The organism is Pseudoalteromonas sp. Hal040 (assembly GCF_037162425.1).
GTDB lineage: Bacteria > Pseudomonadota > Gammaproteobacteria > Enterobacterales > Alteromonadaceae > Pseudoalteromonas > Pseudoalteromonas gelatinilytica.
The window spans coordinates 1-57671 of sequence record NZ_JARLUU010000001.1 but is presented as its reverse complement, the minus strand read 5'-3'; the positions used below and the strand labels follow the sequence as shown (position 1 = coordinate 57671).

The window sequence follows — 57671 nt, the reverse complement described above, 5'->3', positions numbered from 1 at the left end:
AGTAATTGATAATACAAATGGCTTGTTTTAATCTGCTGATATTACAAAGCAACTTGGATGATGTGATATGTCAACTTGGCAAGGGAATACTGCACTGGCATTTGCAAGCATTGCACTGGGCTTATCTATTTATAGCCATACAAAATCAATCTCGACGGACAAGCCTGTCGCGATTCAGCAAGCAAAACCTACCTTAAAAGAGCTGTCCATTCCAGAGCAAGATAGAGAAAACCTAGTTGCCTTACATGGCTATATTTTAGATCTCGAAACACGCATTCACGAGCTTGAAAATCGAGCGCCAGCCATTGATCCTGAGCTACTAGCAATATTGGTTGAACAATCGATAGAAAAGCAAGAAAACGAACGACGTGCCGAAATTGAGAAGAGAAATCCGGCGCTTGGTTGGCTAAGTAATTTACCTGATGACTACCGAGAACGCATCAAAGCAGACCCACAATATGCCGACAGCTCAATAAATGAAGCACTTGCTACCTTACTCAACTTGAGTAAATCAGAAAATGAGCGTTTAGCAGCCTACGGGCAACTAAAAATGACCCTAAGTATGCTCAGACGCGACTTGGACGACAGCCAAGCAAATGCAGTAATCGATGCCATGATAAGCATTAGCGATTACACTAATGATCCTAAGATTCGTGTCAGTACTTTAGAGAATTTATCTCGCCAAAATAACGTCTCACCTAAGCTCGCTGAGCATTTTCAAAAGCTGTTACAAACTGACGATAATGATTATGTTCGCAATATTTCTGCCACAGCCCTCATCGGCCAATTTTTCCGTGCCACAAGAGACGGCAACAACAGTTATGCCAGTGATTTAGCAGAACGCATTACGGCTCTTGAAAATAGTAGCAATGCAAAAGTTGCCGAAATCATGGCTGAAAACCTAAAAGGCCCACGCCTAAGAGAAGAGCTAGATAAAGCATTGGGGAAATGATAGAAGGTGCTAGGTGCTAGGTGCTAGGTGCTAGGTGCTAGGTGCTAGGTGCTAGGTGCTAGGACACACTAAATCCAGTTTACCCTCAAGCAACAATTAGTTCCTGTGAACCGAAAGAAAACAACCCGCTCAATCTACTTAAAACTTATGGCTCAGAGCTTCCAGCTAGTCTCTGCCATACCTATCATCAAATCGCTCGATGTCGCTTTCATCTAGTATCGCACCGGTTTGTACTTCTATAACAATCAACGGTGTGTTTTGTTGATTAGCAAGGCTATGTAATTGCTTTGCCGCAATATAGCAAGATTGGTCAGCTGTTAATTCAAATTCGTTATCGCCAACTCTGACATTTGCGACTCCTGATACGACGACCCAATGTTCTGCACGATGTTGATGGCGCTGAGTTGAGAGTTTTGCACCACTATTTACAATTATTTTTTTCACCTTAAAGCCGGTACTTTCAATTAAAGTACGGTAGTTACCCCAAGGCCTAAATACCGCTTGGTGGTGGGTCAATTTGTCACTATCAACCAAAGCAAGCTGTTTAAGTAAATCAGGGAGCTTATCGAGTGCACTTTTATCTGCCACTAAGGTGGCATCATGAGTATGTATAATGGCTTGATTACTCACACCGAGCGCCGCAATGGTGTGTTCGGCTTCGCTGATAAGTAAATTATTTTCGCTATCTAAACTCACTCCTTGCGAGGCTAAATAGTTACCATGATGATCTTTTTCAGCGATTTTCGACAGCGCTGAAAAACTACCAACATCACTCCAATTTAAATCAACAGGGATAACAGCAACGTTAGCGCTACGTTCCAAAATAGCGTAATCAATAGAATCACTGGGGCATGCTGCGAGCGAATTAGTAACAGGCCGTTGAAAACCTAAATCTGCAGTGAAACTTGCCGCTTTGGCGACACTGTCAGCAATCTTTGGTGCAAAGCGAGTAAGCTCGCTTAAATACACATCTGGCAGAAATAAAAACATGCCACTATTCCAGCTATAGTCACCACTGGCAAGGTACTTTTTGGCTAATTGCAGTGCTGGTTTTTCTTTGAATTCAGCCACCTTAAAGCAGCCTTCATGGGCTAACGGCTCTCCTTGGCGAATATACCCATAGCCGATATGAGGCTCTGTGGGAGTAATGGCAAAAGTCACTAACTGTTGTTGCTGACAAAGTGCTATAGCATTACCTAAGCAGGCAATAAGCTTATCAAAGTCACTAATGTGGTGATCAGCAGGCATCACCAGTAAGGGATCCGTTAGGCCATTTTGCAATGCAAATTCAGCCGCTAACGCAATCGCCGGTGCAGTATTTTTACCTTCGGGTTCAAGAAGCAACGTAAAGCTATCAGTGATTTCTGCAATTTGCGCTTTAGCAATAAAACGATGTTCTTCATTACAAACTAAAATCGGCGCATTAAATCGCGAGTCAGCGACACGTAAAAGTGTGCTCTGTAAGAGTGACTTTTCGCTAAGCAAAGATAAAAATTGCTTAGGCATCGCTTTACGCGACAAAGGCCATAAACGAGAACCTATGCCACCAGCAAGAATAACGGGGGTAATTTTGCGACTCATGATTGCTTTACGTAAATAATCCAACCATGAGTTTAACAAATTTTTGAGTGTGTAGCTTAGGGCAATTACATGTTAGAGTTCAACACATCTAAATGAACATACAAATAAAATGGCTTTTATAACCCATGCCATACGCACCGCGCCAAATTGCTATTCGTCATAAATTTTCTTTTTAGATGAGAAGGAGACCCTCCTTATCTACATTATCATCTAATCGTCAGTTTCTATTGGTGAAGGTAAGTGTGGCATGCCAAACCCAGGTTTATCTTCCTTTATAAAATCGCCTTCATTAACTGCTCTATTCGATAGTATTCCACCATAAACCACTTGAATTTCAATCAAATTTAATTCACGCATTATATACTCTCCATGTATTCACATTTTTTGTTGGGTAGTTAATAGGTTAGCCGCTTTTCTTTAGAAGAATTAACGTGCCTAGCCATTGACTTAGTAGCTTGTTAAATACAAGTTACTAAATTCATATTCGATTACGCAGTTTCATTTTTAACTACTTTGTTTGTTAAAGCACCACCTTGCAACTCAAACACTTTATCCGCCATATTGATAGTCTCTTGCCTGTGAGCAATCATTATCCGCGTCATCTCTAAGTGTTTAATTTGCTGACTGATTTTTGCTTCGTTCTCTTGATCTAAATGACTCGTTGCTTCATCCAAAAATAGGACGCAGGGAGATTGGTACAGAGCTCTGGCAAGTAATAACCGTTGAAGTTGTCCGCCGGATAAATTAGAACCCATATCGCCTACTAATGAGTTATAACCCATAGTCATTTTAGTAATATCACTATGAATTGCTGCATGGCGAGCGCACTGTTCTATTTTTAAGTAATTAGGTTGTGGGTCAAAGAAGCTAATATTATCGGCGATTGAGCCAGCTAATAGCGTGTCATCTTGCATTACTGCGGCTATTTGTTTGCGGTAATTTTTAAGGCCAAGTTGGGTAATATCCATGCCATCAAGTAACACTTTGCCTGATGTGGGTTGTAATAAACCCAACATAATTTTCATTAACGTCGTTTTACCCGCGCCAGACGGGCCAGTAATAGCAATAGACTCGCATGAATTTAGCGTTAAATTTATATCTTTTAAAATAGGTGCTTGATCATCGCTATAACTAAAACTGATATTTTCAAGGCTAAGCTTACCTTTCACTTTATTGTCGCTACTCCCTCTGTAGGACAAGTCACCATCGCGATTCGCTTCTTGCTTAGTAAGTGCAATATCAGCGATACGGTCAAGGTGTAAGCGCATCATTTTAAATTGAATAATTTGCTCGATGAAATTTGCAAAGCGACTTGTTAGCTGATTTTTATAGGCTATAAATGCCAACACCATACCGACAGATAAGCTATTACTCATAACCAAAAGTGCAGCAAGGTAAATAACCACTACATTCTCAAGACCAAACAGTAGTTTATTAAAAGACTCAAAACTAATATTTAATCGCCCTAAACGTATTTCACTATTTATTACCTCAGCATAACGGTTTTGCCAAATACCTTGGCGTCGCGCTTCATTACCAAACAATTTAATTGTTTGCATACCACGAATGTTTTCTAAAAAGTTTGATTGCTCTTTAGCAGAGTTTTGAATCATTTCTTCTGTGGCTTGATGCAGTGGTCGATACAGTACTAAGCGTACAAGCGTATAAAGGGTAATTGCGCCTACAACAACAGCTGTCAACTTAAGTGAATAAATCAACATCATAATCAATACGGTAATAGCCATAACGCCATCAACAAATGTTTCTACAAACCCTGTGGTAATAAGCTCACGTATTTGTGCTAGTGAGCCAAAACGGGAAACAATATCGCCAATGTGGCGGGATTCAAAGTAGTTCATAGGAAGGCGCAGTAAATGACGTAATAGATTAACCCCCATTTGCATATTTAGCAGACTCGAAAGCCTTAAAATCAACCAGCTCCGCACTGCATTAGTAATAACTGAAATGATCGCAATTAATGCAAAGCCTAGCGCAAGCACCGTGAGCAAAGACTCATCAAAGCTCACCAACACTTCATCCACGACCCACTGCATATAATAGGGTGTCATCAGTGCAAATAGCTGTAACACCAGCGACAGCGCAATTAATTTAATTAAGCCAGTTTTTAGACCAGTAACAGCACTCCAAAGCTGACTAAGCCTCATTCGTGCCTGTTCTTGTTTAGCTTCAAACTTACTGGTTGGCGTGAGCTCCAAACAAATTCCGGTAAAGTGCTTACTAAACTCATCGCTATTTAGATTCCGCTTCCCAAGGGCTGGATCATTAATCGCTAATTTGGCTGATTTTCCCTTCCCAGAAACTTTGGTCAAAACTACAAAGTGATTCATATCCCAATGTAATATACAGGGTGTCTGCAGCTTATGAACCTCTTCAAATGGACACTGTAACGCACGACTCGCTAATCCTAAGCTATCCCCCAACTCGATTAGCTGCTGTAAATTCATCCCCTTTAGGTTCGCCGCAAAGCGCTTTCGCATTGCAGGCATATCAAGCTTGTGACCGTGATAGCATGCCACCATGGCCATAGAGGCGAGACCGCATTCAGCAATTTCGGATTGGTGAATTAAGGGTACCGCTGACAAAAAAGAAAAACTCAATCCCAAATTAGACATAGCGTCTCCTTTTCCTCACTTGAACCTCTGACTGAGCATTATAATACCAATGATAAACCCACCCAAAAAAACGAAGACAACTACAAAAAGTGCAGGCCAGATAAAAAAACTAAACAAATCTTTATTTTCTGAAAAGCTCCACCCGATAATAAGAAAAAAATTTGGTAAAAGAAGATAAAAGATAATCTTCGACAAGTTTAATTTTTTCATTTTACCTCCAAGTAAAATGGGAGCATGCAAACTCCCATTATTCAAAGATCACTTAGAAACGTAATATACTCCGGCGGTGATACCTCCTAAAAGTGCACCAATGCCAGCCCCCAATGCTCCTCCTATTACAGTCCCGGCTGGGCCTCCAAATATGGTACCTAAAGAAGCTCCTATTTGGGCCCCAGCTGTTCCACCTGCGAGCCCACCACCCGCTAGAGACATACCTAACCCAGCAGTGGAACCACCAACAACTTCTTTCAATTCATTACTATGTAACTCTCTCATGCTTCTTCTCCTTTTACTTAGTTAAGTAATATGCGGTAATGCCTAATAAGCCACCAATACCGATGCCAAGTGCTCCGCCTATAATTGTACCTGCAGGACCACCAATAGAGCCGATCATAGCCCCTACTTGACCACCAATTTCAACACCTAAAGCACCTCCAGCTAATGCCCCACCAATACCAGATGCTGCTGCACCAGCAGAATTACCACCAACTACTTGAGTTCTTTCATTTACATTTAATTCGCGCATATCTATGCTCCAAATTTGTATAGCTAATTATTAATAACTATAATCAGCAAATGTTGATTATTTATTTTGCAATATAGAAATATAGGCAAAATAAGTAGTTAATAGGCTAGCTTTAGCTGCTCGCTAAAGTTAACTAAAGCTGGCCGATTTTTTAGTAATTTGCATTTAGCAAACCACCAAAACTTTCAAATTTATTTAATTTAACTCACGCGACCTTTGAGGCTGTAAAGTGGCTCTAGTAACCACTCAATTAATGTGCGCTGTTCTAACATTATGTCTGCCTCAAACAGCATGCCGCTTTTTAACTCAAAGGCCTTTCCATACGCAGACATTTGCTGCTGACTTAAAGTAGCCCTAAGTCGATATACTGGCTCTTGCAATGTAATAGGTATCCGCACTTCATTTGGTGTAATAAGTGCCTTATCAATACGGCTAATTGTGCTATTGATAAAACCAAAGCGTTGATATGGAAAGGCATCAAAACGTAACCGAGTTTCGTTGCCTATTTCTATAAACCCTGCGGAGCGAGTTGGTAATAGTAATTCAGCAACTAACTCAGAACCCTCAGGTATAATTTGCAGTAAAAGCTTTGCTTGGCTTAACACCTCTCCTTCGACTACTTGGATGCCTGTAACAACACCATTATTACTAGCCGTAATTGTGTAGCTATAGTTGCTTTTTAACTGCGATAGTTGATTTTGTGTATCTGAAATTTCTCGTTTTAAGTTACTGATACGAAGTGCATATTGCTGTGGAACGTTAGCAAGATTAAAGCGTAATTGACTCAGCTGGTTATTTTGCTGCATCAGTATTCGAGCTAAGTTTTGCTTCTCTTGCTTAACCTCGAGTAAAGCTTGTTGTTGCTGCTCACGTTCTATATTCGATAAAAAGCCACTCTTATTAAGCTGGTTGAAATTAACTTGTTGACTTTGCAACAGGGCAAGCTTTTCATCTGCGAGTGTTAATTGACTTTGTAATGCAAGCTTTTCTTCATTTAAAAGCGTTTGCTGCGCTTCAAGGTTTAGTATTTCTTGTTTTTGCAACACTTCCGTTTGCATAACCTCATGATTCAAAAGTTTAATTTGCTCTGTTAATTGTTCAACTAATTGTGAACTGAGATCTAAACCTTGACTATCATTTTGCTGAACAACAATTGAAGCAAGTGCTTGCCCCTTAATGACAGAGTCGCCTTCTTTTACATGAAGTTTTTCAATTGTTCCGCCTTGATTAGCAAAACTTTGAATTACGCCTTTACTAGGCATGAGAAAACCACGTACGGTTTCTTTGCGGGAATATTCTGCTGTAAAAAGAAATACTATAACCGCGACGGCAACAGAGCTTAAGGTTACAACAGTTAATTTAATCGATAATGGTTGCGCTAAGGTAATTACGCCAGTTAAACGTTCACTTTGTTGTGCAACCGCTTCCTTTCTAAACAAGCTCATAACAAAATCCTTTTGCTATATCTCTTGAATTTAAAATTAGCGGGACATTCTAATTTTTGTAAATCAGAATTTTCCTAAAAATAAAACAAAGCACAAATTGAAGGTTTAATTAGTAAAATTAATTAGAAAATCAATTATAAAATTAATTAAAATATATTAATTAAATTTAAGCACCAAGCTGTATATAACTTAGTGCTTAAATATTATTTAACTTGCTAGAATCTTCATTGGTAAGCTTAGGATTGCGCTTTCTGAGTCGGCAAAGTGCATCATCACAGCGACATGACCTGCAACAACCAGTGCGTACATTACCGCTGAAAAGCCTTGCCCGTATGTATCAAGAGGAATGAGATGTGAATAGTGACGTCCGCGCCACTCAAAGATAATCTCAAGAGCCCCTACAAATAAGAAGAACACCAGTAGCATCAAGCCAAAGGTGTAACTCAGCCACAAGCCAAATAACACACCTAATAAACACACACTTAGACCTATCCATGAACGCATAGAAAAACTAATACTTTTAAGTACATGGCCGCCATCTAAGGGCAAAATAGGTAACAAGTTAAATAGGTTTAGCAGTGCACTGAGTACTGCCACACCGGCGAATATTTCCATTTCAGTGGCGTAGTAAAGCACGACTCCCAGTACTGAGGTAATCAAGCCAAAAGCAGGCCCCATGAGTGAGATCACTACGTCTTGCCATCGCGTGGTAATTTTATCATCGGAAACAGCCAAACCACCGACGAAGGGAATAAGGTAGATACCTTTAGTTTTAATGCCAAAGTATTTCATCGCACGCACATGACCATATTCATGCACCACCAAGCAGGCAATTAGCATCAAGGCAAATTCAATAGAAAACAACCAAGCATAGCCTGCCACCGAAGCACCCGCTAAAGCTGCTTTCACAACTTTTGCACTTTTGAATAATTTAAAGCCCAGTGCCAGCAAACCAATAATGCCGCGTTTGGGTTCAGCTTCTTGTAACTCCGGTAAAGCAAGCTGGCTCACCTGCTGCTGATTAACAAAAATGGCTAAGCTTTTTTCGTGCACTTTACTGGTATCAAGACCAATGCGTTGCCCCTGAAAATCAAATTCATAAAGTTCTGGCTCTGGGTTATCGAAAGCAATTGCTTGTTGATGATGAAAAAGCTGAATTAACTGTGAGCCATTTAAATGCAAAATAAAGGTTTCGTCTGCGAGACTCAGCTGAAGTCTGACCATAGTTCTTATAAATACGAATAAAAAGTGCGGCTATTATACTGAGACCTTGCAAAATTACGAATTTCCTTTAGGTACAAGGCTGTGTATTTTCCGCACTATAAAACAAGCAAAAAACATGACTAAATAGGGTTTATCTACTACTTTTAACTATAGCGTTCTTGTTCAAGGAGTGAATATGGTTAAGTCAAATAGACACATACTCGTAGTGGATGACTCAAAAGCTATCCTGATTGTTATGCATGCCATCTTGAATGAGCTTGAGGTTCCACACATTACAACCTGCCTAAGTGCAGAAGAAGCCTTAGAAAAAGTTAAAAAAGCCCCTCGCTTTTTTGATGCCATTTTTACCGATCTCAATATGCCAGATATGGATGGCATGGAGCTTATTCGTCACTTAGGCGCCATGAAATACCAAGGTGCAATTGCCATAATTTCTGAGATGGACCCTAAAGTCATTGACCTTGCAGCAGACCTTGCTCGTAAGCATAACGCTCACTTAATTGGTAACGTCACTAAACCAGTGCAACTTAATCAAGTGTATTTACTACTGCAAAAGCTTGAGCACTTTGCTATTCATGTTGAGCGTACAAAAACCCCTATTTCTGAGTCATTGTTACTACATGCCATCAGTCATAATGAGATTATTCCGTTTTATCAACCTAAGATAAATCGCCATGATAATCGGGTTGAAAGCATTGAGGTACTTGCCCGCATCAACACAAGCCAAGAAGACGAAATAATTTTACCTGATCGCTTTATTTGTATTGCTGAAGACCTAGATTTAATAAACCTTATTACTTTCCAATTATTTGAAAAGGCCACTAACGATTTTGCAGAAATTAAAGAGCAGTTTGATCCTAACTTAAAGCTGGCATTTAACTTATCTCCCTCGCAGCTTGAGGACTTAAGTTGTCCAGATAAACTGGCTTTAATACTGCACCTTAACAAGCTCACGCCTAGTGAAGTTATATTAGAGATTACCGAACAGTATGCGGCGCGTAGTGCATCGCAACTTGAATCACTCAATCGCTTACGAATGCGCGGTTTTGGTATTTCACTAGATGATTTTGGCACTGGCTTTACTAATGTTCAGCAGTTAAAAACACTACCCTTTACCGAAATTAAGATCGATCGCACCCTGATCAGTAATATTGAAACCGATCAGTTTTCCCAAGTGATTGTTAGTAGCTTGGTGAATATAGCGATACAAGAAGATCTCGCTATCGTGGCCGAGGGTATTGAACGCGTTGAAGAGCTTGAATACCTCGACCGCTACAAAGAATTTATTTTAATGCAGGGCTTTTTGCTGTGCCGCCCAAAAGCCAAAGAAGACTTTTTAAATTGGTCACTCTCTTGGCGGCAAATGGTAAAAACCGCGACGGGGCATCGCCGCTAAGGTTTACGCTTATCATCACTGACAATGGTATTACTCGATGCTAAACGCTGTCGCCAACGCTGTTTGGCGACTTTTTGCATATTGGCTGATTGATCATGTTCATCTACAATTTCAAGCCCCATTAATGCTTCAATTAAATCTTCAAGGGTGACAATACCTTGTACATCACCGTATTCATCCACGACTAAACAAATATGCGTGCGCTCAGACAGTAAGGTTTCGAGTAAGGTCGGCACATGCAAGGTTTCTGGTACGGTGTAAATAGGCTTAACGAGCTTGCTAATTTTATAGTCTTCACCCAGACGATGATAAGCCAGCATAATGTCATTTTTATGCACAAAGCCAATAATATCATCACCATTTTTGTCATAAACCAATACCCGAGAGAACGATGAAGAACCATGCTCCGACAAGTATTGGTTTACGGTTAAATCCTTATGTACTTTAAAAAGCACCGTACGTGGTGTCATTAAAGTATCGAGTTTGGCATGACGAAAATGCAGCAGGCTGCGTATGATCTCAGATTCATCTTGCCCAAGGGCTCCTGATTCAGTGCCAATATCAGCCATGGCTTCAATCTCTTGGCGAATATAATAGGCTTCATCGTAATTACGCCCCAAAAAGCGCGTTAAAATGTCTGCAAACCACACAAAGGGTTTTAGAATAAACACTAACCAAATTAAGCTCACACTAACAATGGGTGTTAATCCTCGCCAATAATTAGCCCCTAATGTTTTAGGAATAATTTCAGAAAGCACCAGTACCAATAACGTCATAATTGCGGAGGCTACGCCAACCGCAGCATCTGAAAACACCACTGCAGCTTGTGCGCCAACGCCAGCGGCACCAGCCGTGTGCGCTATGGTATTTAACGTGAGTATTGCCGCCAACGGTTGGTCTATATTGTCTTTGAGTTTACCTACCCGCTTTGCTAATTGCGGTTGTTGCTTTCTTAGCATCGCAACATAACTTGGCGTAATACTTAACAATACCGCTTCCATCACTGAGCACAAAAACGAAACCGCAATGGCAACAAACATATAAACAAGTAGCAATGTCACGCTGAGCCCTCTTAAAAAAGTTAACCCGCTCACCATAGCAATTGAAAACCACAAGCTCAAACCCGACTGCAATCTAACGCAGAGCACTTTTTGGGTAATTTGCAGCGTGCTATATTGGTTTAAATTACCTTCAACAGGCGAAACTATGACACTTTCAACTACTTGGCTAAGCCAATCAGCCAAGCTAAAAACAACATTTAGTGCATTAGCGTTATGTGCGTTAAGTAATACAGCGATGGCCGCTGCCATTGATAAATCAGCGGTGCAATTTATTGGCCCTCTTGGCGAAGATATGCAACTTAAGCCATATCAAACGGATCATCGCGATGCCATTATTGCTAACCTATTACCTAGCTTGCAAAAAAGCGGCGATAGCATACGCGTATTTGGCAATGAGCTTGACTGGCAATCATTCGACAAAGTGAGTGCGCTAACACTTGGTGGTTTACAGGCACTCAAATTTACCGCCTCAACTGCACGCTTTAGCCAAGGCTCATTAACGCTTAAAGGCATTGAAAACGCGCAGCTATTTATTGATGGTGAAAAGCAAACAGAAAAAAATAAAAGCTATGAGCTAGCTTTAAGCCAAGGCGATCACCAATTTGTTATCATCACTGAGCAAGTAGCTAACTGGAATGAGGTTGAGCTTGATTTTACGGCTAAGTCTGAGCTAGATGCAGTGCAATTTAGTGCTAAACAACAACACGGTTTGTCGGCTAAGCAATTATTCGATGCGCCAACGGTCAGTTATATTTCAATGGCACCAAATGGCGATTACTTCATTACCAGCCAACGTCATTACGAAGATGCAACCGCTAATCAAGCGCAATATGTTACTGAGCTTAAAGACGCAAAAAGCAATACGCTTTATCGCTTTGAATCAGCCCAACCGAGTAACATTACTTGGAGCCCAGACAGCAAAAGCTTAGTGTATTTATTAAATGGCGAGCTTAAACGTTTAAACCTAAAAACCCTACAACTTAGCGTCATTGCTAAAAACCTCGCGGGTGCAAATGGCTTCCAATTTTTTGATAACAACAGCTTAATTTTTAGTTGGTCGAAGTCTCCAACAGACAATGGCAAGCTCACTAAACATTATCAAGGCCTGCAAGACCGTTGGTCTTATGCTCGTACCACGTCGCAAGTCTATTTACTCGATATCGCAACTGGTCTAAGCAAAATCTTAAGCCAAGGCCCGCTTAGCCATTCACTTGAAGATTTTGACGCTAAAAGCGGCCACGTTTTGATGAGCCGCTCAGCAAAAGCAATGCAGCTATCACCACAGCCTGCAACAGAGCTTGTTGAGCTAAACCTAGCTTCATCGGCTATCACGGTACTTGGTCAATACAATACCTTTAATCAAGCTAAATATACTGACGATGGAATTTATGTCACTGCCGGCCCAGATTTTAACAAAGGCTTAGGTCGTAACCTTCCTGAAGGGATGCTTGCGAATAACTATGACGGCCAACTTTATTTGCTAAGCCGTGACGGTAAAAAAGCCAGCGCTCTGAGTAAGGAGTTTAACCCAGCTATCGGCCAGTTAAATGTGCTTGAAAACGGTGATGCGCTTATTAAAGTTACCGAGCAAGATACTGTACAACTTTATCAATTCGACTTAAGCAAAAAGCGTTTTAATAAAGTGAATACGGGCTTTGATGTTGTTGAGCAAGTTAGCTATTCACACGAACGCACCCCGCGCATTTTGGTTACCGGTACCACAGCGTCAACACCTCAGCAGTTAAAGCAACTAAGCTTAGGTAAGAGCCGCGCTAAAACTGTGTGGGACTCTAAGCCAATTGGCTATGAAAATACGCAAGTAGCCTCATTGGAAGAGTTTAACTTTACTAACAAGGATGGCATTGAAATTAAGGGTCGCGTTTATTTACCCCATGATTTAGATAGCAATAAACAATATCCTGCGCTGGTTTATTATTATGGCGGTACATCGCCAGTAACTCGTGGTTTTACCGGTCGCTACCCATTTAACCTATGGGCTGAGCATGGCTATGTTGTTTACGTTGTACAACCTACTGGCGCAACCGGCTTTGGCCAAGAGTTCTCGGCTAAACACGTCAACGCATGGGGTGAATACACCGCCAACGACATCATCGACGGCACAAAAGCCTTTTTAGATAAATATAGCTTTGTAGATAGTAAGCGTGTAGGTAATTTAGGAGCCTCTTACGGTGGCTTTATGACCATGCTACTCGCAACTAAAACGAATATGTTCAGTGCATCGATTGCTCATGCTGGAATTTCAAATATCACCTCGTACTGGGGCCAAGGTTGGTGGGGTTACTTATACTCAGCTGAGGCATCTAAAAATAGCTACCCGTGGAACAATCCAACACTTTATAGCCAACATAGCCCGGTGTTTCATGCTGACAAAGTAACAACGCCGCTATTACTCCTTCATGGTGATTCGGATACCAACGTACCAGTTGGTGAAAGCCACAATATGTACACCGCATTAAAGTTATTAGGTAAAGATGTTGACCTGATTGAGTACAAAGGCGCAGATCACCAAATTTTTGCTCGTGATAAACGTTTCGACTGGTGGAATACCATGCTGGCTTATTTCGATAAAAACTTAAAAGATCAGCCGCAATGGTGGCAATACCTTTATCCTGAAAAGTAGTTTAATCCCTTGGCTGGGCACTGTGTGAGTGCTCAGCTGTCATTCTTTTCAACTATCGCTAAGCCATTAAATTGTAAGAAATAGTTACAAACCTCGCTATGACACTTCTCAGCCTTTGCCATACAGTGCTAACATAACAACAAATCAAGTGTGAAATTAAAGCGAATGACTATTCAAGTTTTATTGGTTGAAGACGACGAACTACTCGTTAAGCGCATTCTTAATCATTTTAAAGAAACTGAGTTTAATATTGAGGTAGATTCTACGGGGGCCGATGCATTAAGCATTGTGCAATCGCGTGCGTCATCAAAAGAAGCAATTTCTTTAGCCGTTATCGACATTGTGTTACCAAAACGCGATGGACTTTTGCTTGCCAAAGAACTTAATGCACTGACGGATATTGGCGTTATTGTGCTATCTAGTCGTGACTCGCAAGCTGACCGTATTGCGGGTCTTGCACAAGGTGCCGATGACTACATTTGCAAGCCGGTTGACCTACTTGAACTTGAACTGCGAATGCGCGCTCTTTTTAAGCGCATAAAAGGCTCTCAGCAAGATGATGAGAGTGAAGAGTTTATTGAATATGCCGACTTTAAACTGCACCCAGATAACCGCACCTTGATCACCCCTAATGGTGAAGAATCACGTCTGACCGAAGCAGAGCACAAGGTACTTATTTGCCTTATTGCAAATGCCGGTAAAGCGACATCACGTGAAAAAATTTCCGAAGAAATTGGTCAGCCTGACTGGAGCCCAAGCGATCGTACCGTTGATGTACTTATTGGCCGCTTACGTAAAAAACTCAGTGATGAAAAAGACCAAAAGCGTATCGTAACCGTTCGCGGTAAAGGCTACATGCTGTCTATTTAGCAAGCTTGCTAGTACTGCGTTAATTGGCTAATTAACCGCTCAAAGGCGCGATAATTCAGCGCCTCTTTTAATTCACTTAAGGTAATTGCAGGCTGTGCTTTCAAGTCGCTAATAGTGCGTGCCACCTTGATAATGCGATGATACGAGCGTGGTGATAAGGCCAGTTTTTCACTGGCTTTTGCTAAAAACTGCAGCTCAGTTGCTGCCAACTCACAATGAATACTCATTTCTTTATTGTTCAAGCGCGCATTCACTTTGCCTTGTCGGTTAAGTTGAATTGCATAAGCTCTTTCAACTCTGGCTCTTACTTGTTCACTGCTTTCTTCTACTTGCGTGCTCTGTAATTGACTACTGGTGAGTCGCGGCAGCTCAATTTGTAAATCAATCCTATCGATAAATGGTCCAGACACCCGAGATAAGTACCGCAATACTTGATCTGGCGTTGCACGTTTATCGGTATGGCTTCCTGTGGGGCTAGGGTTTAACGCGGCGATTAGCTGGAATTGCGATGGAAATTCCATTTGTCGCGCCGCTCGCGATATAGTCACCACGCCCGTTTCCATTGGTTCACGCAGTGAATCGAGCACCTTTCTCTCAAATTCGGGCAGCTCGTCTAAAAACAATACGCCATTATGAGCAAGGGAGATTTCCCCCGGTTTAGGGTTCGAAGAGCCACCGACAAGAGCAACAGCAGAGCAAGTAGGACGTTACAGGCAAGAAAAAAATTAATGGACAAATAAAGTTATTTTAAAACAATCCGCTGCTTTATTTTAACTAACTTTCGTGTCCATCTTATTTGTTTGAATTACGGTTAATAGCGACACTTTATGTCTACATAATTTTGAAGTGTTTTTTCTATTACAATTAGCCTAAATTTTGAAAGTAGCATCAATTAAGCACTCCAAATGAAGATGTAGGCTGATTTCTCGATTAGAATGTCAGTTAAAACCTCTTTGCCCAATTAACGACTAATTACTGCCTCATATTCAAAACTGAGAATCGAAGATTTCAAAAAAAATATTAATAGGTTACCTTATTAACACTACATCATGGGCGATGTAGGTAAAAATTAATGAATGAGAGATTACCATGAAGAAACGCGTATTTATTGCATCGTCCGTTGAAGGGCTTGATGTTGCTTATTCTATACAAGAAAACCTGGACTATGATTTTGAAGTGACAACGTGGCCTCAAGGAGTATTTGAGCTTTCTAAAGTAACAATTGAAACCTTGATAACAAAAGCAAAAGAATCTGACGCAGCTGTTTTTATTTTTACTCCTGATGATGATGTAATAGTTCGTGGAGAGTCAAAGGGAAAGGTTAGGGACAATGTAGTTTTTGAGTTGGGGTTATTCATAGGGGTTTTGGGTCTAGAAAGTTGTTTTGTAGTGAAACCAAGATCATTCTGTGAGTTGAACTTACCAACAGATTTGCTTGGATTATCAGTCGCAGACTATGAAGATAAACGAACGGATAAGAATTTAGTGGCAGCTCTGGGACCTGCGGCTTATAAAATAAAAAGAATATTAACCCCTAATATTACAACAAGAACAGAACAAAAAAGTGATTTATTCGAAATTTTGACTAGCGCCCCACTAAACCTTTTTTTAATCCTCAATTTAAACAATCAAAGCGTATTGTTTTTTCGAAAGACGGTTTTATTACAGAAGGTAATAATAAAAATGAGCATAGATGGCAAATTGTCGGTGATAAATTAGAAATACTTCAGCTAGATGGTAATGTACATAGTAGATTCTCCTATGATAACGAAAGAGATGTTTTTGAATGCACTGATGATGAAGATATAAACTGTATACCAGGCCAATATATTTTGTTAAACAACTCTTACTCTTCGATAGCTATGAATCACTTTTAAATTAAACCTAAAAGAAGGCCCTGATTTATGGATAGAACGTATTCAAAAAGTATTAATAATTAAATTAGAAAGCTTCTAAAACTTATAGTCTTCTTTTAATTAGCCAGACTAGCGCTTCGACTATTTATAGTTTCTTTTTATTGGAACAGTGAAGAACACAGAAAAGTAATTAAGAAAAAATTCTAATTAATTAAAATTTTACACTTGAAATTTAATATTTTCAGGCGGCAGTTTGAGATTAAAAAGTGTTCGAAATAAATCTATATCATACTTTTTGTCTCATTGCGCCTTACACCTGAACAAAACCAGTGACTTCGAGATAATGCTTCAAACATTACTCTTACTGGCGAATTCTTATTCGGGCGAGATTTTGCTGATTCAAGAAAGTCTTCTTTTATACCCTTTGGGGTGCGCTTATATTTATTTATGGCCCTATCAACGTTATCAACTGCCGTGAGAAGGTGCGAGCTTACAAACGTTGAAAATTTAACTGCAAGTTTAAAGCTATGAAAATGCTCTTCAATTAAAGCAATGTCATCAACCGACCAAGAACGAGGAGGATTTACATAATATCTGAGCCGAACTGGTACTTCCTCAATAACTTCAGCACATAACCAGTTTTCATTATAAAACTTCTCCTCACTAAAGTAAGGATGTAAAAAGTGATCTTCCTTTTTAGAAAAGACTGAAGTACCTTTCCCTCTGTTACAATCATTACAAGCAGGAATTAAATTCAACGGTTCAATTGAAAGTGCTGGGTATCTAGATTTAGGTAAATAATGATCTAATGAGGAAACTGTACCAACAAGACACATAGAACATTGTTCTTTAGATGAGATAAATATTTTGTCGTAAACAGCTCTAGCGCGAGTTCCCTTTTTAGAAAAGTAATTTTTATATAAGTCAACAAGTTCGTTTTTAGTTAATTGACAACCCCTTATTGGTAAAACACACTCTCCCCTAGCAATAGGCATAGCGATAAAAAAATGTAATTCCTTAGCTCTCGATCTCATTTTATAAGTTGATGATTGCCCCAATAAAAATATCTTATCTTGCTCTAATCGGTTCCTATAATAATGCTTATTAGGTGCGATATCTGAGACGCATAAATCAAAACACTCAGAAACAGTTTCTTTAATAGGCTCCAGTTTAATCACGTGAATAACCTTTCTCATCCAACATTGAGCGAAGAATCATCATTCCTTCATTTCCTAAACTACCTTCAAAAACACCATGGTAGATACGTTCAAAAGACATATTCGATTTCACTGCTTCTTCAATAACAGTAATGTAGCCAGATTTTTCAACATCTAAGCCAAATACCTCACGAGTAAGTACTCCAACATTTTCACCGAAAGTTTCAATTTCAGGCCTTGATATTACATATTCAGCGTTGTACCTGATAATTTTCCACACGCAAGTTCTTGGGATCTCTTGTAAAACAACTGGTGAATGCGTAGCAATTATAGAGGCTCCGTTAACCTCATTCATTAACCATGAAAGAGTTCGAATAAAAGCTGATAATAAAGGGGGTGGAGATGACTTTCTGGCTCGTCTATGAGCACTAAACTTTTCTCATCAACTTTTGATATCAAACTAAATGTTGTCATTAAAACAATTGCATGACCTGAACTCATATCCGGCAGTAAGTTCAAAAATTTTTGAGTAAAAGTTTTTCTAAATTTTTTATCTATTTCAACTGGATCTATAATAGCTCCAACCTCTTCTCTCATAAAGTCATTGAAAATACAGTTATACTCATCCCATAACGTCTCTAGCCCAAAAGACTTTATACTGTAATCTGAACTCAGTAGCTTTACAGCATGCCAAAACCTATCTCGCTTTTTATTATCACCATTTAACAAGCTCTCTGCATTGTGAAAGCAATCAAACAAGCTCTCGCACATTTCAATTCGCCGCTCATTTAGAGTTTTAAGCTGTCCGCTCCCTGGTTTCTTTAATCCAATATAAGAGTAACATGTACCTTTGGAAGGATCTCGTTGCTCTAATGGTGGAGCTTCTAAGTCAAATGAACTAAAAGATACAGAAACTATACTGCTAAAATAATTTTTTGGGATTGGACGTAGAGGGGTTGCCTCTAAATCTAGAATATGGGATAGACTCTCTCGAGGGCTTAATGCAGTACGAACAATTTTATTTAATAGAGTTGTTTTACCTGTTCCATTCCGACCAATCAAAGCATGAACATTTGTAGTTAAGCTGGGTTGTGGCTTTTTAACAACTTTGAATTTTAAGAGTTTGTTACCAAACTCTCCTAGAGTTGGATGAAAAGCAAAATGAAAAGAGATATTACTATTATCACCATAAAGAAAGCGCTTATACTTACCTTCAATAACCGAGATAGAGGCTTCTCTTAATAGAGATATTTTAAATACTCGCTCATTTTCAACTTTCTTAATAAGTTCTGAATTAAATACAACATCTCTAAGAGCTACCATTAGCGTATTTCTAAAGCTCTCATTCAAAGTAGATAAGTTATGATAGTATTCAGAACCAATCCCCAATGAGAAAAACGAACTTGGCAATTCCTCTATGAGGCTAAGTTTTCTAAGAGCTTGTTCTGTGCTTTCTTGCTCAGTTTGTCCAAAAAAACCTATTTTTACACCACCTATTTTATGATAAGTGCCGCCCTCATCGTGTATGGATAGATAGAAAGATGTAATAAAAGAAAAGTCATTCCAATTATCAATAATCAAATAGCAAGTATTTGCACCTGAGGAAGGTATGTCTTCGCTTCTATTTAAAATTATAAATCGCAGCATTTAATAGTCCTTTAATTATTGCCTAACTGATACTGCTATATTTTAAACAGTTTATCACTTTGCGAAAGTGACAGAACTTGATATTCCGGCTTATCTACTGATTTAGGTAACTTATCTCTCAAAATAGGCACTACAAATTGACAATTGGCATTTACAGCTTCCTTTACAAAACCTTCAATCTGATTATCATCAACTACTTCCATTTGATCATGTAAAATAAAGTGGAGACACTTAATACCGATTTTTTCTGCAAATTTAACGTATGCAATATCAAATGCAGCAATCTCACCTTTCTTTTTTCCTGTTCCTGTTTGCCCATCAAGTGAATCTATATATAACTTGTAGAAATGCTGCTCACTATTTCTCTTTTGTTCAAACGTTGCACTCATCGCAAACTTTTCTCCATACAAATTATTTGAAATTTCAGAGAAGTAGCGGTTAAATATTGTAATTCTGTCCTGAATTAATGCATCAAATGCATAAATAGATTTGTCTATATTAGAAAGCTGATTATCAATTTTTAATAAAGTATTTTTAGAGTTAGTAAGTTGTTCTAACCTTTCTTCAAACTTTCCCTTTTGTTCAAAATTACTATTTAATTCAGATATAACATGTTGTAACTCATCCACTGTATCTGACTTTTGTAGTTTATCGACTAGCCTTTTCTCTTCTACTAAATAAGTCTGAATTTCGGAATTCAATCTGGCTAAGCTTGAATTGACCTTTGGGAGCTCGTCAGCAACAAAATGCATCTTTTCGCGTACCATTTTATTATGGAATTCAACTGTTTCATCATATGTTTTCTGCAAATCAGGTAACAAGATCTCTGCTTGTGCATATATGTCAGCTAATTCTTTAGCTTGGTTATCAACTAGATCTTTCTTAAGTTCTGAATAACTCTCCTCTATTAACTCTCTTCTTAAATCGAGTTGACTTTGTTGGGTATATAATGAATTCAACTTAGCTCTTGCTTTATTCAAAAGTGTTAGGTCTGATTCATACTGTTCGTTAAGATTGAAATTATCTTTCTTGATTTCTAAAACTCGAATATCATGTTCTACGATTTTGAGAAATTGCTTTAACTTTGATTCACTAGTTCCATCAAACAAACGGTTATACAGCTTTTCCTCTAGTGCTCTTTCCTCTAATAATAACCTTTTTCTCTCAGAGTCAGGATATTCAACTCCTAACCAGAAAAGATACAAAGCTTCATACTCTTCTAATTTACCAAAACTACCTAGCACCCTAACTGTATTTTCTAAACGCTCAGCCTCGTCACGTATATTTTTAGCTTTTAATTGTTTGAAGGTTGGCTTTTCCTCATCAAAATCAAATATTTGTTTCTTTAACTCCATATCAAAATCCTTAGCCAAGACGGGCTGAGAATTTATTTCTAAGATCTTTTTCGAACCTGATAAGAAATTTCGACATATAGTCAATTCTCTAGATAGAGGATCTTCTAAGTTTTCCTGTAGTTTCAACGTTACTGTTACATTTTCCTCTATCAAAAAATTTTTGACTGACTCATTAACATTATTCTTAAACTCTTTACTCTGATAAATTTTCTTATCACTTCCGTTTAAGCAGAAATCTATCAGCCTCAGAACCGTTGTTTTTCCAATATTATTGCCAGAAACCTTTCCGTCACCAGAAGAGGATTTTGTTTCATCAACAATGAAGTTAACCCCTTTATGAAAAACGATATTACGAATTACATGAGAATCACATTCGATAAGTAACGAGCTCAAGAACATTGTTCAATCCAACCTTTCTCTGATTTGATAGCCCCTAATAAAAAAAGCCAATCTAGTGTATGTATAAATAGCTTTATCGAAACCTTCTCATTTTTCTTTAGCTCTTGGTATGCTTCAAAAAAATCTGATTTACCACCATTTCTATTCAGTATTTCTAGAGTCCTTGCCCCAAGATAGTAAAGCTGGAATTCGGGGTGTATATTTTGACTAATAATCACTACTTTTTTGGCTCCTCTAAGATTTTGCAACGGAGAAAGCCGTCAACAACAAGAATAGAGAGAGCAAACTCAACATCATCATAAGCTATAGTTGGATCATTGTTGGCACTTTCATCGATCCTTTCGTGTAATTTTCTTTTCACAACATCAATTAACTTATCAGCATTATTTTGTATGTTCACTAGGGACTGTTCAGCTCCTAATAGTTCACCTTTGGCCACCACATATATATGTTTAATTGCCCTAAGCACACCTTCCTTCTTAGGACTTCCGCTTTTTTCTAATTCTGAATACAACGCATTAATTTTACCTTGATAAACTCGATAGTTTTCCAATAAAGAGACATTAGTCACAACTTTATTGTGAGCAATTTTATCTTCAATTGAGAAAGCATTCTTTACCGGCTCCTCTTCAATGCCATCTATATCTCCATCCAGTATTTTATTCATTATGTCAGTCAATAAAGAAGGCCTATTATTTAGAGGTCGCTTATTTGAAGTTCGTAGCTCCATTTCTTGTTCATGCTTCTTCTTCATTAACTTTAACTTCTCAACAGTATATGTTTCGACATCATTGGTGATATCATGATGACGCACACATAGTAAAATCAAGTTATCATAATCAGCCCTTTGTGGATTCGACATGTTCTTATTCCACCGTTCTCCTCCTGCTTTGGCAGCCTCTATGTGGCAAATATTGGAATTTTTTGCTGAATATTCATCACTCATTACCTCATCACAATCTGGAAATGAGCAGCGGTTACATGCTAATCCAAACAACCTTTTGAGTGTTTTATCTGTATAATCCCTAGGCCCAGACATATTTAGAACCCTTTGTAATTATCATAAAATTCCCTATTTATTTTTAAACCCTAGACAGCACTTTTAAAGTAAATGTACTAACCCTAAGATATGGCATAGCTTTTCTTTTTCTTCTCTAGGGCATTGCACCAACATCAACAAATTTAAACCGTTGTTATTTCAGACATATTTTTCAAGCCGGGCTTGTTTATTTTATTATTGTCTGCTTAGCATATTTTACACTATAAGATTGCCACATATATATGAAAGCATAAGAAAATAGTAAAAACTAGTAACCAAATTGTTCACTTATGGCTTTTAGCCTTTGTTATCAAATTGATTATCGAAACAAGTTTAAAATTTAGAGCGTTTCATTTTTAATTTTACTACTGACTTTTAACAATTCATCACTCTCAAATATCGTAGAAATTAAAACACATGAAACCCTTGATAAAGTATTTACGGCAATGCATGGCTAGAAGTGACTAAACGGAAGAGTTCTTGCGTATTAATTAACCCCTAGCTTTCACTAAATCGTTTTTTAACTCAAAATAATGTGATTTCTCAAACTTAGAGGAGCTAGTGAATCACCACTTATATGCGAATGCCGTTTTAAGAGGTTACACGAGATTTTTCTATAAAATTGATTACCTCAGCTTTTGGTTAACGTTGGTAAACAGCTAGAATAGTGGATTTATAACTAAGCGTTTATTCAAAATCTTTGGGGTTAAGTTCTACTACACGACATAAATAGCCATGAGCTTTAATTTGTTCATCATTTAAAGATTGATCTGAAAACTTTTCAAGCTTAATCAGGCGCTTATCTTTCATAAGTGTACATTGCAAAATGTCACCAATTTTTAATTTGTTTTCTTCATTGAAATCTTCGTCAGGGGGCAAAGGAATAGCCCCGTTTTTACCAACAGTTACAATCATAATTTAACCTATGTTTACAGCGTGTCGATTCAACGTTTAGCTTTAATTTTGTTACCTCCAAAATATTTGAAAGTGAAGAACGATAAATAATGTGAGAAGCAGCCTTACTCACAAACAATACCATCACCATCGCTATCGTTCATATAACTGTAAGCAGGGTGCTTTGATGAAACAGGTGCAATACCATGCGCTTTCGCTTCTGAGCACGTTATCCGTCCATTGCTATTTGTATCATATAAATAGAGTACATCCGGACTTCTTGAAGCATCAGAATGGCCGGTACTTTGAACTTGATAAAAAATCATCTCAAAGCTGTCACATTCTGATAGGATTTTTCTAAAGCAATAGCTTCTGCTTGATCAACACTTAGAGCATATTTTTTTAATTTGAACAACTCGATTAGCGAACCAACACAGGTTTTTCTTAGGCAACCATTCTGAAGCATCAAGTCCACACTTTCCTTCATTACTACACCTATTGACCTCTGGTGCTGCCAAAGTAAGGTTTAATTGATCCGTAGCGAACTGTATGCGTGTACTAGCAGTTGCTTTGCACAATCCGCTGTCATGACCTTCTGATGTTGCAACAATATGCTCAATATCAGTTTCTCTATCATTATCAAAGTATCGTCCAGTGTATGGTCCGTATACAATTCCTCCCATAATCTCTACAATTTCATCCTCCACACTCTGGGGATATGGGTATTGCTCACTTTTATCATAAAGCGAGCACCTATTTTCTGGCTCCACCACAAGACCATTCCACATTCCCTGGTTTGCAAATGAAAAGCCACAATATATTGATAATAAAAGTATTAAAAAGTTTTTCATTAGAATATTCCATTACTTGAATTTTAAAATTATTTCGTTCGCCCAACAATCCATAATCATGAATCGCAAGTATTAAAAATCCCCCTATAAGTTATAGCCTAATACTTAGCAACTGCATTTTCAGTTAATGTTTTTCACTACTGAGCTCTTTGACTAAAATCTTCAAAACACTAATCAAAGCATGCTTTTCAACAGATAAGTCTTTTATCTTCTCCTCTAATAGTTTAGAGATGTATAAATTTTTTGATAGCTGTGAGCTTTTTTTTCTGAATCTATCCATTTTTTCAAAGACTCTTCATTTATACCTAACTCCTTTGCGACTTTGCATTCCTTCTCGCCAAATCTTAATACTTTTTCAACCGCTAACATTTTAGTTTTTTCTGTGTACAAGTTTTTCATAGCTGAATTAATCTTTACTTAGGTTTCCTAAGTATACATTATTTAGTTAAACTTAGAGAATCTAAGCACCAAGGAATAATTTAAGATGAAAATTTGGAAGTTTCTAGAAGCCCAATTCCATATAGAATCAAAGAAGCCAGACTTCGTAAGGGTGTCTCTCAGAAAAGTCTCGGTATCCAAATAGGCTTTGACGAAGGCTCGGCTAGTAGTCGTATGAATCATTATGAAAAAGGTAGACACACACCTGACATTAATACCCTGAAAAAAATTGCAGAAGAACTTGATGTGCCCTTAGCGTATTTTTTTTGTGAGTCAGACCTAAATGCGGAGCTTAGCTGTCTAATTTCAAAACTAAGCGATGAAAAAAAGCAGCTATTGATTAATGAATTAAGCTCTTTTCTTGCGGATAAGATTTGATTTAAGGCTTCAAATGGGCCTCCGATGTTCGAATTGTGTATGTTTTATCAATTTATCATCTAATCTTTTTGATAACATCTCCATCAAACTGAGAAACTCGAATTTCCAACTCTTTTACTTTGTTAATTAAGATTAACTCTCTGTTTAGCGCTTCTAGATAGTTTTTTTCTAACTCTTCTATTTGAGTCTTTTTCTTCCTTAGTCTCGACTCTAGCTTCTGTAACCTACTCTCTGGTGCTTTATAATTTGAAGCAGCTTTTCTTATATTATTTGCTAATCGTCTAAACTCTTCACCTCGAGACGGCTTAATCGCTCCTTTTCCTACCCCTGCTTCTAAGCAAACAGAATCTTGGTTAATTTTGTATTTACCTACAACTAGAACTTCAGGACAGTTACTCACTAGTCGCTCTAGAGCTGCATAATAGTTATCGATAGCACTCATTTAAGTTTTATATCCTTTCTGACAGCAAACCTTATTAGTTCATCATATTCAAATTGTTCAGTTCTAAACTCTACAGAACTAGAATTGGCACTATTTAAGTAATTTTTCAAAACTGAAATGCCTCTTTTTAGTTTTGACGGCTTAATAACCGCACTTTCACAATTTAAACAACTTAAAAAACTCTTTGTTAAGTATGAATTACAACTTTTAAGAGAGGTACATCCTCCTAAAGCTGTTTCCTTATATGCTAAGGCTCCTTGCTTAAATTTTCTAATCGTATTTTCTCTATCCTTAAGTAATATATTTTTTTTATAATCTAACCCATTAGTTGTATACCTTTGCTTATCAGTAAACTTTCCAGCCCCCCAAGTAAAGGCTCTTCACTAAAAATCACATCTATTATATAGGCGGTAAAATCAGCAAGAGCTTTTTGTGATTTATAAACATTAGCAACATGATTGTTTCCAATTTCAAATAACCCACCTAAATTCTCCGCACCATTAGCATAATAAAAAGTCACTTCTCTTAGTAAGTGCTTTAATTGTGTTTGGAGAGAGCCTAAGGATACTAGCCCGCTTTGAGCAGCATACACTGCCAAGCTCCTTCGATATTGATGACTTGTAAACCTCCAAGTATTTCCAACTGTATATTTTTTATTAGTACGCCAATCTCTTACAGGATCAAGCCGCTCAAGAAATACGATATCTTCTTCTTTGATTTCAACTTGATTTAAGCTTACTAATTGCTTTGTTATCCTTATATTGTTAGCGTCCGCTCGCTTCCCTAGTGGGTGATTTCTAATAGTTGCATTGAACCGAGATATATAAACCATAGAAATAAACAACGGACATAGATTTGAACTACCTGGTACAAGGCTAAGCCCAATATTTCGAGCTATTGGCCTAGCCATTGCCTGTAATATGTTAATCACTCTTTCAATATCACTGGAAGTTATCCATTGCTCAACTTTTTTATTTCCAACGTATTTAGTAGTATTACCAATAATACGAGCCCTTGGTCTTAATTCACTTTTATCAACATTAATGCAGTGATAGTCTAGTTGTAATACTTCGTTATCTCTCATGCCTGAATACAAGTGGATTAACTCTTTACATAGGCTTTGTATAGCTGTTAGTAATGAAGTTATATGTACACGATTTTCACATTTCTGCTTCTCCAGAAAGCTCTGAAGACCACACTCTTTGATCGTAGAGAGAAGCCTATTCTTACGTGCCTCCTCCCAATTCACTAAATTACCATGATTTACTTTTTCGGCTCTTACACTAGGTTCATCCATTAAGATTGAAATTAACTTCTCTATCCCTTCAATGTATTGCTCTAATTCATCAATTACCCCCACATCAAACGAGCCCTTTCTTGATAGATTCGAGGAGGGATAACGGGTACCTGCTCTCTTCTATATTTCCATTCATTCACTCTTTGACTTACGTAATTTCTTAATTGGTCGTCATAAGCGACTTCAAAGCCAATTCTTTCAGAACCTAAATGTATATATAACGCAAGCATTCCTTGGGATGCTTTAAGCTGGCTCTCTTTTTGGTGGGTATATATATATTTAGATAATAAACTCTTATCCCCCAAAACATTAGTCATTGTGGTATCCATAGAGCTCGCAAATAGAGCAAGCGGCCTTACAAAGCTGTAGAAGTATTTATAAAGAGTATTAACTGATAAGTTATTATTATTAACTCCTTTACCATTGAAAAATGAAAGAAACCACATCCACCGCCCTTCTTCTCTTAGTTGGTGTGGTAATAAAGTAAAGTTGATTCGATTACATTTAACGTTTGTAGAGATTAGCGATAAATTAATTATATCGTCGCCATACTTGTGTACTTCATTTCCAAAGCTATCACGTAAAACAACGTATCCAGCTTCCGGTATGCCGAAGGCATCATTAATCTTTAAATAAGAGTTTCCTGAACCAATATTGATATTTGATTCACATGCTTTTTTCGTTCCCACTAAAGCACCCCTAGACTAATATATAGCTCTAGCTTACTTTGCCAATAAGGGGTTAGTATCTCCTGCTTAAAAACCTTATTAGATATGAGCTCAATTAATGCTTCATTTCTGGTTTCAGCTCCCCTAATTTCCTCTAAAATCTCTTCAATTCGCTTAAGGTATACATCAAAGACAGATATAAAGTGCTCTCTATTAAAAGCTAAGGTTTTGCATTCAAAAATCAAGTATTTGAGGGATAGCAATTTATGGATATCTAAGTCATCAGCATGAACTCTGTAATTATCACAGAACAAACAAGTTTCAAGTTTTGAGCAGCTACTCTCTACCACATCAATATTTGATGAGCGTGGTTTTTCAAAGTCATTACATTGACCAATACTTGTATTAGTTATACTAGTTTCGCCTTTAATGTTATCTGAAAGAACGATGAAGAAATTGTTCATTTCTTTCGATGTAGTTTCCACATCATTACCAGAGTATTTCCGGATGTTTATTTTAGGAGAGTGCTGGAGTACCCATGCAGAAACAGCACTTCCATATGCTTTTCTTATCCAAATCCCTTTGCTGAGCCTTATCATGCTTGATGTGGCATCTAAAAAATCTATATTAAATGCATTACTCAAACTTTTACGTGATTTATAAGATGCTCCACCTTGTAAAGGGTGAACCCTTACATTCCTCTCCACACTCGCTAAAAACAACCTTTCAGATTCATTTCTAGTGTGGGGAAAATTTTCAAGAATATGCTTTCTCAACCTTAAATATAATTTAAAGTCATCTTTAAACTCTGTCTGGATTTCAAATTTAACTTTCTTTCCATTAGCTCTCATTTTTACTGACGTAAAAAGCATTGAATTCTTGGAAAATTCATAGTCCCCATTAAAATATATTCTAGCTGCTGAAGAGTCATTCATACCCGTTAAAAAAAGAAAGTGCATAAAATAAGCTTTTAATGAATAACCAATCAGTAGCTGCCTGACTTTTGAATCGACTTTTTCTGCTCTTATAATTGCTTCATTTGCTTTAGTTAATATTGAATTAGCTTTATGCCTCTTAATATCATATAAGGAGCATAGCTCTTCTGTAGAATAAAAGTGCCCATCTTTATAGTTAAATGCGATTCCTCTATTTTCATTCGTAGCTAATAATGCTCTAGCGTATGGTGCTAACCATATTTCCTTATCAAGTAAGGTGACTTTTGAAGGAATAGTTTCAGGTGTTAATAGAATTTCTGTGAGCTGTCGGAATAATTGAGTGTAGAAGGTGAATTGCTTAGTGAGTCTTTCATTACTTATGGTCTTTCCGGAGGTAAATTGATTTGGGTTTTCAGAAATCAGTTGAACTCCACTTTCAAAAAAACTTTATCGCAACTCTCAATAAATACCTCTTCCAGAAAAAGTAATGAGCTTCTTTGCCTTGCCCTTGCTTGAAAGCTTGATATCCCGAATTTTTTAGATTTATCATACAGAGCCATCTCGTTTCTTAAATACTGTAAATAATTTATAAAAGATAACTTTGCTTGGTCTGGTGTTTGCGGAAAGCCTTCCTCAGTACACCATCGAATATAATTGAGAATACATTTACAAAAACCATAGATAGTACTTTTCTGCCTTAGGTCCTGATGCATTCTATTTACTAAAGATAGAACTGACTTAACTATCACTTTGTGGTTAGGTAGGAGAGAGTTTTTCACAACATAAGCTTCAGTACTATCTAACCGGTTTTTTTTAGAAAGCTGGTAACAAAAATCAACAAGTGATAATTTGACATCTAATTGAATGATTATGTTATCTAATCTATTTAGATTCAAACCTTCAATAAACAGATCTTGTAGTTCCTCTAAACTAATTAAATTCGTTTCTATTTTATTATATAAAGGAAATTTATCTTTCATTTCAAGCACTCCATCAGTAACTTCAAGTGCTTTTCGTAAGAATGTTGAACCTTCGAAATTAAACTAAACTTTCCATCAAATGCTAAGTATTGCTCAGTCGTTCTTAGGCTAGAGTGATTCAAGAGTTTATGTACAAGCCTGAAAAGTTCCTCAAAAACCTGAGGTTTAGAGAGATCATTCTGGGAGTTATTAAAAAGAGCTAACCCAAACCTCACATAGTTCATACCAGCTGTCGCCCTAGTATCGTGAAATTTATAGTGACTTTGGAAGCCTTTCCGCTTCAGAATAGGTTTTAACTGTTTATTTATGAACGTTTCCAAAGCTTGACCATTTGGTGGTTGCTTAAAGCTCCCTTTATAAACATCAGTTTTACCTATATAAAGTGGATTTCCGAATTTTGAAAGGAAAACATATTGGTCGTCTGATTTTATGTTTTTGTACTTCTCCTTTGCTTTTTCCAACCTAGCCAAAGCTCTAGGAGAGTTGATATATATCTGAGTCTTATAATAAAGCTCAACAGGGACCCAGATTAGTTCAGATTTATTAACATTTCGACTATCTTTACAATCTGCAATTAATCTAGAACTTGAACTGCCTCCAGCATTTAAACACACCATCCCAAATTGGTTAGGCTTTGCCTCACCAAGAAATTGGTTTCTTCGATAAGTTAGAATCGTTTGCTTTCTTGCACCAGATAATAATCCATGTAGGTGGATCAATGTCATTTCTATATGGTTTATTTCTTTTAGAGCTTCAATCAACATTAGTTGCTCTTCTTCATCAAGAGGACGAAGTACTCCACCATCAATAATTTTTCCTTCATATGCAGCTGTTTCAATTTCAGCTCGATTTGTACCAGGAAATTTAGCTACATCGTAAGATTTTACAGTCTTACTTGCCCGCCTTCCTTGAGCATCAAAGTAGGAAATATATTGCTCTTTTTCTTCCCAAGGTGGAAAAGTGAATTGAACGCCCTCATAACTGATTAGAAATTGATAAAACTTAACTAGATTAGACATGTATAATTTTGCTGTATTCGCAGAAAGTCGCCCTCTCATAACCTTATCATTCAATTCAACCCTGAATCTTCTCAAAGGACTTCTTGTTCTTGAGCTACATTCTTTATAATCAATATTTTCAGAAACTATAAAGTCTGCAAATTTTTTCAAGGCAAGGGCTTTTCGATATAGGTTTTGATGAGAAGGTGGCTTTATGTATAAATCTTTATCTTTGATTAAACTAATCAAAAATCGATTTGCTTCTTCCCAAGGAGAATTATCATGCAAAAGTACCACAGAGAAGTGGTTATATGTCTGAAATTCAATCTCTTTATGTAAGAATTCAACAGTTCCATTGACTAAGGAAACATCAAAAATTTTAAACTCAGGAATTATAACTACTCTAGACTTGCAATTTTCTTTATCCAGTAAATTTAATTTAGAAAGCATCATCTTTCATTACTCTTTCTAATGAACACTTCAAAAAACTACAAGTAAATAACTTTAATTTCAATGCACACCATCTAAGCCATTTAAATGTCCATATATTTTTTTCTTAATGATATGTCTATTTTTCACTTATGTTATATGTGTGATGTGGATTTCTAAAGGGCCGTTCACGCCAATTAGATAAATCAACTGACTGACCAATTATCGAATATAGCGCGACGGTACTAATTGCTTCATCATCCGACATGGTTGGCATAATCGTTGGCATACGCTGGGCAAGCATTGACTTGCCAGTACCTGGAGGGCCAAGAAACAGTAAATTATGGCCACCAGCAGCGGCTATTTCGAGTACTCGTTTGGCACCTGGTTGGCCTTTCACGTCACTTAAATCGAGTAGCGATTCGCGCGGCGACTGCTGCTCTGGGTAGCTAATATTAAGTGGCAGGGGTTGCTGATTTAATAAATCATTCCAAACATCTTGTAAGGAGTAAACGGCTTTTCGAGAAACGCCCGACACTAGGCTTGCGAGATTATCGTTTTCAGCAGGTAAGAAACAACAGCGCCCCTGCTCTTTCGCTCCTAGCACCGAAGGCAAAATAGCATTTACCCCTCTTACCTCACCATTTAAAGCCAACTCTCCGTAAAACTCATAACGATGAATATCAGGGCAGCTTATTTGCCCTGAGGCGACTAAAATACCCACAGCAATAGCCAGATCAAAACGGCCACCTTCTTTAGGTAAATCAGCGGGCGCAAGGTTGACGGTTATTCGTTGATCTGGAAAACCAAACTGTGAGTTTTCGAGTGCGCTACGCACTCTGTCTTTTGACTCTTTGACTGACGCTTCAGGCAAGCCAACGATATGAAAAGCAGGTAAGCCATTTCCTAAGTGTACTTCTACAATTACTTCAGGAGCTTGCACGCCCACTTGTGCACGTGAAAATATTCTAGCTAAAGACACGATCCATGATGTCCCTATCATTCATCCCTAAATTAAGCTTAGTCGGGATATTTAAAAACGTGTAATGTCAGCTGCCATTTCATTGCAGCTAAACGCAGTGATAAGGTCATTAGCATAGCTAGCACCATGGCCATTTCGGTCACTAAACCCAGTGAGATACTTAGCGTGTAAACAATTCCACCTGCGATACAGGTAATAGCATAGAGTTCGCCCTTTAATAGCATCGGCATATTTCCAGCGAGCACATCACGGATAACGCCACCAAAGCAGCCTGTGATCACCCCCATAATAATTGCGGTGGTATCAGGCATGCCTGCGAGCATGGCTTTTTGTGCGCCCATCACTGCAAAAAATGCTAAACCAAAAGCATCTGCTACTTGTAGTGCATTGAGTGAAATCGATCGCTGTTTATTGATTAAACGAGTGGTAACAAATACAGAAAGTAATATAGCCCAGAAGTAGCTTTGATCATGTAGCCAAAATACGGGTACATCTAAAATAACGTCGCGCACAGTCCCACCGCCAATAGCAGTGACTGTGGCTAACACAACAACCCCAAAGCCATCCATTTTTTTGTCGTACGCCAATAGCGTTCCAGAAACAGCAAACACGGCTACGCCGATTAAATCAAACCAATGGTAAAGTTCAGTCATGTTTGTAACTAAAAAGTAATGTTAGTGTCGTTGTAACATAAACTTTTCAATCTTTTAAGCGAAGTTTCGATTACTCGCCTTTTTCGACCAGCTCAATAAACTTTAAACTCTGCATCATAACGCTGTCTGCAAGTGTGGAGTCTGAAAAGTAAGATTCCTTCTCTGTGGCTTTACTTGGCGCAGCTAATAAGATGTTGTAATCACCTTCTAACTCGACCCATAAGCTTCGTTCTTGAGCATTTAATTGCGCATGTTTCTTACGAACATTGTCGGCTTCATAAAATGCCTCTTGTGCTTTTAAGAATGCATCTTGTGATTCTTCGCTCATATCTTCACTTGAAAACAAGCTATTACTTAAATCGCTAATGTCTTCTTGCATTGCATCCATCGTTTGGCACCCACTAAGGGTAAGAAGTAATACTGAGAAATATAACGCTTTCATAAACTAACTCCTCAAAAAAGCCCAGTAGCATTGCTGCTACTGGGCTCAGAAAATTACTGCTTAATTAAACTGCCCGATACAAAAGTATGTAGTTCGGGATCATCATTATCATCATAAATTTCAGGTACTTCAAAACCTAGCGTCGCTACACTAAAGCCACCATCAATGGTTATCACAGGCGTCATGATGACACCGTAGCCATAATTTTGTGTAGCTGTTGGTTCGCTATACATCATCAACGACCCAAGATCTAATACCCACTCTGCAGAGCGTACTTCACCATCTAATTCAAATGTTGCAGTACCATCATTGCTTATAACGACATTAGAGGTTTCTAAACCACTGCCATCATCCGCCATAAAAGTGAATACATGTGAGCCAACGAGATCTGCTTCAGTAAAGGTTGCTTGGTCAATCACTCGGGTCACTCGTTCAAAGAGGCCAAAATCATCGCCATCTTTAAACTGCATAAAGTTACCTTGTGGTTTAACAATAAAGTAAGGGTCAGCTTGATCAATGGGATCACCATAGGTTTTCACATAGAAATCAACTTCTACCTTTTGAGTTTCTGGATCATAGGTGTAGTAACCACCTGAGATACCTAACTCATCAAACTCTGTATCATGAGCAAGCTCTAAGAAAGTACCGTCTTCTTTAAATACGCCAATAAAGAAATCACCATCGTAAGAGCCATATGTATAACCCCCTATCAACGGATTTGATTCGCTGTAGATTCTACTTAAAGTGATAATACCCTCACCTTCAATATCGAATGTCAGCGCATCCCCATCCACACTGGCAACGATACTACCGGCATCATCAATACCAAAGCTACCATTGGTATCTTCTGTAATAGTGACAACAAATGCACCTGTTGTTTCATTCCAAGTAAAATCACCAATTTCATAGCCTGGGAATGCGGTATCGTCATCAGGGTCGTCCATTGCTTGAATTTGTAACCACTTTCCGTCACGAATAATCACCGCAACATCAGGTTCATCAGCAAGCTGCCAAGCCCCATCTAATGGATGATCCGTTGCTGGGCGCTCTATAACAACTTGCTCTTCAGCCATTGCCTTATCAAAGTACCACGCTTGTTTAGCATCTTCAGTACATGTACCTGCTTGCTCATAAACACAAATGGTTAAGAAGTGTCGATCAAAATCACTCACTTCTGCTTGCATGCTACCAAATAGTAACTTGCCTGATGCTAAACTGTAGTCGTATTGATTGACCACACCAAGATAAGTAAAGGTGATTTGATGGCTATACTCAGCCGTCATCTCATCATAAATAGTCGCTATTTTAATGGTTTCTACACCGAGCTCTCTTGCTGTATAGAGTTCAATGTAGTTAGTTGTAATTGGGTAGCCATTATCATCATAACTTGCGTTTTCTTCTAACCAATAAGGTGCGAATTTGGTTACCCCATACTCATCTGATACAGAAAAATTACGTAGGTGAGATGAATAATCTTCGACACGCTCCGAACCATCGTAGTTAAAAAAGCGATATTTGCGATAGGTAAAGTTTTGGCCATTATTAGTGGCTAATAATCGTCACGAGAATTCACTGTATACTTGGCAAACTTCACCTTCAGGGCAGATTGGTTGAACGCCATTACTTGTATAATAGTTGTGACGTAAGAACACTCCATCACTACTCACTTGCCATGAACGGAAGTTCTGATTCAAGTTAAAATTCATTAAACCATCATCATACACATCATAATGAAGGTCTGTTTGTGGTGAGTTATAGCCCTGATAAACAGTCCATTTACCCAATAGGTCAGCTTTAGTAAATGAAAGCTGATTATCCTTCACCATTAAACCAGTGACAGTACGCGAGCTATCATCAGCTTTCGCTTCAAGTGATGCTGCAAATTGATAGCCAACTTGTACATTTTTAACGAGCCAAATTGCGATGTCATAACTGATATCTTCTGCGCTATTGGTTATTAGCAGTTGATTTCCATCAACTTGCCAAGCCACACTAACAGGCGCGTTATCATTATCTGTGAGCGTCCCTGTACCACCAGAAAGTAGCTCAATGCTGACAGCACTACTGTAACCACCAAACTCACTTAAGTTATCTATAACCCAAGTACCAATAAGTTCATCAGCCGTCACAGCAAGTGTTTGCTGTTGTTCAATAAGGGTCGCGTTATAATTCGATTCTGTGGTTCTATACACGACATCTGAACTGGTTAGGCGAGTTTCGCTTTTGCGGAAAAATTCGACCGTTCTGTTTGCGTCGTTCTCTAAAAGAATCGTTAGATCTAACTCAACTAAGTACTCACAGGCATCTTGCTGTTCATTGTTTGCATCAGTAATCACAAAGCAACTCATCAATGCCGGCTCAGCTAGCGTAATCGTGATGTCTTGATCTTGTTGCGACCAACTAAAGTCAGTATCAACATCCAGCAAACTAACATATCCGCTACCATCAGTATTAAACTCAAACTGCCCAACTGAGGTGCGATAGTATTGCGGCTGCATTAATAAATAATTGCCAGTAAGATTATTGATTGTTTGATCAACAAGTTCATCATCATCTTTAATCTCTTCTTTTGTACTGTCGATTAATCCAGGATCTTGGCTTTCAACTGTATTTATAAAGTCATCAATTTGTTCTGCACTGGATATTAAATCAAGGGTCGTATCGACCCCCTCTGGTAGTTCATAGTCATCATTATCGACAATGATCTTGATTAACGCTGCAAGTAGCAGTTTTTCGTCAGCATCAACGGCGAGCAAAGCGTCATCTAATGCCTGTTCAGAGTCGATGTCTGTACCATCGCGACTTAAAAGTGCAAACTCTGCAGTACTAACATTAGTAATGTTTACACCGAAGTTTTCATCTTTGCTTAATGTGCCATCTGCCCCCGCTTGTGAAATAAGCGTTGCGATTGATTTCAACTGGGATACAAACTCAACACCTGGGTCAATGGCGTTATTACCTAGCGCCACCAGCTTAACCAGTTCTGCGGCATCTGAGTCATCAACCTCAATGTTTACGCTATAGCGACCTTCTGCATCAGCGGTAATCGCAAATTGTTCGTCGCCAATTTGTACCACTATACTTGAGTTGATAATCGGCTCATCCGTTACAATACCGGTGATCGTTACACTGAGCACTTTACGTTTCAGTTCAATCGTTACCTTAGCTGTGGCAGTAGCACCATCATCATCAGTAACAGTCAATGAAACAGCAACATCTGCATCTTCTTCGATTTCTGGTGCTGTGATCGTAAGTTTACTTGTATCGCTTCCGCTAAGTGTTAACTCTGGACCTGATGTTTGCTGCCATGCATAACTTGCAATTGTGCCATCACTGTCTGTTGCCGTCGCTTGTAGGACTAACTCGCCGCCTTCTGTAACACTGCTATCACTACTAATAGAGACCGTGGGATTTTTGTTTGTTGCGACAGGAGGGGTATCATCATCGTCATCACCACCTCCACCGCCTCCACCACAAGCGGTTAAAGCGACAAGACTTGTCGCTAGTAATAATTGTTTTAAATACTTTATGGAGTGAAAATTAGGGGGCTCATCATGCTAATCCTTACATTGAGTGCTGTATTTCCCTAAAAAGAGGCAACTGCTTACACAGTTGCCGTAACTCAAGGGAAGCAAAACCTATTTTGAACATGAAATAAAGGCGGGATCTCAGTGTCGTCCTTAACCATAATCTGAGTTCAGTCATGTTTGCCCGTCAAATATGAACACCAGAGATCCCATCAAAGCGATTCATTTTTCGTTAAGGTTCAAGGGTAGATTAGTTACAAGAAATAAGTATGCTGAATGCCGACAAAAATGTACTCAAATACGACATTTAAATAATAAACAACAAGTTATACATAATGGCATTGGTATTCTTTCGCCGTCATTCCATATTTTGCTTTGAAAAATTTTGAGAAATAGGAACGTGAAGAAAAGCCCACATCGTCTATTACTAAGCTTATTTGTCGTCCTTGCCTTAGTAATTCAGCAGCTTTACTCAGTCGATAATTACGTAAATACTCACTGGGTGTGATGTTGAGTAACACTTTTAACTTACGTTGTAATTGACGCTCACTAAGCGCTAACTCTTTCGCACAATTCACCATAGAGAAGCCTTGTTGCTGGTAATGCTCGGCAACATACCGTTCAAGGTTTTCAAGTAACTGTTTGTCACGAGGATCAACAGCGATTGATTGCTCATCCTCCACATGCTCTGGTACAGCCAAAATTTGCTGCTGAGAGTATAAGTTGACCCACTGTATCCAATTCTCCACTTTTAAAAATAGCTCTTCTCTATCAAATGGTTTGGTGATCACATCTAATGCATGCTGTTGCAAACTACTTACTCGGGTCTCATAGTCGCCCTTAGCGGTCAAAATAATCACTGGAATGTGGCATGTAACAGGCGAATTATGTAATGAATCTAACACAGTAAAGCCATCGACCTTTGGCATCATTAAATCAGTAATAATTAAATCTGGCACTTGGCTCAGCGCTATTTGTAAACCGACTTGACCATCTTCAGCTAATAATACTTGATAACGGTGTTGCAGCTCGGTTTTCAGGTAATGGCGCAACTCGTCATTATCTTCAATAATTAGTACACTCGCTTTGTCATGACTCACTTTTGACTTTAGACTTGTGCTATCGACAGGAACTTGATCTGCAAATTGTGCAGTTTTAAAGGCGAGTTTAAAGCAGGTTCCTTCTCCTAAACGACTTGCCAGCTCAATAGTACCTTTGTATTTATCGACCAAACGTTTAACGATAGCTAAACCAACACCACTGCCTTCTACATTTGCATGACTACTCACTCTGTAGAATGTATCAAACACCTTGTCTTTTTCAGCGTCTGCGATGCCTTTGCCTGTGTCTGTTACTTCTATGTTGGCAAGCTCATCTGATGCGCTTACGGTTAAGCTGACTTGACCTTGTTGAGTATATTTAAAGGCATTACTTAATAGGTTGGTAAGAATCGTGATCACCCCTTCTCGGGTGCTTTCAATAAATACAGCCTCTTCAATATCAACCTTAAAGTCGATGGACTTTTCACCTAATACAGCAAACTGCCCTGCGACCTCTCTGGCAATTGCCGATAATGACACAACTTTAATAATCTCTTCATGGCGCTCATCATAACGAGTCAGCGTTAATAGCTTATCGACCAAGTTTTCTAAGCGCCGGCTATTACGCAATACCAAATTCAGTTGCTCACGCTTTTCGTTATTTCGCTCATCTGCTATGAGCTTTTGTAACGGCGCAATTAACAAACTCAAAGGAGTACGTAGTTCATGAGATGCATGTGTGAAAAAGCGTACTTTATTTTCGAGTGAGTCACTCAAAGCATCAGCTTGCTGTTCGATGAGTGTTTTTTGCTCTGCGATTTCGTCAGTGCGCTCGCTAACAATTTGCTCCAGATAATATTTTTGTTGGCGTATACGGCGAGTCCAAAGCACTGTGAATAACCACACCATCGCCAACATCAGCATGGTTGCTAGCAGATAAAACTCACTTGTTTGCCACCAAGGCGCAAGAACGGTTATGTTTAACAGTAATGGGGTGAGCGCATTTGCCCCATTTTCACTACTGGCATTTACAATCAACTGATATTCACCTGCAGGAAGGTTAGTGTAGTCAACAGCCAAATTCGGGCCAGTCACCTTACGCCATTGCTGTTCAAAGCCAGCTAATTGATAAGAATATTGATTAGTTTGCGGCTCAGAGTAGTGCAGATAACTTACCTGGAAATGAACCCGTTTTATGCCCGCTGGAATAGTCACTGTACGGCTTTTTTCTATTTGATATAAACTGCCTAAACGACCTTCACCTTGATTTACCACATCCTTATCATCGAACTGCAAACTGGTGAGCGCTAATTGCCCACCAATAGTATTAACTTCAAGGTCGGCAGGATTAATCACACTAACCCCTTGTGTGCCACCAAACATCAAGCGGCCATCATGGGTTTTTAAGTAAGCACCAGCATTAAATTCATTACCTTGTAAGCCATGTCGAGCTTTATAATTTTTTATGCTCATGGTTGCAGAATCTATTTTAGCGAGGCCGTTGTTGGTACTTAGCCAGACCGAATCTTCATTGTCTTTTAACAACGCATAAACGACTTGATTAGGAAGGCCTTGAGCGACATTAAACTGATGAACTTGCTGGTTGCTCAAATCAATAATATTTAAGCCGTTCGATGTTGCGAGCCACATTTGCTGGTCAATTTCTAAAAACGCACGCACTGTATTATCAGATAAAGCCAAGTCGCCTTTGCGATAATTAGTGAGGGTATCGATTGCAGCGTTGTAGTGATAAGCGCCATCACCATCTGTACCTATCCATAGATCTGCTTGCGAGGTTTTATATAAACTCGTCACCCGCGCCGTTGGAATTACCAGTTGTGTATTAGCTACAGGCTGTGCAAAACTAATAAATTTGCCGCGCTGCCTATCAAAACAAAACAGCCCTCCTCCATTCGTGCCGACCCAAACATTATTTTTCTCATCGACTAAAAGGGCATATATACTGTTTTCAGTTAAGCCATGCTCGCCTTCATCTGCTCGAAAGTGACTGATGCTGCCATCGGTATGCAAAACATCAATCCCTTGCTGCCAGCTGCCAATCCATATATCGCCATTACGATCTTCGGCGATGGCTTTAATTGCATTACTGCTTATTGAGTACGGTGAACTTTCGGTGGTTATACGATCTAAACGATTTAATTGCTGATCAAGAATATCGATACCGCCACCCCAGCTGCCATACCAAATACGTTGCTTTGAGTCTTCAAATAACGCCCACGCATCGTTACTTGAAAGTGGCGTTGGCTTTTTTAACTTACTAAATTGTAATGATACGGGGTCGAGCTTACTGATCCCATGTGCAGTACCAAACCACATGATGTCACTACTGTCTCGATAGATACTATATACCCGGTCATGGGCAAGACTATATTTATCAAACGGGTCATGCGCTAAAACGGTGAAACTTGCATCAATGGGGTCGTAAACATTAATTCCGCCGCCTCGCGTTGCTAGCCAAACTCGGCCCTGGCTATCAAACTCAATATCACGAATTTCATTGCTACTAAGCCCAGAATTATCATCATTAGAAGTTAACCAATGCGTTATAGTTTTGGTGCTTAGCTCAATCTTATACAAACCGCCGCCCTGACTTGCCAACCAAATACTGCCATCAGCGGCCTGTTTGATTGCAAAGATACTGGCATGAATATTTACTGGCTCAGCAAAGCCAGAAAAAACAGTATTAATTTGTTTTTTATTAATAAGATCATAATGAAGTAGCCCAGCTCCATGCGTTCCTATCCAAAGTATGTCAGCGATTTTTGATAGCGCATAAATAGGCTTTTTTAACCCTGTTATTAAGGTTTCAAGTTGCTCTGTTCGCTTATCGTAACGAAACAGGCTGCCGTCGTAAGTGCCAATATAAACTTGCTGTTGCGCCACCAATAAACTGGTAATGCGGTGCTCTTTTAAAAGCGGCTCAGAAAATTGATAATTATGTAATGCGAGTTGGTTTACGCCACTATTTCGAGTACCTATAAACAGCTGTGATTCGCTATCAAGTGCCAACGGATAGATATAGTTATTCGCTAGGCTATTTGTCTCATCAGATGCTGTGAATACAGTAAATTCATTACCATCAAAACGATTTAAGCCTGCCTGTGTTGAAAACCACATAAAACCTTGCTGGTCTTGCACAATATCAAACACAACACTTTGCGATAGACCATCATCAATATCGTAGTTTTGAAATGCAGACCAAGCTGAAGGCAAAAACAGAACTGCTAAGAGCACTATAAAAAAACGGATCATCCCTAAATCTACACATTTATTATTAGTTATTAATCAAGCGTAGTTCAGTTCAGCTAACATTCATAATCATTTCCCAATTTAGGGATGAATAACTAGGATAGATATCAAGGAGTTGGATTTAGATGCGAGTTAGCGAGTTAGCGAGTTAGCGAGTTAGCGAGTTAGCGAGTTAGCGAGTTAGCGAGTTAGCGAGTTAGCGAGTTAGCGAGTTAGCGAGTTAGCGATGGTAAAGTTTAAACGCTCTAAGTCAAGCCTATCGCTCTGATCAACTGACGTCTGACGGCTGAAAGCTGATAGCTCTGTTTATGTTGGGTTTCGCCGCGCTCAAACCAACCTACACAAAGCATGAACGGGTGAACTTGAGTGAAAACACTGCACTAAACAACACTCTCATTCTACTTAAAGCTTTTAGCTTTTAGCTTCCAGCTTTTTCAGGCATAAAAAAACACGCTTTAGCGTGTCTAGTATTACATATTAATTTTTAATTTCAGTTGGTTGCGGGAGCCGGATTTGAACCGACGACCTTCGGGTTATGAGCCCGACGAGCTACCAGGCTGCTCCATCCCGCGCCTGAAATTATTAAGTTTATTTTACTTCTCACTTAATTTAAGAAGTCAGCCAATTCAAAGAATTGGTTGCGGGAGCCGGATTTGAACCGACGACCTTCGGGTTATGAGCCCGACGAGCTACCAGGCTGCTCCATCCCGCGCCTGAATATTAAGTTTATTTTACTTCTCACCTAATATAAGAAGTCAGCCAATTCAAAGAATTGGTTGCGGGAGCCGGATTTGAACCGACGACCTTCGGGTTATGAGCCCGACGAGCTACCAGGCTGCTCCATCCCGCGCCTGTAATCTCTTAGTAACATGAGCATGTTAACGACGCCCTGTTTCAAAGAGAGCGCTATCATATAGCAATAAGATTAGAAATCAAGGGTTATAGTGACAAATTTAACTCAAACGAACAAAAAGCACACAAAACAAAGCTAAAATGCACGCTGATGAGGACTAATCATTTTTTGCCATTCCCAATCCGGGTGACCCATCACAATAAAATCAGGATTTTCTGTGCTTTCTCGTTGATTGTAAGTTAACGGGTTAAATTCAGCATCTGTAATGCAACCACCGGCTTCTTCTACAATCACTTGTGACGCGCCGGTATCCCACTCACCTGTTGGCCCGATACGTAAAAAGCAATCCGCTTTACCTTCAGCGATAATACACGCTTTTAATGAACATGAGCCTAACGCCACCGTCGCAAACTGAGTATTTAGATACTGGCTGACCGCTTCAATTTTTTGTCTACGGCTTACAGCTAAGGTTAAATTATCGGGTGTTGCTACCGAAATTTGCTGATCTTGGCCATTTTCACGTTTAAACGCGCCATTTTGATAACTTGCAAAATAAGTCACTTGTTTCGCTGGCCAATGAATAACACCCAGCACTGGGCGATTATTTTCAACTAACGCGATATTAACTGCAAAATCACCGCTTTCCAGAATAAACTCCCCAGTACCATCCATAGGATCAAGCAGCCAATAACGGTGCCAATCTTTTCTTTCTGCCAGCGCTGGAATAGGTGTTTCTTCTGACATAATTGGAATATCAGGGGCTAGGGTCTTCAAACCTGCCATTAATACGTCATTTGATGCTAAGTCAGCCTTGGTGACCGGAGTATGATCTGACTTTTGCTCAGCACCAATATCATCCTGCTGATAAATGGCCATAATGGCATCGCCTGCTTGCTCAGCTAACCGAATACACGGCTCTAAAAAATCATTCATTGCCCGCTCCCGACTCTAAGTACTTTGTTAATAATAGCAAAGCTGCGACACTTCGTGCTTCAGTAAAGTCTTCTTGTTGCAATAATGATTGCCAGTCACTTATTGGCCATTTTACAACGACAAGCGGTTCAGGCTCATCACCAGGTAAGGTTTCAGGGTAGAGATCTTCAGCATATAAAATATGCATAGTGGCATTAAAGTAACTTGGCGCCATGCTAACTTTTTTAAGTTCAGTGAAATGTTTAGCACCAAAGCCAACTTCTTCTTTCAGCTCACGGTCTGCAGCTTGCTGAGGTGTTTCGCCTGGGTCAATTAAGCCCTTTGGAAAGCCTAACTGATAATCATTGGTGCCTGCACAATATTCTCGCACTAATAACAGTTCGTTATCGGCCGTTACTGGCACGATCATAACTGCTCCCCTGCCACCGCCACGAATTCTTTCGTATTGCCTATGCTCATCATTTGAGAACTTCAATTCAAGCGATTCAACAGTAAATAGTCGACTTTTAGCGACAACTTCATTAGACAAAATTTGCGGTGGTGTAGGATGCTTTTTCTGTGTCATTGGCATTAATTTGCTATCATGGCAGTTATGCTCATCATAAATCTTTTAAAGTGAATTGCCTATGTTAAATTGGTCAAAAATCGATACTGTGTTGTTAGATATGGATGGCACCTTACTCGATTTGCATTTTGATAATTATTTCTGGCTTACTGTTATTCCCGAGCAATATGCACGTAAACATAAAATCAGTTTAGACGCAGCAAAAGCTGACATTTTGCACCGTTATCAACAAGTTCACGGACAAATTAATTGGTACTGTTTAGATTATTGGCAACAGCAACTTGGTTTACCAATTATGGCGCTAAAACGTGACATTCAACATTTAATCAGAATTCGTGAAGATGTTCCGCCTTTCTTAACTGAGCTTAGAAAAGCAGGCAAGCAATTGATCATGCTTACTAACGCGCACCCAGATTGTGCCATGTTAAAGTTTGAACATACTGCTATCGATAATTATTTAGATGGGGTGATCTCAACTCACCAATATGGCGTGAGTAAAGAGCATCAACCATTATGGCAACAAGTACATCAAGAATGGCAGTTTGATAAGGAACGGACTCTATTTGTGGACGACAGCCCTGCCGTACTAGATGCGGCAAAAGAGTTTGGTATCGGCCATATACTTGCGGTTGCCAACCCTGATAGTCAGCAACCGCATAAGCAGTTTGATGGCTTTTTATCGACCATCGATTTTCGCGAGTTTATCCCCGTTAAATAATTACTTCGGGTAACGCTGCTCTAAGCCTTGGTATACAAGTTTTGCAAAATCTGCATGCTCTGTATCGAGGCTTTTTACCACTTCAACTAAGTGCTCGTTATCTTCTTGGCCATTCCACACTTTGATATAACTACCGTCTTTGTAGCCATGATCTTGGCGGAAGAAGTTCAAGGTATTTTTACCAACGTAGCCACGGTATAAATCATCGATATCCATACCAATTTGCGCCATACATCCTGCAAATGCAGCGGCATTAAAACTCTTTTCAGCAACAGCTGATGCGGCTAATAATTCGAGTGTTTGTTTAAAATCATCGGCTTGAATTGGTGCACTTAACTCAGCTTCAAGTTGCGCAGCCAACTGCTCATAGCTGGTTTCACCATCAATACTTAAAGATAAACCAAAATGGAAAATATCAACTAACTCTAAAATAACTTGTTCTGTATCTGGGGTTTGTTTTTTCCACCACTTCCAACCGTAGTGATCAAGCATTTCAGCACACTCAACCCAAATTGCACGATACCATTCAAAACCTTGGCTAAACCATTGCTCATGAACTTTGGTATTCATCGCATTTTGCATTTCGAGCATAACAACGAGTTTTTGTAAATTAGCAGACATTCTTTATCCCAACTTGCATTTTTTATTTGCCTATATACTACAGTTAAATTTGAGTTTGATGTAGGTAAAGATGAAATAAATCCCGCAACAATCAGGTCATCTTTGCAGTTGATAAAAATAACCGAGGAAGCCCATGTTTAAATCCCTATTCATTAGTGTACTGTTTGTACTATCAAGCCACGTTATCGCTGCAACTGCGACCAATATTGCCGAGTCAGCAGAGAAAGTTAGTCCGTTATTACCTGGCTTAACGGTGCCAAATGTTGAATTGAAAGACCAATACGGTAAAACCGTCTCGCTCGCTGAGCGCTTTAAAGAGAAAACCACCGTGCTAATTGTTTATCGTGGTGGCTGGTGCCCATATTGTTCAAAGCAATTGGCCAGCGTGCAAAAAATTGAGAAAGAATTAGCAAATTTAAACGCACAATTAATTGCCGTTTCACCAGATAGCCCTGAAAAACTCGCTGAAACAAAAATTACAGCTCCTAGCTATCAATTGCTTTCTGACGACAGCCTCACTTTGGCGCAAACGTTAGGTCTAGCGTTTTACTTAGATGACAAAACAGCAAAGATTTACCGTAATAAGCTTGGGGTTAACTTTGTCTCGTTAGAGGGTGAAGCGAAAGTAGCACTGCCAGTACCCGCAGTATTCGTAATAGACACAAATGGGTTAGTTCATTTTCAATACGCCAACCCAAATTACAAAGTCCGCTTAACAGAAGATTTATTACTAGCCGCTGTTAAATCAGTGAGCGAGCAATAATTTAGTAATCGATAAGCAGACCATGTGTCTGCTTATCGGCCTTGTGTAAATTCTTGCCAAGATTCAATTAAATCAACAAAGTCTTCAAAACCACAGCCACTGCACAGGCCTTCTTCTTCAAGCATTAAATCATCATCTTGGTAGGCAACTAAGTCTTCGTTGTCTTGATGTAATGCATGAGCTTCGAATAGCGCTTCGTCTTTACTTAAGATCAAATCAATTTCTTGACCCTGTAAGGTTAAAGGCTCATGACTGCTCTTAACCGCAGAGATCAACGCTTGCACCATCGCGATTTTTTCTTTGCCGACTTCTTCATTTAGCCAACGGCCAATAACTGCATGCTCAGAGGAGATTTTAATGCGTAAACCGCTAATAGGATCGCGGATAAATTGATATTCCATGGAGGGTACTCGTAATACGTTATTTGCTAATTATACCGATTACAGCTAAACGTGGCGAGTTTTGTAGCCTTATAGCAACACGAGCGCCAACGTGGCGCTCGTGTTTGTGCTATTTAAAATAGCTAGACTCGCGATTTGAAGCGCGCAGCATCAATAATCGCCCATAGGTATACGATTGGCAGTAAAATAAAGCCAACTGCAACATAAATTAGTGCACCACTAATAACCCATGCTAAAAAGAATGCAATAGCCGCCATTAAACGACCTTGTACCAATTGTCCTAAACCAGGAAAAAAGATATTACATATTGCTGCGATTACATTACCGCCAGAACCTTGCTCTGCCATACTAACCTCTGTAGTTTTTAATGATTATACATTTAGTAAACACACTTTATGCCAACTTATTATAGCTTACAAATCAAAGCGTTAAAAAGTTACGTTATTTTGATTTTAGTTTTTTTTGCTAAAAATCGGTCAAATTCACAATTTTCATATCGCAATTTTAATGACTTGCCCAAATAGCTGTTTATAAAAACAGTATTTTATTTAGCCTTGCATAAACACCTGTTATACTCCACCCATTATAGATTGAAAAGGCGTAACGATGGACGTTTCTGAATTACTCGATGGCTTAAATGACAAACAACGGGATGCAGTCGCAGCCCCATTGCAAAATATGCTAGTACTTGCAGGTGCAGGTTCTGGTAAAACTCGAGTACTTGTTCATCGCATCGCATGGCTCATGCAAGTTGAGCAAGCTTCTGCATACAGTATCTTTGCGGTAACCTTCACTAACAAAGCCGCGAAAGAAATGCGTACCCGTGTAGAAGAAACCTTAAAAGCACCGGTTGGTGGTATGTGGATTGGTACCTTCCACGGCTTATCTCATCGTATTTTACGCGCCCATCACCGTGAAGCGAACTTGCCTGAAAGCTTTCAAATCTTAGATTCTGACGATCAACAACGTATGATCAAACGCTTACTCAAAGCGATGAACATCGATGATAAAAAGTGGCCAGCAAAACAATTTGGTTGGTATATCAGCGCGAAAAAAGATGAAGGTCTGCGCCCTAAAGACATTCAAGCCTACGATATTAATGAGCAAATGATGCTAAAAGTCTATGCTGCATATCAAGAGGCTTGTGACCGTGCAGGTTTAGTCGACTTTGCAGAAATACTGCTGCGCTGCTACGAAGTTCTTAAGAACCACCCAACACTTTTACGTCACTATCAACAGCGTTTTGCCCACATGCTGGTAGACGAGTTCCAGGATACCAATACAATCCAGTACGCTTGGTTAAAATTACTCGCAGGTAACACCAACAGTATTATGATCGTAGGTGATGATGATCAAAGTATCTATGGCTGGCGTGGCGCAAAAATTGAGAATATCAAACGCTTTTTAACTGACTTCGAAGCCGAAACCATTCGCCTTGAACAAAATTACCGTTCAACGGCAACAATCTTAAAAGCATCAAATGCGCTGATCAGAAACAATGCTGAACGCATGGGTAAAAGCCTGTGGACAGACGGCAATGATGGTGAGCCTATTTCTGTTTACGCCGCGTTTAATGAATTAGACGAAGCGCGCTTTGTCAGCAGCAAACTACGTAGTTGGCTAAATGCAGGTAATGCATTACAAGATGCCGCGATTTTATACCGTAACAACGCGCAATCTCGTGTACTCGAGGAAGCGATGCTACAAGAAGGTTTAAAATACCGTATTTACGGCGGTATGCGCTTCTTCGAACGTCAAGAGATCAAAGATGCACTTTCGTATTTACGTTTAGTGGGTAACCGTCAAGATGATGCCGCTTTCGAGCGCGTTATTAACACCCCTGCTCGCGGCATTGGTGATAAAACACTAAGCCATATACGTGATTGCGCGCGCAATGAATCATTACCACTTTGGTATGCCGCAAAGGCTATTATCGAGCAGCAGCACTTATCTGGCCGTGCAGCGAGTGCCGTCACTAAATTCTTAGAACTTGTTGAGCATATCGAAGATAAAATTAGCGATCTCACCTTAGAAGAGCAAGCGAAATACGCCATTCAAACCTCGGGGTTAATGGCAATGTATCAAGCTGAAAAAGGTGAAAAAGGCCGTGCCCGCGTAGAAAACTTAGAAGAGCTTATTAGTGCTTGTGGTCAATACGAACTCCCTGAAGATGAAGAGTTCAGCTCACCACTACAAGGCTTTTTGGCATATACCTCACTAGAGTCTGGCGAAGGTCAAGCTGACGAGCACGAAGATGCGGTGCAAATGATGACACTGCATTCAGCAAAAGGCCTAGAATTCCCGCTGGTATTTATGGTTGGTGTTGAGGAGGGTATGTTCCCATCACAACAAAGTAATGAAGAGTCTGGTCGTTTAGAAGAAGAACGCCGCCTCTGCTATGTTGGTATGACTCGCGCGATGGAAAAACTATATATTAGCCATGCAGAAAGCCGTCGCTTATACGGCCAAGAAAAATACCATAGCCCATCACGCTTTTTACGCGAAATGCCTGAAGACTGTATCGAAGAAATTCGTATTAAAACACAGGTTTCAAGACCACCTGCGGCAGGTCGTTTTAGTCCCTCAGTAACACATGCCGCATTTGAAGATAGCGGCTTTAACTTAGGGCAACGCGTATTACATGCTAAGTTCGGTGCAGGAACCGTACTCAATTACGAAGGTAGCGGCGCACAGTCACGTATTCAAGTGAACTTTGATGACCTAGGCAGCAAATGGCTTGTAACACAGTATGCAAGACTTCAAGCCTTATAATGAGTATATAACAGCACTGTGTAATGAGCTGGTGATTGCAAAGCATCGCCAGCTTGTCATTGTGCAAGGCAGCGAAACTTGGTGCTATAAGTTTGCAAACCAATTAGCGCTTAAAAATACCTATGTTTTCAGTAGCAGCTCATTATTAGCAAATAGTGAGTTTCCAAAACATGCTCACCAAATTCTTGGTCAAGAGTTTCATCACGCAATTTTTGATGGTTTTAGCGGTTTATTTGCAGATAAACTAGCCGCGCTGGCAGGTACCGTAAAAGCAGGCGGTGTACTGATATTATTGCTGCCCTATGACGATAAGTGGCAAGACCCAGCACTCACAAGTATCACCTCTTATGGCGAAGAGATTAAACACAGCTTTTTTAATCAGCGCTTTTTCGCCAAGCTAAAATTACAGCCACATTATTTTACTGAGCACTCAGTTCCTAGTTACCAATCAATTTCGCCAGCAAATGCTGAGATAAATTATCAGCAACAACAAGCATGTGTTGAGCAAATTATTAAAACCGCGACAGGGCGCGCTAATCGACCTTTAGTTATTAGTGCAGATCGAGGTCGTGGTAAGTCAGCTGCTTTAGGGCTTTCAGCAGCATGTCTTCAAGATAAAAAAATCCTTATTTGTGCCACCCAAGCCAAAGCCGTACAAACAAGCTTTAAACATTTAGCTGCTGAGCTTGGTGTTAGCAAAGAGCAAAACTGTAAGCAACTAGCTAACCTTAGCTATATTGCGCCAGATACACTGCTAAACGAAAAACCTGATTGCGATCTGTTATTTGTCGACGAAGCAGCAGCGATTCCTGTTCCTATGCTATTACAGATCCTAAAAAGTTATCCACGGATCGTATTTGCCAGCACTATGGTTGGTTATGAAGGAAATGGGCGTGGTTACACGTTACGTTTTTTACATTACTTACGTAGCCAATATAAATCGCTAAAGACTATTACTTTGGATGAGCCAATTCGTTTTGCTAAACATGACCCCCTCGAAAATAGCCTACGCGAACTATTACTACTCGATGCAAAGTACCTCGATACGCAGAGTAGTAAGTCTTACCAATTTGAAAACATAAGCAAAGAGCAACTCATTGATGATGAGCAGCTGCTTAGCCAAGTTATAGCGCTATTGGCGTTGGCTCATTATCAAACCACGGTAAACGACTTACGCCAATTGCTTGATGCCTCAGAGTTACAACTATCGATCTGCAAACAAGAAAATGCATTAAAAGCCGTTTGCTTAATCGCTATTGAGGGTGGCTTAACGCCTGAGATTGCTGAGCAAGTTATAAAAGGAAAGCGCAGGCCACATGGTCATTTAATGGCGCAAACTCTGACTCAATTAAGCCGAAGTACAGAAGATTTGTGTAAACGCTCAGCGAGAGTCGTGAGAATAGCTGTTGCACCTGAATGTCATCAACAAGGTATAGGCTCAGCCCTGTTAAACTACTGCAAAAGCCAATTAAATAATTGCAGTTATTTTGGTGCCAGCTTTGGCGCAAATGCAGCGTTAGTTAAGTTTTGGCAAAGTAATGGCTTTAATGTTATTAAGCTTGGATTTAGTCACGATAAAGCAACGGCTGAACATGCTGCTTTAGTGATTAAAGCGTTAGATAAGCAAACTTCAGATAGCGCAGAACTTTTAATAGAGGAGTTTAAGCAAGACCTGTCTTTGCAACTCCTTGGTCACTTTAGCTCGCTTCCTTGGCAGCTTATTGCAGAGCTATTCAAAAGCTTACCAAAAAGTGACTATTCTCCTGCCTTAGATGCAAGAGCTGAGCGACTGTTAATTGGTGATATTAACCTCTTCCACGTACAGCCATTGCTATGGCAAATGATTTGGAGCACACCAATTAGTCTAAATTTATTAGATGAATATACAAAATTCATCCTTATTCGACTAGTATTACAGCAAACCTCTGTAAATAGCTTAATCGAAGAAGCCGGTTTTACAGGTAAAAAAGACTTAGACTCACAGTTCAAAACCGCAGTGCAAGGTTGGTATGCTCACTATAAATCACTTCAAAATCACAGCCATTAAGTGTTTATGTATTTATACCTTGCTGCTATCTCAGATAGCTTTAGCTGAACACGCACAGCCTACCATTAAACTCGGCATGTCCACTGCGCTCACAGGACCAGCAAAGCAAATAGGCGAACAACTAGCGCTTGGCAGTAATATTTACTTTAATAAAATCAACAAAGAAAACGGTATTAATGGGCAAAGTATCGATCTGATATTAGCTGATGATGGCTACGAGCCAAAAAATACCGTAGTGAATACCCGCGAGTTTTTATTTGATCAAAAGATCCATGCAATTTTTGGCTCTATGGGCACACCAACAGCTCATGCAATTAAACCTTTACTGGATAGGCACCGCATTCCTTTTCTAATGCCATTTACAGGCGCCGATTTTTTACATAACAGCTCAATGCCAAATGTATTTAATCTTCGAGCGAGCTACCAAGATGAAGCCATAGAGCAGATTAATTATTTCGTGAAAGAGCGTAAGCATGAAAAAATTGGCTTGATGATCCAAGCCGATGAGTTTGGCTATATGGTAGAAAACAACCTTGTTAATGCATTAAAAATACATGGTATTAAACCTGTAGAAGTCGCTCGGTTTAAGCGCAATAGTGATGATATTTCAAAAGCTTTAGCGCTTCTAAAAGAAAGTAAAGCAACCGCAATTTGTTTAGTCGGCACCTACGAGCCTCTCGCTGAATTCATTAATGCAGCAAACAAACAAAGCTTCAACCCAGATTATACTTCGGTGTCTTTCGTTTCGAGCCATGATTTATATCAGCGAGTTAAACAGCCCGCCAACATTATGGTCACTGAAGTGGTTCCCGACCCTAATAACTGTAAAAACCCTTGGTGTAAGCAGTTTATTGAAGATATCGGGCCTTATCACACGAGTGCGAATAGAATTATATTCGAAGGTTATTTGAATGCCGTAGCATTGGTTAGCGCTGCCCAAAAATGCCCAACGCCTCTAAACAATCAATGTCTGCTGACTGAGCTAAACCATCTCTTTACTGACACATCAGATTTCGCTGATCTATTTAACACTCACACTGCAGGAAATAACAAAAAAATCTACCGCTCATATTTTAAAAGTAATTAGGTTAAACTACGACTAAATTACAATAATGTTCTATGCTATAGAGACTTAACAAGGCTTTGAGGGAAATATGGATCTGATTAATTTTCGAGTTGGCCAAAAGACCATTTCACTAAAAATTCTCGATATTCTTCTAACTGAGCGTTACGAAGGAAATTTAACGTCGTTGCCAAATGAAAATAAAAGCTTCATTGGGGTTAAAGATTACATGGAAACCCCAACGCCTATCTTTGATTTAGGAATTGTATTAAACAATCACTCAACCAAAGAGACCAATACCGAATTATCTGACCTTTTAGTCGAAAGAGAGAAAGACCATTTAGATTGGCTAGATGCACTAGAAAATAGCCTAGTAACAGGTGCACCTTTTACAAAAGCCACAGATCCAGACAAATGTGCATTCGGTCGTTGGTATAACAACTTCGAAACTGATAACGAAGACTTACAAAGTATCTTAGCCAAGTTTGATAAGCCACACCGTGAATTACATGCCATGGCCGGTGAGTTATTAGAATTACAAAAGAGCCAACCTCACGACAAAGTAATTAGCTTATTTTCAGAGAAAAAGCGCCAAACATTTAATCAACTTATTAGACTGTTTGAATCGGCACGTGAGCAAATCATTCTTGATTACAAGCCAATCATCATCTTCACTACAAAAGATGGCGTAACACCTCATATAGGCCTTCTTGTCGACAAAGTAGAAGACAACATCAACGTGAAGAAAGAAGATATCAAACCGTTAGACCAACTTACCTCGGTTGGTTTTGATGTTGATCCACAAACTAAAAACATGATGCGAGGACTAATCAAAATGAAGCACAAACACAGCTTATTATTAGACCCAAGTGCCATCTTCCGCCCAGAGCACCTAATGCGCCACGAAGCAGAAGAAACCGAAGAGTATGGGCTTTTTTAGTCGCTAGGTAGCGAATTTGAAAGGGTAAAGTTAGCGAGGGGAAAGTTTAAAGGTCTGGCGTAGGTTGGGTAGAGCAAAGCGAAACCCAACACAGAGCTATCAGCCGTCAGCCGCTCGTTGGAGGTGTTTGGTGCTGCGTCTTCATCTACCGAAGGCTCTAGGTTCTAAGCAAAGTGTACTTGTAGGAAAGGCCTTAGCCATGAATGTTTTGCTTTATTAATTCGGCACTGAAGTGCCTCCTACAGGGTTTTGTTGCTGAGGGTGACCCTGTACAGGGCAACCCCACAGTTCAGCTGACGTCTGAGAGCTGAAAGCTGATAGCTAAAACGCAAAAAAGCCCGACTCTTTCGAATCGGGCTTTCTCTTATTTGGAGCCTGGCGATGTCCTACTTTCACATGGCAAATGCCACACTATCATCGGCGCTGTTTCGTTTCACTACTGAGTTCGGCATGGGGTCAGGTGGGTCCAAAACGCTATTGTCACCAAGCAAATTTGGTTTTAATTCGCTCTTTTGAGCAAATTAATAAATCTGGAATTCTGATATCAAGTAAATGTCTACTTTAGTGTCTTAACTTCTGTTCGTTACGCTGTCATAAAACGCGTTTGGCGTTGTATGGTTAAGCCTCACGGGTAATTAGTACAGGTTAGCTTAATGGCTCACACCACTTCCACATCCTGCCTATCAACGTTGTAGTCTTCAACGGCCCTTCAGAGACTTTAAAAGTCTAGTGAGAACTCATCTCGAGGCCTGCTTCGCGCTTAGATGCTTTCAGCGCTTATCAGTTCCGAACGTAGCTACCGGGCAATGCCATTGGCATGACAACCCGAACACCAGCGGTTCGTTCACTCCGGTCCTCTCGTACTAGGAGCAACCCCTCTCAATTCTCAAACGCCCACGGCAGATAGGGACCGAACTGTCTCACGACGTTCTAAACCCAGCTCGCGTACCACTTTAAATGGCGAACAGCCATACCCTTGGGACCGACTTCAGCCCCAGGATGTGATGAGCCGACATCGAGGTGCCAAACACCGCCGTCGATATGAACTCTTGGGCGGTATCAGCCTGTTATCCCCGGAGTACCTTTTATCCGTTGAGCGATGGCCCTTCCATTCAGAACCACCGGATCACTATGACCTACTTTCGTACCTGCTCGACGTGTCTGTCTCGCAGTTAAGCTGGCTTCTACCATTACACTAACCGTACGATGTCCGACCGTACTTAGCCAACCTTCGTGCTCCTCCGTTACTCTTTGGGAGGAGACCGCCCCAGTCAAACTACCCACCAGGCACTGTCCGTAACCCCGATAAGGGGCCAACGTTAGAACATCAAAACTACAAGGGTGGTATTTCAAGGACGGCTCCACAAAAACTAGCGTTTCTGCTTCAAAGCCTCCCACCTATCCTACACATGTAGGTTCAATGTTCAGTGCCAAGCTGTAGTAAAGGTTCACGGGGTCTTTCCGTCTAGCCGCGGGTACACAGCATCTTCACTGCGATTTCAATTTCACTGAGTCTCGGGTGGAGACAGCGTGGCCATGGTTACACCATTCGTGCAGGTCGGAACTTACCCGACAAGGAATTTCGCTACCTTAGGACCGTTATAGTTACGGCCGCCGTTTACCGGGGCTTCGATCAAGAGCTTCGTCCGAAAACTAACCCCATCAATTAACCTTCCGGCACCGGGCAGGTGTCACACCGTATACGTCATCTTGCGATTTTGCACAGTGCTGTGTTTTTAATAAACAGTCCCAGCCACCTGGTCACTGCGGCTCCCGTCCGCTTAGAGAGCAAGTCTCATCACAGATAGGAGCGTACCTTCTCCCGAAGTTACGGTACGATTTTGCCTAGTTCCTTCACCCGAGTTCTCTCAAGCGCCTTAGTATTCTCTACCTGACCACCTGTGTCGGTTTGGGGTACGATTCGGTATAATCTGAAGCTTAGAGGCTTTTCCTGGAAGTATGGCATCAACAACTTCACCACCTTAGTGGCTCGTCTCGTGTCTCAGTCTTAAGAGTCCGGATTTTCCTAAACTCTCAACCTACTCACTTTCACATGGACAACCAACGCCATGCTTGTTTAGCCTGCTCCGTCCCCCCATCGCAATTATACCAAGTACGGGAATATTAACCCGTTTCCCATCGACTACGCCTTTCGGCCTCGCCTTAGGGGTCGACTTACCCTACCCTGATTAACATGGGATAGGAACCCTTGGTCTTCCGGCGTGCGGGTTTTTCACCCGCATTATCGTTACTCATGTCAGCATTCGCACTTCTGATACCTCCAGCATACCTCCCGGTACACCTTCAACGGCTTACAGAACGCTCCCCTACCACTCAAACATAGTTTGAATCCGCAGCTTCGGTGCATAGTTTAGCCCCGTTACATCTTCCGCGCAGACCGACTCGACCAGTGAGCTATTACGCTTTCTTTAAAGGATGGCTGCTTCTAAGCCAACCTCCTGGCTGTCTGGGCCTTTCCACATCGTTTCCCACTTAACTATGACTTTGGGACCTTAGCTGGCGGTCTGGGTTGTTTCCCTCTTCACGACGGACGTTAGCACCCGCCGTGTGTCTCCCGGATAGTACTTTACGGTATTCGGAGTTTGCAAAGGGTTGGTAAGTCGGGATGACCCCCTAGCCTTAACAGTGCTCTACCCCCGTAAGTATTCGTCCGAGGCTCTACCTAAATAGATTTCGGGGAGAACCAGCTATCTCCCGGTTTGATTAGCCTTTCACTCCTAGCCACAGGTCATCCCCTAACTTTTCAACGTTAGTGGGTTCGGTCCTCCAGTTGATGTTACTCAACCTTCAACCTGCCCATGGCTAGATCACCGGGTTTCGGGTCTATACCTTGCAACTCAACGCCCAGTTAAGACTCGGTTTCCCTACGGCTACCCTATTCGGTTAACCTCGCTACAAAATATAAGTCGCTGACCCATTATACAAAAGGTACGCAGTCACCCTCGAAGGGCTCCTACTGCTTGTACGTACACGGTTTCAGGTTCTATTTCACTCCCCTCACAGGGGTTCTTTTCGCCTTTCCCTCACGGTACTGGTTCACTATCGGTCAGTTGGGAGTATTTAGCCTTAGATGATGGTCCACCTATATTCAGTCAAAGTTTCACGTGCTCCGACCTACTCGATTTCACTTAAGATGCATTTTCGTGTACGGGACTATCACCCTGTATCGTCAAACTTTCCAGAATGTTCCACTAACACATAATAAGCTTAAGGGCTGGTCCGGTTTCGCTCGCCGCTACTTCCGGAATCTCGGTTGATTTCTGTTCCTACGGGTACTTAGATGTTTCAGTTCTCCGCGTTCGCCTCTTACACCTATGTATTCAGTGCAAGATACCTGCAAGCAGGTGGGTTTCCCCATTCGGAAATCCTAGTCTCAAGCGCTTTTTACTAGCTTGACTAGGCTTATCGCAAGTTAATACGTCCTTCATCGCCTCCAACTGCCAAGGCATCCACCGTGTACGCTTAGTCACTTAACCATACAACCCAAACGGGTCTTTGTTAGTGACAGCTGTTAACTTCGCCAGAAGTTAATTCATCAAATAATGATGAGAATACTAAAGTAGATACCGATTAATCATTGCTGATTAATGGCATATTTTTACTTTTGAAAACTCTTTATAAATAACAATGTTATCTATAAGAATTTTAATATCAGCTTTCCAAATTTTTAAAGAGCATATTAATTAGTTAAACCAAGCGGTTTAGCTAACTAACAATCATCTGTGTGGACACTACGAACAAATAAGTTCTAAATCGTATAAGGAGGTGATCCAGCCCCAGGTTCCCCTAGGGCTACCTTGTTACGACTTCACCCCAGTCATGAATCACTCCGTGGTGAACGTCCTCCCGAAGGTTAGACTATCCACTTCTGGAGCAACCCACTCCCATGGTGTGACGGGCGGTGTGTACAAGGCCCGGGAACGTATTCACCGCGTCATTCTGATACGCGATTACTAGCGATTCCGACTTCATGGAGTCGAGTTGCAGACTCCAATCCGGACTACGACGCACTTTAAGTGATTCGCTTACCCTCGCAGGTTCGCAGCACTCTGTATGCGCCATTGTAGCACGTGTGTAGCCCTACACGTAAGGGCCATGATGACTTGACGTCGTCCCCACCTTCCTCCGGTTTATCACCGGCAGTCTCCTTAGAGTTCCCGACCGAATCGCTGGCAACTAAGGATAGGGGTTGCGCTCGTTGCGGGACTTAACCCAACATCTCACAACACGAGCTGACGACAGCCATGCAGCACCTGTATCAGAGTTCCCGAAGGCACCAAACCATCTCTGGTAAGTTCTCTGTATGTCAAGTGTAGGTAAGGTTCTTCGCGTTGCATCGAATTAAACCACATGCTCCACCGCTTGTGCGGGCCCCCGTCAATTCATTTGAGTTTTAACCTTGCGGCCGTACTCCCCAGGCGGTCTACTTAATGCGTTAGCTTTGAAAAACAAGTCCGAAGACCCGAGCTTCTAGTAGACATCGTTTACGGCGTGGACTACCAGGGTATCTAATCCTGTTTGCTCCCCACGCTTTCGTACATGAGCGTCAGTGTTGACCCAGGTGGCTGCCTTCGCCATCGGTATTCCTTCAGATCTCTACGCATTTCACCGCTACACCTGAAATTCTACCACCCTCTATCACACTCTAGTTTGCCAGTTCGAAATGCAGTTCCCAGGTTGAGCCCGGGGCTTTCACATCTCGCTTAACAAACCGCCTGCGTACGCTTTACGCCCAGTAATTCCGATTAACGCTCGCACCCTCCGTATTACCGCGGCTGCTGGCACGGAGTTAGCCGGTGCTTCTTCTGTAAGTAACGTCACAGCTAAGCGCTATTAACACTTAACCTTTCCTCCTTACTGAAAGTGCTTTACAACCCGAAGGCCTTCTTCACACACGCGGCATGGCTGCATCAGGCTTGCGCCCATTGTGCAATATTCCCCACTGCTGCCTCCCGTAGGAGTCTGGGCCGTGTCTCAGTCCCAGTGTGGCTGATCATCCTCTCAAACCAGCTAGGGATCGTCGCCTTGGTGAGCCATTACCTCACCAACTAGCTAATCCCACTTGGGCTAATCTTATGGCGTGAGGCCCGAAGGTCCCCCACTTTGGTCCGTAGACATCATGCGGTATTAGCAGTCGTTTCCAACTGTTGTCCCCCACCATAAGGCATATTCCCAAGCATTACTCACCCGTCCGCCGCTCGCCGCCCAACAAATCCCCCGAAGGTTCAATGTTGTCGCTGCCGCTCGACTTGCATGTGTTAGGCCTGCCGCCAGCGTTCAATCTGAGCCATGATCAAACTCTTCAATTAAAAGTTTTTTCTGTCCCGAAGGACATGCTCAATGAATTCTGAATTTTGATATCTTTCGATATCGAATTGACTGTGCGTTATTATTTTTACTTTTGAAAAAGTAAAATCAAAACAGCTCAAGGCTGAATCTTTTAATAACATATGGTCACTCAGTTCAATTGAGACTCTAAATTTGTTTGCGTCGCTTAGTAAACTAAGTTTCGCTGTTAGAACTCAATCTGTACGAGTGCCCACACAGATGATTGCTTTATATTGTTAAAGAACGTTTGAGATACTTTTGCGTCTCAAGGGCTGTGCATTCTACGCAAGCCGTTATTTTTGTCAACACTTAATTTTGAGAAAAGTTTATTTTTTCAAAACTCAGTCTTACTTGATTCAACCAACTCGTCGTTTTGCTTTTTTGTAAGCAGTCCGCCGTGTCGGTGGATGCGCATTATAGG

The 57671-nt window shown here is 40.1% G+C and carries 45 protein-coding genes, 3 tRNA genes, 3 rRNA genes and 2 pseudogenes; 12 read left to right on the top strand and 41 right to left on the bottom strand.

Annotated features, from left to right (window positions below; all coding sequences use genetic code 11):
* Positions 1-67 precede the first annotated feature (67 nt).
* Entirely contained in the window at positions 68-952 is an 885-nt protein-coding gene (locus P4S60_RS00255; protein ID WP_337114602.1) for a hypothetical protein, read from the top strand.
* A gap of 165 nt (positions 953-1117) precedes the next feature.
* Here P4S60_RS00255 and P4S60_RS00250 read toward each other — a convergent pair whose 3' ends face one another.
* The 6 genes from P4S60_RS00250 to P4S60_RS00225 form a co-directional block, all read right to left on the bottom strand.
* Positions 1118-2533, bottom strand: a complete 1416-nt coding sequence (locus P4S60_RS00250) for a mannose-1-phosphate guanylyltransferase/mannose-6-phosphate isomerase (RefSeq protein ID WP_337114601.1) — start codon at positions 2531-2533, stop codon at positions 1118-1120.
* Between the two features lie 210 nt (positions 2534-2743).
* Positions 2744-2890, bottom strand: coding sequence for a hypothetical protein (locus tag P4S60_RS00245; protein WP_337114600.1), 147 nt, complete (start codon positions 2888-2890; stop codon positions 2744-2746).
* 131 nt (positions 2891-3021) lie between these two features.
* Complete coding sequence (locus tag P4S60_RS00240; RefSeq protein ID WP_337114599.1) at positions 3022-5166, bottom strand: peptidase domain-containing ABC transporter; 2145 nt, start codon at positions 5164-5166, stop codon at positions 3022-3024.
* 508 nt (positions 5167-5674) lie between these two features.
* Positions 5675-5911 (bottom strand): hypothetical protein, encoded by a 237-nt coding sequence (locus P4S60_RS00235; protein ID WP_337114598.1) that lies wholly within the window; start codon positions 5909-5911, stop codon positions 5675-5677.
* Between the two features lie 200 nt (positions 5912-6111).
* Complete coding sequence (locus P4S60_RS00230; RefSeq protein ID WP_337114597.1) at positions 6112-7356, bottom strand: HlyD family efflux transporter periplasmic adaptor subunit; 1245 nt, start codon at positions 7354-7356, stop codon at positions 6112-6114.
* Between the two features lie 207 nt (positions 7357-7563).
* Positions 7564-8580 (bottom strand): metalloprotease, encoded by a 1017-nt coding sequence (locus P4S60_RS00225; protein WP_063701516.1) that lies wholly within the window; start codon positions 8578-8580, stop codon positions 7564-7566.
* Positions 8581-8755: 175 nt separating this feature from the next.
* On the opposite strand from P4S60_RS00225, the gene P4S60_RS00220 reads away from it, so the two are divergent.
* Complete coding sequence (locus P4S60_RS00220) at positions 8756-9976, top strand: EAL domain-containing response regulator (RefSeq protein ID WP_337114596.1); 1221 nt, start codon at positions 8756-8758, stop codon at positions 9974-9976.
* On the opposite strand, the gene P4S60_RS00215 is transcribed toward P4S60_RS00220, so the two are convergent.
* Entirely contained in the window at positions 9973-11037 is a 1065-nt protein-coding gene (locus tag P4S60_RS00215; protein WP_063701644.1) for a hemolysin family protein, read from the bottom strand. The two genes, P4S60_RS00220 and P4S60_RS00215, sit on opposite strands and share 4 nt — an antisense overlap.
* Positions 11038-11182: 145 nt before the next feature.
* On the opposite strand from P4S60_RS00215, the gene P4S60_RS00210 reads away from it, so the two are divergent.
* Both P4S60_RS00210 and P4S60_RS00205 read left to right on the top strand, forming a co-directional pair.
* The gene (locus tag P4S60_RS00210) at positions 11183-13678 is read left to right on the top strand and encodes an alpha/beta hydrolase family protein (RefSeq protein WP_337114595.1); all 2496 of its coding nucleotides are present in this window, start codon (positions 11183-11185) and stop codon (positions 13676-13678) included.
* A gap of 165 nt (positions 13679-13843) precedes the next feature.
* Positions 13844-14548: a response regulator transcription factor gene (locus P4S60_RS00205; protein WP_063701510.1), complete on the top strand. Its 705-nt coding sequence runs from the start codon at positions 13844-13846 to the stop codon at positions 14546-14548.
* Positions 14549-14556: 8 nt separating this feature from the next.
* Here P4S60_RS00205 and P4S60_RS00200 read toward each other — a convergent pair.
* Positions 14557-15249 (bottom strand): annotated as a pseudogene (locus P4S60_RS00200) (ATP-binding protein); the annotation flags it as partial.
* Between the two features lie 388 nt (positions 15250-15637).
* Here P4S60_RS00200 and P4S60_RS00195 point away from each other — a divergent pair.
* Positions 15638-16267: a nucleotide-binding protein gene (locus P4S60_RS00195; protein WP_337114594.1), complete on the top strand. Its 630-nt coding sequence runs from the start codon at positions 15638-15640 to the stop codon at positions 16265-16267.
* Between the two features lie 418 nt (positions 16268-16685).
* Here the strand turns inward: P4S60_RS00195 and P4S60_RS00190 are convergent, their stop codons facing one another.
* The 10 genes from P4S60_RS00190 to P4S60_RS00155 form a co-directional block, all read right to left on the bottom strand.
* A complete protein-coding gene (locus P4S60_RS00190; protein ID WP_337114593.1) occupies positions 16686-17582 on the bottom strand; it encodes an HNH endonuclease in 897 nt (298 codons plus the stop codon).
* Complete coding sequence (locus tag P4S60_RS00185) at positions 17575-17841, bottom strand: hypothetical protein (protein WP_337114592.1); 267 nt, start codon at positions 17839-17841, stop codon at positions 17575-17577. The genes P4S60_RS00190 and P4S60_RS00185 overlap by 8 nt, the downstream gene beginning before the upstream one ends.
* A gap of 74 nt (positions 17842-17915) precedes the next feature.
* Positions 17916-19208, bottom strand: coding sequence for an AAA family ATPase (locus P4S60_RS00180; RefSeq protein WP_337114591.1), 1293 nt, complete (start codon positions 19206-19208; stop codon positions 17916-17918).
* Between the two features lie 35 nt (positions 19209-19243).
* Positions 19244-20962, bottom strand: a complete 1719-nt coding sequence (locus P4S60_RS00175) for a DUF2326 domain-containing protein (protein WP_337114590.1) — start codon at positions 20960-20962, stop codon at positions 19244-19246.
* On the bottom strand, positions 20953-21180 hold the full coding sequence (locus P4S60_RS21510; RefSeq protein ID WP_442961470.1) for an ABC-three component system middle component 6: 228 nt from the start codon (positions 21178-21180) through the stop codon (positions 20953-20955). The genes P4S60_RS00175 and P4S60_RS21510 overlap by 10 nt, the downstream gene beginning before the upstream one ends.
* Positions 21180-22001, bottom strand: coding sequence for an ABC-three component system protein (locus P4S60_RS00170; protein ID WP_337114589.1), 822 nt, complete (start codon positions 21999-22001; stop codon positions 21180-21182). The genes P4S60_RS21510 and P4S60_RS00170 overlap by 1 nt, the downstream gene beginning before the upstream one ends.
* Positions 22002-22688: 687 nt before the next feature.
* A complete protein-coding gene (locus P4S60_RS00165) occupies positions 22689-22916 on the bottom strand; it encodes a hypothetical protein (RefSeq protein WP_337114588.1) in 228 nt (75 codons plus the stop codon).
* A 104-nt stretch (positions 22917-23020) separates the two neighbouring features.
* On the bottom strand, positions 23021-23221 hold the full coding sequence (locus P4S60_RS21505; RefSeq protein WP_442961761.1) for an excalibur calcium-binding domain-containing protein: 201 nt from the start codon (positions 23219-23221) through the stop codon (positions 23021-23023).
* Between the two features lie 54 nt (positions 23222-23275).
* Complete coding sequence (locus P4S60_RS00160; protein ID WP_337114587.1) at positions 23276-23746, bottom strand: GmrSD restriction endonuclease domain-containing protein; 471 nt, start codon at positions 23744-23746, stop codon at positions 23276-23278.
* A 216-nt stretch (positions 23747-23962) separates the two neighbouring features.
* Positions 23963-24145 (bottom strand): transposase, encoded by a 183-nt coding sequence (locus tag P4S60_RS00155; protein WP_337114586.1) that lies wholly within the window; start codon positions 24143-24145, stop codon positions 23963-23965.
* A gap of 93 nt (positions 24146-24238) precedes the next feature.
* On the opposite strand from P4S60_RS00155, the gene P4S60_RS00150 reads away from it, so the two are divergent.
* On the top strand, positions 24239-24562 hold the full coding sequence (locus P4S60_RS00150; RefSeq protein WP_337114585.1) for a helix-turn-helix domain-containing protein: 324 nt from the start codon (positions 24239-24241) through the stop codon (positions 24560-24562).
* Positions 24563-24617: 55 nt separating this feature from the next.
* Here the strand turns inward: P4S60_RS00150 and P4S60_RS00145 are convergent, their stop codons facing one another.
* The 17 genes and pseudogenes from P4S60_RS00145 to nudE all read right to left on the bottom strand — a co-directional run bounded on the left by P4S60_RS00145 (position 24618) and on the right by nudE (position 42576).
* Positions 24618-25004 (bottom strand): hypothetical protein, encoded by a 387-nt coding sequence (locus P4S60_RS00145; RefSeq protein WP_337114584.1) that lies wholly within the window; start codon positions 25002-25004, stop codon positions 24618-24620.
* 316 nt (positions 25005-25320) lie between these two features.
* Positions 25321-26364, bottom strand: a complete 1044-nt coding sequence (locus P4S60_RS00140) for a hypothetical protein (protein ID WP_337114583.1) — start codon at positions 26362-26364, stop codon at positions 25321-25323.
* Positions 26355-26990 carry a hypothetical protein gene (locus P4S60_RS00135; protein ID WP_337114582.1) on the bottom strand — a complete coding sequence of 212 codons (636 nt, stop codon included), beginning with the start codon at positions 26988-26990 and terminating at the stop codon, positions 26355-26357. Before P4S60_RS00135 ends, P4S60_RS00140 begins: the two co-directional genes overlap by 10 nt.
* The gene (locus P4S60_RS00130) at positions 26990-27904 is read right to left on the bottom strand and encodes a hypothetical protein (protein ID WP_337114581.1); all 915 of its coding nucleotides are present in this window, start codon (positions 27902-27904) and stop codon (positions 26990-26992) included. Before P4S60_RS00130 ends, P4S60_RS00135 begins: the two co-directional genes overlap by 1 nt.
* 419 nt (positions 27905-28323) lie before the next feature.
* The gene (locus P4S60_RS00125; RefSeq protein ID WP_337114580.1) at positions 28324-28884 is read right to left on the bottom strand and encodes a hypothetical protein; all 561 of its coding nucleotides are present in this window, start codon (positions 28882-28884) and stop codon (positions 28324-28326) included.
* Positions 28881-30335, bottom strand: coding sequence for a hypothetical protein (locus P4S60_RS00120; RefSeq protein WP_337114579.1), 1455 nt, complete (start codon positions 30333-30335; stop codon positions 28881-28883). Before P4S60_RS00120 ends, P4S60_RS00125 begins: the two co-directional genes overlap by 4 nt.
* A gap of 136 nt (positions 30336-30471) precedes the next feature.
* A pseudogene (locus P4S60_RS00115) lies at positions 30472-31293 on the bottom strand (YifB family Mg chelatase-like AAA ATPase); the annotation flags it as partial.
* 38 nt (positions 31294-31331) lie between these two features.
* Positions 31332-31946, bottom strand: a complete 615-nt coding sequence (locus P4S60_RS00110) for a trimeric intracellular cation channel family protein (protein WP_119854167.1) — start codon at positions 31944-31946, stop codon at positions 31332-31334.
* Positions 31947-32016: 70 nt separating this feature from the next.
* Positions 32017-32388: a hypothetical protein gene (locus P4S60_RS00105; RefSeq protein ID WP_337114578.1), complete on the bottom strand. Its 372-nt coding sequence runs from the start codon at positions 32386-32388 to the stop codon at positions 32017-32019.
* 53 nt (positions 32389-32441) lie between these two features.
* Positions 32442-33671 (bottom strand): hypothetical protein, encoded by a 1230-nt coding sequence (locus P4S60_RS00100; protein WP_337114577.1) that lies wholly within the window; start codon positions 33669-33671, stop codon positions 32442-32444.
* 276 nt (positions 33672-33947) lie between these two features.
* Positions 33948-35918 (bottom strand): PKD domain-containing protein, encoded by a 1971-nt coding sequence (locus P4S60_RS00095; RefSeq protein WP_442961771.1) that lies wholly within the window; start codon positions 35916-35918, stop codon positions 33948-33950.
* Positions 35919-36241: 323 nt separating this feature from the next.
* Complete coding sequence (locus P4S60_RS00090; protein ID WP_337114575.1) at positions 36242-40228, bottom strand: hybrid sensor histidine kinase/response regulator transcription factor; 3987 nt, start codon at positions 40226-40228, stop codon at positions 36242-36244.
* Between the two features lie 492 nt (positions 40229-40720).
* A tRNA-Met gene (locus tag P4S60_RS00085) sits at positions 40721-40797 on the bottom strand.
* Between the two features lie 63 nt (positions 40798-40860).
* Positions 40861-40937: transfer RNA gene (locus tag P4S60_RS00080), tRNA-Met, on the bottom strand.
* 61 nt (positions 40938-40998) lie between these two features.
* Positions 40999-41075 (bottom strand) — tRNA-Met (locus P4S60_RS00075).
* A 138-nt stretch (positions 41076-41213) separates the two neighbouring features.
* Complete coding sequence (cysQ, locus tag P4S60_RS00070) at positions 41214-42011, bottom strand: 3'(2'),5'-bisphosphate nucleotidase CysQ (RefSeq protein WP_337114574.1); 798 nt, start codon at positions 42009-42011, stop codon at positions 41214-41216.
* Positions 42004-42576 (bottom strand): ADP compounds hydrolase NudE, encoded by a 573-nt coding sequence (nudE, locus tag P4S60_RS00065; RefSeq protein WP_337114572.1) that lies wholly within the window; start codon positions 42574-42576, stop codon positions 42004-42006. The genes cysQ and nudE overlap by 8 nt, the downstream gene beginning before the upstream one ends.
* A gap of 61 nt (positions 42577-42637) precedes the next feature.
* On the opposite strand from nudE, the gene yrfG reads away from it, so the two are divergent.
* The gene (gene yrfG, locus P4S60_RS00060; protein WP_188731078.1) at positions 42638-43294 is read left to right on the top strand and encodes a GMP/IMP nucleotidase; all 657 of its coding nucleotides are present in this window, start codon (positions 42638-42640) and stop codon (positions 43292-43294) included.
* On the opposite strand, the gene P4S60_RS00055 is transcribed toward yrfG, so the two are convergent.
* Positions 43295-43915: a dUTP diphosphatase gene (locus P4S60_RS00055; RefSeq protein WP_337114571.1), complete on the bottom strand. Its 621-nt coding sequence runs from the start codon at positions 43913-43915 to the stop codon at positions 43295-43297.
* A gap of 133 nt (positions 43916-44048) precedes the next feature.
* Here P4S60_RS00055 and P4S60_RS00050 point away from each other — a divergent pair, with 133 nt between their 5' ends.
* Positions 44049-44678 (top strand): peroxiredoxin-like family protein, encoded by a 630-nt coding sequence (locus P4S60_RS00050; protein WP_337114570.1) that lies wholly within the window; start codon positions 44049-44051, stop codon positions 44676-44678.
* A 32-nt stretch (positions 44679-44710) separates the two neighbouring features.
* Here the strand turns inward: P4S60_RS00050 and P4S60_RS00045 are convergent, their stop codons facing one another.
* Positions 44711-45079, bottom strand: a complete 369-nt coding sequence (locus P4S60_RS00045) for a YacL family protein (protein ID WP_063701492.1) — start codon at positions 45077-45079, stop codon at positions 44711-44713.
* A 122-nt stretch (positions 45080-45201) separates the two neighbouring features.
* A complete protein-coding gene (locus P4S60_RS00040; protein WP_063701490.1) occupies positions 45202-45426 on the bottom strand; it encodes a hypothetical protein in 225 nt (74 codons plus the stop codon).
* Between the two features lie 259 nt (positions 45427-45685).
* Between P4S60_RS00040 and uvrD the strand changes: the two genes are divergently transcribed.
* The 4 genes from uvrD (at position 45686) to P4S60_RS00020 (ending at position 51901) form a co-directional block, all read left to right on the top strand.
* Complete coding sequence (uvrD, locus tag P4S60_RS00035; RefSeq protein ID WP_337114569.1) at positions 45686-47851, top strand: DNA helicase II; 2166 nt, start codon at positions 45686-45688, stop codon at positions 47849-47851.
* Entirely contained in the window at positions 47829-49898 is a 2070-nt protein-coding gene (locus tag P4S60_RS00030; RefSeq protein WP_337114568.1) for a GNAT family N-acetyltransferase, read from the top strand. The genes uvrD and P4S60_RS00030 overlap by 23 nt, the downstream gene beginning before the upstream one ends.
* Complete coding sequence (locus P4S60_RS00025; protein ID WP_337114567.1) at positions 49861-50985, top strand: ABC transporter substrate-binding protein; 1125 nt, start codon at positions 49861-49863, stop codon at positions 50983-50985. Before P4S60_RS00030 ends, P4S60_RS00025 begins: the two co-directional genes overlap by 38 nt.
* Positions 50986-51052: 67 nt before the next feature.
* On the top strand, positions 51053-51901 hold the full coding sequence (locus tag P4S60_RS00020; RefSeq protein ID WP_337114566.1) for a CZB domain-containing protein: 849 nt from the start codon (positions 51053-51055) through the stop codon (positions 51899-51901).
* A gap of 373 nt (positions 51902-52274) precedes the next feature.
* Here the strand turns inward: P4S60_RS00020 and rrf are convergent.
* The 3 genes from rrf to P4S60_RS00005 form a co-directional block, all read right to left on the bottom strand.
* Positions 52275-52389: ribosomal RNA gene (gene rrf / locus P4S60_RS00015) — 5S ribosomal RNA — on the bottom strand.
* A 126-nt stretch (positions 52390-52515) separates the two neighbouring features.
* Positions 52516-55398 (bottom strand): 23S ribosomal RNA (locus P4S60_RS00010).
* A 282-nt stretch (positions 55399-55680) separates the two neighbouring features.
* Positions 55681-57231 (bottom strand): 16S ribosomal RNA (locus P4S60_RS00005).
* The 16S, 23S and 5S rRNA genes sit together here, the layout of an rRNA operon.
* Positions 57232-57671: the final 440 nt, after the last annotated feature.

Coding starts and splice junctions, on each gene's coding strand:
- P4S60_RS00255 (WP_337114602.1), top strand. CDS start 68: ATGTCAACTTGGCAAGGGAATACTGCACTGGCATTTGCAAGCATTGCA.
- P4S60_RS00250 (WP_337114601.1), bottom strand. CDS start 2,533: ATGAGTCGCAAAATTACCCCCGTTATTCTTGCTGGTGGCATAGGTTCT.
- P4S60_RS00245 (WP_337114600.1), bottom strand. CDS start 2,890: ATGCGTGAATTAAATTTGATTGAAATTCAAGTGGTTTATGGTGGAATA.
- P4S60_RS00240 (WP_337114599.1), bottom strand. CDS start 5,166: ATGTCTAATTTGGGATTGAGTTTTTCTTTTTTGTCAGCGGTACCCTTA.
- P4S60_RS00235 (WP_337114598.1), bottom strand. CDS start 5,911: ATGCGCGAATTAAATGTAAATGAAAGAACTCAAGTAGTTGGTGGTAAT.
- P4S60_RS00230 (WP_337114597.1), bottom strand. CDS start 7,356: ATGAGCTTGTTTAGAAAGGAAGCGGTTGCACAACAAAGTGAACGTTTA.
- P4S60_RS00225 (WP_063701516.1), bottom strand. CDS start 8,580: ATGGTCAGACTTCAGCTGAGTCTCGCAGACGAAACCTTTATTTTGCAT.
- P4S60_RS00220 (WP_337114596.1), top strand. CDS start 8,756: ATGGTTAAGTCAAATAGACACATACTCGTAGTGGATGACTCAAAAGCT.
- P4S60_RS00210 (WP_337114595.1), top strand. CDS start 11,183: ATGACACTTTCAACTACTTGGCTAAGCCAATCAGCCAAGCTAAAAACA.
- P4S60_RS00205 (WP_063701510.1), top strand. CDS start 13,844: ATGACTATTCAAGTTTTATTGGTTGAAGACGACGAACTACTCGTTAAG.
- P4S60_RS00195 (WP_337114594.1), top strand. CDS start 15,638: ATGAAGAAACGCGTATTTATTGCATCGTCCGTTGAAGGGCTTGATGTT.
- P4S60_RS00180 (WP_337114591.1), bottom strand. CDS start 19,208: ATGCTGCGATTTATAATTTTAAATAGAAGCGAAGACATACCTTCCTCA.
- P4S60_RS00175 (WP_337114590.1), bottom strand. CDS start 20,962: ATGTTCTTGAGCTCGTTACTTATCGAATGTGATTCTCATGTAATTCGT.
- P4S60_RS00170 (WP_337114589.1), bottom strand. CDS start 22,001: ATGTCTGGGCCTAGGGATTATACAGATAAAACACTCAAAAGGTTGTTT.
- P4S60_RS00165 (WP_337114588.1), bottom strand. CDS start 22,916: ATGATTGTAACTGTTGGTAAAAACGGGGCTATTCCTTTGCCCCCTGAC.
- P4S60_RS21505 (WP_442961761.1), bottom strand. CDS start 23,221: ATGATTTTTTATCAAGTTCAAAGTACCGGCCATTCTGATGCTTCAAGA.
- P4S60_RS00160 (WP_337114587.1), bottom strand. CDS start 23,746: ATGAAAAACTTTTTAATACTTTTATTATCAATATATTGTGGCTTTTCA.
- P4S60_RS00155 (WP_337114586.1), bottom strand. CDS start 24,145: ATGAAAAACTTGTACACAGAAAAAACTAAAATGTTAGCGGTTGAAAAA.
- P4S60_RS00145 (WP_337114584.1), bottom strand. CDS start 25,004: ATGAGTGCTATCGATAACTATTATGCAGCTCTAGAGCGACTAGTGAGT.
- P4S60_RS00130 (WP_337114581.1), bottom strand. CDS start 27,904: ATGAATGACTCTTCAGCAGCTAGAATATATTTTAATGGGGACTATGAA.
- P4S60_RS00125 (WP_337114580.1), bottom strand. CDS start 28,884: ATGAAAGATAAATTTCCTTTATATAATAAAATAGAAACGAATTTAATT.
- P4S60_RS00120 (WP_337114579.1), bottom strand. CDS start 30,335: ATGATGCTTTCTAAATTAAATTTACTGGATAAAGAAAATTGCAAGTCT.
- P4S60_RS00110 (WP_119854167.1), bottom strand. CDS start 31,946: ATGACTGAACTTTACCATTGGTTTGATTTAATCGGCGTAGCCGTGTTT.
- P4S60_RS00105 (WP_337114578.1), bottom strand. CDS start 32,388: ATGAAAGCGTTATATTTCTCAGTATTACTTCTTACCCTTAGTGGGTGC.
- P4S60_RS00100 (WP_337114577.1), bottom strand. CDS start 33,671: ATGACGGCTGAGTATAGCCATCAAATCACCTTTACTTATCTTGGTGTG.
- P4S60_RS00090 (WP_337114575.1), bottom strand. CDS start 40,228: ATGATCCGTTTTTTTATAGTGCTCTTAGCAGTTCTGTTTTTGCCTTCA.
- cysQ (WP_337114574.1), bottom strand. CDS start 42,011: ATGAATGATTTTTTAGAGCCGTGTATTCGGTTAGCTGAGCAAGCAGGC.
- nudE (WP_337114572.1), bottom strand. CDS start 42,576: ATGACACAGAAAAAGCATCCTACACCACCGCAAATTTTGTCTAATGAA.
- yrfG (WP_188731078.1), top strand. CDS start 42,638: ATGTTAAATTGGTCAAAAATCGATACTGTGTTGTTAGATATGGATGGC.
- P4S60_RS00055 (WP_337114571.1), bottom strand. CDS start 43,915: ATGTCTGCTAATTTACAAAAACTCGTTGTTATGCTCGAAATGCAAAAT.
- P4S60_RS00050 (WP_337114570.1), top strand. CDS start 44,049: ATGTTTAAATCCCTATTCATTAGTGTACTGTTTGTACTATCAAGCCAC.
- P4S60_RS00045 (WP_063701492.1), bottom strand. CDS start 45,079: ATGGAATATCAATTTATCCGCGATCCTATTAGCGGTTTACGCATTAAA.
- P4S60_RS00040 (WP_063701490.1), bottom strand. CDS start 45,426: ATGGCAGAGCAAGGTTCTGGCGGTAATGTAATCGCAGCAATATGTAAT.
- uvrD (WP_337114569.1), top strand. CDS start 45,686: ATGGACGTTTCTGAATTACTCGATGGCTTAAATGACAAACAACGGGAT.
- P4S60_RS00030 (WP_337114568.1), top strand. CDS start 47,829: ATGCAAGACTTCAAGCCTTATAATGAGTATATAACAGCACTGTGTAAT.
- P4S60_RS00025 (WP_337114567.1), top strand. CDS start 49,861: ATGCTCACTATAAATCACTTCAAAATCACAGCCATTAAGTGTTTATGT.
- P4S60_RS00020 (WP_337114566.1), top strand. CDS start 51,053: ATGGATCTGATTAATTTTCGAGTTGGCCAAAAGACCATTTCACTAAAA.